General features: G+C 64.1%; 52 protein-coding genes and 2 riboswitches (1 of these 54 running past the window's edge). Of the genes, 27 read left to right on the top strand and 25 right to left on the bottom strand.

Annotated elements, in window-relative coordinates:
- Positions 1-1,012 carry the 5' portion of a serine hydrolase domain-containing protein gene (locus tag LRX75_RS17080; RefSeq protein WP_231815895.1) on the bottom strand. It extends 353 nt beyond the left edge of the window, so 1,012 of the gene's 1,365 nt are visible here — the first part of the coding sequence; the start codon lies at positions 1,010-1,012; its stop codon lies off the left edge, out of view.
- Between the two features lie 224 nt (positions 1,013-1,236).
- Positions 1,237-2,619, bottom strand: a complete 1,383-nt coding sequence (locus tag LRX75_RS17075) for a putative bifunctional diguanylate cyclase/phosphodiesterase (protein ID WP_231815894.1) — start codon at positions 2,617-2,619, stop codon at positions 1,237-1,239.
- A 236-nt stretch (positions 2,620-2,855) separates the two neighbouring features.
- Between LRX75_RS17075 and LRX75_RS17070 the strand changes: the two genes are divergently transcribed.
- From LRX75_RS17070 to LRX75_RS17055, 4 genes are all read left to right on the top strand, one after another.
- Positions 2,856-4,136 carry a BtaA family protein gene (locus LRX75_RS17070; RefSeq protein WP_231815893.1) on the top strand — a complete coding sequence of 427 codons (1,281 nt, stop codon included), beginning with the start codon at positions 2,856-2,858 and terminating at the stop codon, positions 4,134-4,136.
- A gap of 5 nt (positions 4,137-4,141) precedes the next feature.
- Positions 4,142-4,792 carry a class I SAM-dependent methyltransferase gene (locus tag LRX75_RS17065; protein WP_231815892.1) on the top strand — a complete coding sequence of 217 codons (651 nt, stop codon included), beginning with the start codon at positions 4,142-4,144 and terminating at the stop codon, positions 4,790-4,792.
- Positions 4,793-5,035: 243 nt separating this feature from the next.
- Positions 5,036-5,836, top strand: a complete 801-nt coding sequence (locus LRX75_RS17060; RefSeq protein WP_113149008.1) for a glycoside hydrolase family 25 protein — start codon at positions 5,036-5,038, stop codon at positions 5,834-5,836.
- Between the two features lie 215 nt (positions 5,837-6,051).
- Positions 6,052-7,254, top strand: coding sequence for a lytic murein transglycosylase (locus LRX75_RS17055; protein ID WP_420851225.1), 1,203 nt, complete (start codon positions 6,052-6,054; stop codon positions 7,252-7,254).
- A 69-nt stretch (positions 7,255-7,323) separates the two neighbouring features.
- Here the strand turns inward: LRX75_RS17055 and LRX75_RS17050 are convergent, their stop codons facing one another.
- The gene (locus LRX75_RS17050) at positions 7,324-8,733 is read right to left on the bottom strand and encodes a cation:proton antiporter domain-containing protein (RefSeq protein WP_231815890.1); all 1,410 of its coding nucleotides are present in this window, start codon (positions 8,731-8,733) and stop codon (positions 7,324-7,326) included.
- Positions 8,734-8,978: 245 nt separating this feature from the next.
- Between LRX75_RS17050 and LRX75_RS17045 the strand changes: the two genes are divergently transcribed.
- Positions 8,979-9,911, top strand: a complete 933-nt coding sequence (locus LRX75_RS17045; RefSeq protein WP_420851221.1) for a DMT family transporter — start codon at positions 8,979-8,981, stop codon at positions 9,909-9,911.
- Between the two features lie 484 nt (positions 9,912-10,395).
- Here the strand turns inward: LRX75_RS17045 and metF are convergent, their stop codons facing one another.
- Together metF and LRX75_RS17035 are read right to left on the bottom strand one after the other, a co-directional pair.
- Positions 10,396-11,310: a methylenetetrahydrofolate reductase [NAD(P)H] gene (gene metF / locus LRX75_RS17040; RefSeq protein WP_231815888.1), complete on the bottom strand. Its 915-nt coding sequence runs from the start codon at positions 11,308-11,310 to the stop codon at positions 10,396-10,398.
- On the bottom strand, positions 11,311-12,324 hold the full coding sequence (locus tag LRX75_RS17035; RefSeq protein ID WP_231815887.1) for an ArsR/SmtB family transcription factor: 1,014 nt from the start codon (positions 12,322-12,324) through the stop codon (positions 11,311-11,313).
- A gap of 151 nt (positions 12,325-12,475) precedes the next feature.
- On the opposite strand from LRX75_RS17035, the gene LRX75_RS17030 reads away from it, so the two are divergent.
- Positions 12,476-12,997 carry a P-loop nucleotide/nucleoside kinase family protein gene (locus LRX75_RS17030; protein WP_231815886.1) on the top strand — a complete coding sequence of 174 codons (522 nt, stop codon included), beginning with the start codon at positions 12,476-12,478 and terminating at the stop codon, positions 12,995-12,997.
- A 468-nt stretch (positions 12,998-13,465) separates the two neighbouring features.
- Here LRX75_RS17030 and ettA read toward each other — a convergent pair whose 3' ends face one another.
- Together ettA and LRX75_RS17020 are read right to left on the bottom strand one after the other, a co-directional pair.
- A complete protein-coding gene (ettA, locus tag LRX75_RS17025) occupies positions 13,466-15,115 on the bottom strand; it encodes an energy-dependent translational throttle protein EttA (protein ID WP_113149012.1) in 1,650 nt (549 codons plus the stop codon).
- A 158-nt stretch (positions 15,116-15,273) separates the two neighbouring features.
- Positions 15,274-16,314 (bottom strand): ribonuclease T2 family protein, encoded by a 1,041-nt coding sequence (locus LRX75_RS17020; protein WP_231815885.1) that lies wholly within the window; start codon positions 16,312-16,314, stop codon positions 15,274-15,276.
- Between the two features lie 222 nt (positions 16,315-16,536).
- On the opposite strand from LRX75_RS17020, the gene LRX75_RS17015 reads away from it, so the two are divergent.
- The gene (locus tag LRX75_RS17015; RefSeq protein ID WP_231816005.1) at positions 16,537-17,427 is read left to right on the top strand and encodes an alpha/beta fold hydrolase; all 891 of its coding nucleotides are present in this window, start codon (positions 16,537-16,539) and stop codon (positions 17,425-17,427) included.
- Positions 17,428-17,899: 472 nt separating this feature from the next.
- Here the strand turns inward: LRX75_RS17015 and LRX75_RS17010 are convergent, their stop codons facing one another.
- Together LRX75_RS17010 and LRX75_RS17005 are read right to left on the bottom strand one after the other, a co-directional pair.
- A complete protein-coding gene (locus LRX75_RS17010; RefSeq protein WP_113149014.1) occupies positions 17,900-18,241 on the bottom strand; it encodes a protein tyrosine phosphatase family protein in 342 nt (113 codons plus the stop codon).
- A gap of 76 nt (positions 18,242-18,317) precedes the next feature.
- Complete coding sequence (locus LRX75_RS17005; RefSeq protein ID WP_231815884.1) at positions 18,318-19,163, bottom strand: DUF4432 family protein; 846 nt, start codon at positions 19,161-19,163, stop codon at positions 18,318-18,320.
- A 197-nt stretch (positions 19,164-19,360) separates the two neighbouring features.
- Here LRX75_RS17005 and LRX75_RS17000 point away from each other — a divergent pair, with 197 nt between their 5' ends.
- Positions 19,361-20,752 (top strand): L,D-transpeptidase family protein, encoded by a 1,392-nt coding sequence (locus tag LRX75_RS17000; RefSeq protein ID WP_231816004.1) that lies wholly within the window; start codon positions 19,361-19,363, stop codon positions 20,750-20,752.
- A gap of 212 nt (positions 20,753-20,964) precedes the next feature.
- The gene (locus tag LRX75_RS16995; protein WP_231815883.1) at positions 20,965-22,266 is read left to right on the top strand and encodes an NAD(P)/FAD-dependent oxidoreductase; all 1,302 of its coding nucleotides are present in this window, start codon (positions 20,965-20,967) and stop codon (positions 22,264-22,266) included.
- Between the two features lie 37 nt (positions 22,267-22,303).
- Here LRX75_RS16995 and LRX75_RS16990 read toward each other — a convergent pair whose 3' ends face one another.
- From LRX75_RS16990 to LRX75_RS16955, 8 genes are all read right to left on the bottom strand, one after another.
- Positions 22,304-22,996, bottom strand: a complete 693-nt coding sequence (locus tag LRX75_RS16990; protein WP_113149018.1) for a ParA family protein — start codon at positions 22,994-22,996, stop codon at positions 22,304-22,306.
- Between the two features lie 184 nt (positions 22,997-23,180).
- Positions 23,181-24,326 carry an iron-containing alcohol dehydrogenase gene (locus LRX75_RS16985; protein WP_231815882.1) on the bottom strand — a complete coding sequence of 382 codons (1,146 nt, stop codon included), beginning with the start codon at positions 24,324-24,326 and terminating at the stop codon, positions 23,181-23,183.
- Positions 24,323-25,708, bottom strand: a complete 1,386-nt coding sequence (locus LRX75_RS16980) for an aldehyde dehydrogenase family protein (protein ID WP_231815881.1) — start codon at positions 25,706-25,708, stop codon at positions 24,323-24,325. The genes LRX75_RS16985 and LRX75_RS16980 overlap by 4 nt, the downstream gene beginning before the upstream one ends.
- A 117-nt stretch (positions 25,709-25,825) precedes the next feature.
- On the bottom strand, positions 25,826-26,182 hold the full coding sequence (locus tag LRX75_RS16975; RefSeq protein ID WP_231816003.1) for a type II toxin-antitoxin system VapC family toxin: 357 nt from the start codon (positions 26,180-26,182) through the stop codon (positions 25,826-25,828).
- Between the two features lie 52 nt (positions 26,183-26,234).
- Entirely contained in the window at positions 26,235-26,552 is a 318-nt protein-coding gene (locus LRX75_RS16970) for a hypothetical protein (protein WP_231815880.1), read from the bottom strand.
- A gap of 204 nt (positions 26,553-26,756) precedes the next feature.
- Positions 26,757-28,121, bottom strand: coding sequence for a glutamine synthetase family protein (locus tag LRX75_RS16965; protein ID WP_231815879.1), 1,365 nt, complete (start codon positions 28,119-28,121; stop codon positions 26,757-26,759).
- An 89-nt stretch (positions 28,122-28,210) separates the two neighbouring features.
- Positions 28,211-29,794, bottom strand: a complete 1,584-nt coding sequence (locus LRX75_RS16960) for an amino acid permease (RefSeq protein ID WP_231815878.1) — start codon at positions 29,792-29,794, stop codon at positions 28,211-28,213.
- A 215-nt stretch (positions 29,795-30,009) separates the two neighbouring features.
- Entirely contained in the window at positions 30,010-30,807 is a 798-nt protein-coding gene (locus tag LRX75_RS16955; protein WP_231815877.1) for an N-formylglutamate amidohydrolase, read from the bottom strand.
- A gap of 104 nt (positions 30,808-30,911) precedes the next feature.
- Between LRX75_RS16955 and LRX75_RS16950 the strand changes: the two genes are divergently transcribed.
- From LRX75_RS16950 to LRX75_RS16905, 10 genes are all read left to right on the top strand, one after another.
- Positions 30,912-31,856, top strand: coding sequence for a MurR/RpiR family transcriptional regulator (locus LRX75_RS16950; RefSeq protein WP_420851220.1), 945 nt, complete (start codon positions 30,912-30,914; stop codon positions 31,854-31,856).
- Positions 31,857-32,057: 201 nt separating this feature from the next.
- Positions 32,058-33,119, top strand: a complete 1,062-nt coding sequence (locus tag LRX75_RS16945; RefSeq protein ID WP_269456254.1) for an ABC transporter substrate-binding protein — start codon at positions 32,058-32,060, stop codon at positions 33,117-33,119.
- A 94-nt stretch (positions 33,120-33,213) separates the two neighbouring features.
- Positions 33,214-34,119, top strand: a complete 906-nt coding sequence (locus tag LRX75_RS16940) for an ABC transporter permease (protein ID WP_269456248.1) — start codon at positions 33,214-33,216, stop codon at positions 34,117-34,119.
- Positions 34,116-34,904 (top strand): ABC transporter permease, encoded by a 789-nt coding sequence (locus tag LRX75_RS16935; protein ID WP_231815874.1) that lies wholly within the window; start codon positions 34,116-34,118, stop codon positions 34,902-34,904. The genes LRX75_RS16940 and LRX75_RS16935 overlap by 4 nt, the downstream gene beginning before the upstream one ends.
- A 14-nt stretch (positions 34,905-34,918) precedes the next feature.
- A complete protein-coding gene (locus LRX75_RS16930; RefSeq protein ID WP_231815873.1) occupies positions 34,919-35,980 on the top strand; it encodes an ABC transporter ATP-binding protein in 1,062 nt (353 codons plus the stop codon).
- Between the two features lie 73 nt (positions 35,981-36,053).
- A riboswitch (FMN riboswitch) is annotated at positions 36,054-36,219 on the top strand.
- 89 nt (positions 36,220-36,308) lie between these two features.
- A complete protein-coding gene (locus tag LRX75_RS16925) occupies positions 36,309-36,794 on the top strand; it encodes a 6,7-dimethyl-8-ribityllumazine synthase (protein WP_231815872.1) in 486 nt (161 codons plus the stop codon).
- A 385-nt stretch (positions 36,795-37,179) separates the two neighbouring features.
- Entirely contained in the window at positions 37,180-37,911 is a 732-nt protein-coding gene (gene msrA / locus LRX75_RS16920) for a peptide-methionine (S)-S-oxide reductase MsrA (RefSeq protein WP_231815871.1), read from the top strand.
- Between the two features lie 169 nt (positions 37,912-38,080).
- Positions 38,081-40,255 carry a TonB-dependent siderophore receptor gene (locus LRX75_RS16915; protein WP_231815870.1) on the top strand — a complete coding sequence of 725 codons (2,175 nt, stop codon included), beginning with the start codon at positions 38,081-38,083 and terminating at the stop codon, positions 40,253-40,255.
- 6 nt (positions 40,256-40,261) lie between these two features.
- The gene (fhuF, locus tag LRX75_RS16910; RefSeq protein WP_231815869.1) at positions 40,262-41,041 is read left to right on the top strand and encodes a siderophore-iron reductase FhuF; all 780 of its coding nucleotides are present in this window, start codon (positions 40,262-40,264) and stop codon (positions 41,039-41,041) included.
- A 6-nt stretch (positions 41,042-41,047) separates the two neighbouring features.
- Positions 41,048-42,172 (top strand): ABC transporter substrate-binding protein, encoded by a 1,125-nt coding sequence (locus LRX75_RS16905; protein WP_231815868.1) that lies wholly within the window; start codon positions 41,048-41,050, stop codon positions 42,170-42,172.
- A 75-nt stretch (positions 42,173-42,247) separates the two neighbouring features.
- Here LRX75_RS16905 and LRX75_RS16900 read toward each other — a convergent pair whose 3' ends face one another.
- Positions 42,248-42,751 (bottom strand): YciE/YciF ferroxidase family protein, encoded by a 504-nt coding sequence (locus LRX75_RS16900; protein WP_113149034.1) that lies wholly within the window; start codon positions 42,749-42,751, stop codon positions 42,248-42,250.
- Positions 42,752-42,924: 173 nt separating this feature from the next.
- On the opposite strand from LRX75_RS16900, the gene LRX75_RS16895 reads away from it, so the two are divergent.
- From LRX75_RS16895 to LRX75_RS16880, 4 genes are all read left to right on the top strand, one after another.
- Positions 42,925-43,458 (top strand): hypothetical protein, encoded by a 534-nt coding sequence (locus LRX75_RS16895; RefSeq protein ID WP_231815867.1) that lies wholly within the window; start codon positions 42,925-42,927, stop codon positions 43,456-43,458.
- A gap of 93 nt (positions 43,459-43,551) precedes the next feature.
- Positions 43,552-44,037, top strand: a complete 486-nt coding sequence (locus tag LRX75_RS16890; RefSeq protein WP_420851219.1) for an SRPBCC family protein — start codon at positions 43,552-43,554, stop codon at positions 44,035-44,037.
- Positions 44,038-44,087: 50 nt separating this feature from the next.
- Positions 44,088-44,351: riboswitch (cobalamin riboswitch) on the top strand.
- A 49-nt stretch (positions 44,352-44,400) separates the two neighbouring features.
- Entirely contained in the window at positions 44,401-44,577 is a 177-nt protein-coding gene (locus LRX75_RS16885) for a CbtB domain-containing protein (RefSeq protein WP_110728248.1), read from the top strand.
- Positions 44,578-44,784: 207 nt separating this feature from the next.
- The gene (locus tag LRX75_RS16880) at positions 44,785-45,543 is read left to right on the top strand and encodes a CbtA family protein (RefSeq protein ID WP_231815866.1); all 759 of its coding nucleotides are present in this window, start codon (positions 44,785-44,787) and stop codon (positions 45,541-45,543) included.
- A gap of 46 nt (positions 45,544-45,589) precedes the next feature.
- Here LRX75_RS16880 and LRX75_RS16875 read toward each other — a convergent pair whose 3' ends face one another.
- On the bottom strand, positions 45,590-46,879 hold the full coding sequence (locus LRX75_RS16875; protein WP_231815865.1) for a glucoamylase family protein: 1,290 nt from the start codon (positions 46,877-46,879) through the stop codon (positions 45,590-45,592).
- 162 nt (positions 46,880-47,041) lie between these two features.
- Here LRX75_RS16875 and LRX75_RS16870 point away from each other — a divergent pair, with 162 nt between their 5' ends.
- Complete coding sequence (locus LRX75_RS16870; RefSeq protein ID WP_420851224.1) at positions 47,042-47,857, top strand: DUF1194 domain-containing protein; 816 nt, start codon at positions 47,042-47,044, stop codon at positions 47,855-47,857.
- A gap of 6 nt (positions 47,858-47,863) precedes the next feature.
- Here the strand turns inward: LRX75_RS16870 and LRX75_RS16865 are convergent, their stop codons facing one another.
- From LRX75_RS16865 to LRX75_RS16840, 6 genes are all read right to left on the bottom strand, one after another.
- A complete protein-coding gene (locus LRX75_RS16865; RefSeq protein ID WP_231815864.1) occupies positions 47,864-49,165 on the bottom strand; it encodes a flavin monoamine oxidase family protein in 1,302 nt (433 codons plus the stop codon).
- A gap of 130 nt (positions 49,166-49,295) precedes the next feature.
- A complete protein-coding gene (locus tag LRX75_RS16860; protein ID WP_231815863.1) occupies positions 49,296-50,036 on the bottom strand; it encodes an aspartate/glutamate racemase family protein in 741 nt (246 codons plus the stop codon).
- Positions 50,037-50,044: 8 nt separating this feature from the next.
- The gene (locus LRX75_RS16855; protein WP_113149042.1) at positions 50,045-50,866 is read right to left on the bottom strand and encodes an ABC transporter permease; all 822 of its coding nucleotides are present in this window, start codon (positions 50,864-50,866) and stop codon (positions 50,045-50,047) included.
- 1 nt (position 50,867) lies between these two features.
- Entirely contained in the window at positions 50,868-51,788 is a 921-nt protein-coding gene (locus LRX75_RS16850; RefSeq protein ID WP_231815862.1) for an ABC transporter permease, read from the bottom strand.
- A 214-nt stretch (positions 51,789-52,002) separates the two neighbouring features.
- Entirely contained in the window at positions 52,003-53,298 is a 1,296-nt protein-coding gene (locus tag LRX75_RS16845) for an ABC transporter substrate-binding protein (RefSeq protein ID WP_231815861.1), read from the bottom strand.
- Positions 53,299-53,345: 47 nt separating this feature from the next.
- A complete protein-coding gene (locus tag LRX75_RS16840) occupies positions 53,346-54,434 on the bottom strand; it encodes an ABC transporter ATP-binding protein (protein ID WP_231815860.1) in 1,089 nt (362 codons plus the stop codon).
- Between the two features lie 244 nt (positions 54,435-54,678).
- Here LRX75_RS16840 and LRX75_RS16835 point away from each other — a divergent pair, with 244 nt between their 5' ends.
- The 3 genes from LRX75_RS16835 to LRX75_RS16825 all read left to right on the top strand — a co-directional run bounded on the left by LRX75_RS16835 (position 54,679) and on the right by LRX75_RS16825 (position 56,551).
- Positions 54,679-55,413: a GntR family transcriptional regulator gene (locus tag LRX75_RS16835; RefSeq protein WP_231815859.1), complete on the top strand. Its 735-nt coding sequence runs from the start codon at positions 54,679-54,681 to the stop codon at positions 55,411-55,413.
- A gap of 126 nt (positions 55,414-55,539) precedes the next feature.
- Positions 55,540-55,797, top strand: a complete 258-nt coding sequence (locus tag LRX75_RS16830) for a DUF982 domain-containing protein (protein ID WP_231815858.1) — start codon at positions 55,540-55,542, stop codon at positions 55,795-55,797.
- A gap of 79 nt (positions 55,798-55,876) precedes the next feature.
- Positions 55,877-56,551, top strand: a complete 675-nt coding sequence (locus LRX75_RS16825) for a sulfite oxidase-like oxidoreductase (RefSeq protein ID WP_231815857.1) — start codon at positions 55,877-55,879, stop codon at positions 56,549-56,551.
- Positions 56,552-56,699: the final 148 nt, after the last annotated feature.

Below are 56,699 nucleotides of genomic sequence, written 5' to 3'. Positions count from 1 at the left end.
TATAGGACGAACCGACGAAGGTGCCGTGCGCATCGGGCTCGAGGATCGCGCTGCTCATGCCGAGTGGCCGGAACAGGGACGCCCGCGGAAACGTCAGCGCTTCGCGCGGGCTCGCAAACGAATTCATCCACAGGCGCGACAGGATAACGGAGGTTCCGCTGGAGTAGGAAAACTGGGTGCCCGGCGAGGTATCGAGCGTCTTCGACGCGGCATAGGCCGCCATGTCGTTCTCGAGGAAGAGCATGCGCGTCGCATCCGTCACGCTGCCATAGCTCTCGTTGAAGCCGAGGCCGCTCTGCATGCCCAGCAGGTCCGACAAGGTGATCCGGCTGCGCTCGTCGTTGCGCCACTGCGGCAGGAGATCGGACGCATCGAGCGCCATCTGCCCGTCGCGGATGCGCAGGCCAATCAGCGCGGCCGTCACCGTCTTCGTCATCGACCAGCCGAGAAGCGGCGTGGAGGCATAGAAACCGCGACCATAGCGTTCGGCGATGATCCGCCCGTCCCGGATGACGACGAGACCGCGCAGACCGGGCCCGACCCGCTGGTCGTCCTCGATCAGCGCCTGAACCCCGGCATCCGCCACCAGCGCGCCACCTTCCGGCCAGGGCTGCGTGGTGTCGGGCTCGACGCCGCGGCGGCGCAGCGACCGGTTGCCGGGGAAGGCCGCAAAGGCGCCGTCGGTCACGTTGGAGCAGCCGAGCCCGTCGCGGAAGATCGCGTGCCCGGGTGCGGCAAAGCCGAACATGCGCGCCGTCACCGTCTTGCGCTGCTCGTCGACGGACACGCGAATGAAACGGAGCAAGGGGTGGCCCGGCGCCTGTACGTCATCGGCCAGAACCTCCGACGCATTGCGGCCGGCAACGAACAGGCTGGAACAGACCATCTTCGCCGCATAGCTGTCGCCGAGCTTCAGGAGGTCGGGAGGCGCGACCGTCAGCCAGGCGCCGGCACCGGCAACGAGTGTGAACAGCCCGCCGGCCATCGACATGAGAAACGTGCGTCTGCGCATGATCCGGTTCCGCATGACTGCAGGACCCACGGCCGGCCGAAGCGGCAGGACAGCAGGCCATGCAGCGAATGAAGCTGCCACGACGGTGCCCCCTGCAAGACAGGGGTGGCAACGCGCGCGGGCGAATGCCCGTCCGCGGCACGAGACTGCATCCAGGCTGACGCCGCCGCCACTATGGCCGTTTCGACAGGGGGAGCGCAACCCGCCAGCCGCGGGACAACGGCTCAGGCCTTGGTGTGGTGCCCGCGGTTGCGGTCCAGAATGGCGGAGACGTCACCTGCTGCAACGGGACGCGAGATGAGGAAGCCCTGTATGGCGTTCGCACCACGGGCGCGCGCATATTCCAGCTGCGGCTCCGTTTCCACGCCCTCGATCGTCGTGGAAACATCGAAGGTGGTGCCGAGCTTCAGGATGATATCGACAAGCTCCGCATCCCGCTTGCTGCCCAGCATGGCCGCGGTGAAGGACCGGTCGATCTTCAGGTGATCGAGCGGAAAGCGACGCAGATTGTTGATCGAGGAAAAACCGATGCCGAAATCATCGAGCGCGATTTTCACGCCCTTCGCCCGTAGTTCCGTCAGACTGTCGGAGATGATGGCGGGATCGACCGAAAAGATCGATTCGGTCACTTCGATCGTCAGGCGCTCGGGTGCGAGACCCGACTGGCGCAGGCAGTCCCGAACATAGGCGAGGAAGGTCGGATCGCGGAACTGGTCGCCCGCCACGTTGACCGCGACGCCGATCGGCGCCGGCCAGCGCCGCGCCTCTTCGCAGGCCGTGCGAATGACCCAGTTGCCGATCGGCAGGATGAGGCCTGTCGTCTCCGCGATCGAGATGAACTGGTCGGGCGCGATCACGCCCTTCTGGGGATGCCGCCAGCGGATCAGCGCTTCGAAGGCCCGGATCGTGCGCGTTTCCGAGCAGACGATCGGCTGGTATTCGAGGAAGAACTCGTTCCGGTCGAGCGCCCGCGAGAGATCGTATTCGAGTTCCGAGCGCGCCGAGGCCTCGTCCGACATGCCAGGTTCGTAGAAGACATGACTATTGCCGGCGATCTGTTTCGCCTTCATCACGGCAAGGTCCGCCCGGCGCAGAAGCACCGACATGGACACGTCGTCGGGTGCCGGCACGGCGATGCCGATGCTCCCCACGATCCAGACCTCGCCGGCCGTGAGCTCGAAGGGCGTGCCCAGGACGATCTTGATCGTCGCGCAGATGTCCTCGATCTTGCCACGGGACGGCGATCCGGCGACGTGGACCGCGAATTCGTCCGCGCCCAGCCGGTAGATCGTTCCCACACCGGTCAGCACGTTGGAGAGACGCTTGGCGATTCGGATCAGCACCTCGTCGCCCGCAGCATGGTCCATCGCATCGTTGATGAACTTGAACCGGTCGAGGTCGATCAACAGCAGCGCACCGCGCCCCTGCCCCTGCGGACGACTCAGCGCCGCCGTGAGGTCGTGTTCGAGCGCGAAACGGTTGGAAATGCCGGTGAGATGATCGATGTGCAGAAAAGGCGCGATCGATGCTGCCGTCGCGCCGTCGACGGGCGCGTCATTCGCGCTCTTGCGCTCGGATCGTCTCTTCTGCAGCCACGTCAACATCATGCTCTTTCCAAAAGGAATCACCTGCTTCGCGGGGGCGCCACGCCCTCCGCAGCCGTTCGAACGGCCGACGGACGTCGCCAGCCTATACCTTTGGTTGATCGCCTGCCGCCTGCCAAGCGAACTTTGGAGGTTTGGTAAACGATCGGAACGCTGAACCGGGGGTCCACAGCCCGCGTCACGAAAGTGTTGCGCAAGCATCCTAGAAGCGTCGCATCTTCAACGAACGGCTGTTAACCATGACCGATCTTGCGCCCATCGATCTCGTCTCCTCCCCGCGCGTCGCGGATGCGCCGAAGGGGCGCAAGAACCAGAAGCTTCGCAAGGCGCTGATCCAGCATCAGCCGCTGACAGCATCCGGCCTGTCGGAGCGTCTCTTCGGCCTTCTCTTCTCCGGCCTCGTCTACCCGCAGATTTGGGAGGATCCCGCCGTGGACATGGAGGCGATGGAGATCCGGCCGGAACACCACATCGTCACGATCGGCTCGGGCGGCTGCAACATGCTCGCCTATCTCTCCGCCACGCCGGAGCGCATCGACGTCGTGGACCTGAACAGGCATCATGTGGCGCTGAACCGGCTGAAGCTTGCCGCCTTCCGCCACCTTCCCGCGCATAGCGACCTCGTGCGTTTTCTCGCCCGCGAACAGCTGGCCTCCAACGTCGCCGCCTACGACCGGTTCATCGCGCCCCATCTCGATGCATCGACGCGCAGCTACTGGGAAGGCCGCAAGCTGAACGGTCGCCGGCGGATTTCGGTTTTCGGCGCCAATCTCTTTCGCACCGGCCTGCTCGGCCGCTTCATCTGGCTCAGCCACATGCTGGCCCGCGCCCACGGCGTGGACCCGGCCGAGCTTGTGGCCACCCGCTCCCTGCGCGAGCAACGCCAGTTCTTCGACGAACGCCTGGCGCCCTTGTTCGAGCGTCCGGTGATCCGCTGGCTGACGGGCCGCAAGAGCTCTCTCTTCGGCCTCGGCATCCCGCCGCAGCAGTTCGACGAGCTGGCAAGTCTCAGCACCGAGAAGACGCTGGCGCCGGTTCTTCGCCACCGGCTGGAAAAGCTCGTCTGCCACTTCCCGCTTCGCCACAACTACTTCGCCTGGCAGGCCTTCGGCCGCCGCTACCCCCTGCCGCACGAGGGCATGTTGCCGCTGCATCTCCAGCCGGAAGCCTACGAGGCGATTCGCGACAATGCACAGCGGGTGCACGTCCATCACGAAAGCTTTACCGATCTCCTTGCGCGCAAGCTGCCGGGCACCGTCGATCGCTACGTGCTCCTCGATGCGCAAGACTGGATGACGGATCAGCAGCTCGACGACCTCTGGACCGAGATCACCCGCACGGCCGCGCCGGGCGCCATCGTCATCTTCCGCACGGCGGCCGAACGCAGCATCCTCGAAGGCCGCGTGGCCGAAAGGCTGCTTGCACACTGGCACTACGATCGCACGCGATCGGGTGCCCTCAACGTCAAGGATCGCTCCGCCATCTATGGCGGGTTCCATATCTACCGCAGGCAGGCGTGAGCCAGATGCACCAGTCCATCATCTCCGACAGCGCGCATGCCGGTCGCATGGACCGGATGTATCGCACCCAGCGCCACATCTACGACGCCACCCGCAAATACTACCTTTTCGGTCGGGATACGCTGATCGAGGACCTCAAAGCGGCAAGCGGTGACCGCGTGCTGGAAGTGGGCTGCGGCACCGGGCGGAACCTGGCGCTGATTGCTCAGCGCTACCCCCGTGCGAAGCTCTATGGTCTGGATATTTCAGCGGAAATGCTGATCTCCGCTCAAAAGGCGCTTGCCGGCAGCGATGCGACCCTGAGGACGGCCGATGCCACGGATTTCGACGCAGGCGCCTTCGGCGTCGAGGGTTTCGACCGCATCGTCATCTCCTACGCCCTGTCGATGATTCCCGACTGGGAAAAGGCCATCGACAGAGCGCTCGACGCGCTCGCGCCGGGCGGCGCCCTGCACATTGCCGACTTCGGCCAGCAGGAAGGTCTGCCGCCGATCGCACGCCGCCTTCTCGCCGCCTGGCTTACGCGCTTCCACGTCACGCCCCGCGCCCAACTGATGGCGGTCGTCGCGGCGAAGGCCCAGGCGCGCGGCATGATCTCCGAGACCCGATCCATCGGCCGGGGCTATGCCTGGCTCGTCATCTGCCGGCGCATGTGACAGTCTTCCCGAACGCATTGGCCGCCGGCAGACGCGCGTGACCGCCGAAAATCCCGCCGGATCGCGCAATGCGTTTGGGTCGTCTGACACAAGCCACGAACGCTATGCTGCGAACGGGGCTTGAAACTAACCCAATTTTTACGTTGATATGATGAACATGGGGTTCAAGGTCTCCGGGGGGTCGGCACGAATGGGCAGTCAACGGTGAGGCACAACGTTCCATCATCAACGAACGGGAACCCCATGCGCCGGCTGCTCCTCGCTCTTCTGCCGATTGTCACGCTCCTGTCCGCGTGCACCTCCACCGACTACGACCTCGTGCAGACGGCCTCCATACCGCCGCGATTCCACGACAAGGACCCGCAAGATTTCGGCGATCGCACGCCCCAGCATCACAGCATTCACGGCATCGACGTGTCCAAGTGGCAGGGCGATATCGACTGGGCAGCCGTCAAGCAGTCCGGCGTCTCCTTCGCCTTCATCAAGGCGACCGAGGGCAAGGACGTGGTCGACACGCGTTTTGAGGAATACTGGCCGAAGGCGCGCGCCGCCGGAATCGCCTATGCGCCCTATCATTTTTACTATTTCTGCTCGACGGCCGACGAGCAGGCCGACTGGTTCATCCGCAACGTTCCCAGAAGCGCGGTGCACCTGCCGCCGGTGCTGGACGTGGAGTGGAACGGCGAATCCAAGACGTGCCGCTATCGCCCCTCGCCGCTGACCGTCCAGAGCGAGATGAAGCGTTTCATGGACCGGCTCGAGGCCTATTACGGCAAGCGCCCTATCATCTATACCTCCGTCGATTTCCACCGCGACAACCTCGTCGGGCAGTTCAACGAGCATCATTTCTGGGTGCGTTCCGTCGCCAAGCACCCGGTCGAGATCTATAAGGATCGCCGCTGGGCCTTCTGGCAGTATACCAGCACCGGCCAGATCCCCGGCATTTCCGGAAACACCGACATCAACGTCTTCGCGGGGTCCGAAAAGAACTGGCGCAAATGGGTGAAGGCCGTCTCCGAGCCAAAGCAGGTGGCCGGGAACTGACGGTCGCCGCTGCCAATCCGGTACCATCAACCGGTTTCGGCCTCTCCGCTTCTTCATTCCGCCCTATTGCCGTGTGAAATCGGCCTGATGCCGCCGGTCCTGCGACCGGCGGCCCTCTGTTGCCGTCATCTTGACCGAACATCTTCAAGGACCCGCCTATGCTTCGCACACGCCCGCTCTCGTCCCGCCGCGTCACCGCCAGTTTGCTCGCGCTCATGACATCGGCAGCCGTTGCGGGACCGGCATTGGCACAGACCGCGACACCCCCGGTCGCGGCGCCGGCCGCTGCAGCACCGGCCGCGCCCTGCGGTGGCGATCTCGCCGCCTTCCTCAGCGGCGTGAAGACGGAAGCCGTCGCCAAGGGCATTCCGGCCGAGGTGGTCGATCGCGCGCTGGCCGGTGCCGTCATCGACGAGAAGGTGCTCGGCCGCGACCGGGCGCAGGGGGTCTTCAAGCAGACCTTCGCCGAATTCTCCAACCGCACCGTCAGCAAGGCGCGGCTCGATATCGGCGCGAAGAAGATGAAAGAGTATGCGAGCGTCTTTGCCCGCGCCGAGCAGGAATACGGCGTGCCCGCCCCGGTCATCACCGCCTTCTGGGCGATGGAGACGGACTTCGGCGCCGTGCAGGGCAACTTCAACACCCGCAACGCACTGGTTACGCTCGCGCATGACTGCCGCCGCCCCGAAATGTTTCGCCCGCAGCTGATCGCCGCCATCGAAATGGTCCAGCATGGCGACCTCGACCCGGCCACGACGACGGGTGCCTGGGCCGGCGAGATCGGCCAGGTCCAGATGCTGCCGGAAGACATCATCGCGCAAGGGGTGGACGGCGATGGCGACGGCCATGTCAACCTGAAGGAAAGCGCGCCGGATGCCATCCTGACGGCGGCGAAGTTCATCAAGAGCCTCGGTTACACCGCCGGACAGCCGTGGATCCAGGAAGTCTCGCTGCCGGAAAACCTGCCCTGGGAGAAGACCGGCCTGCAGCCGGGCATGACCGCGGGACAGTGGTTCGCGCTTGGCGTCAAGCCGCGCGACGGCAACACGCAGTTCGGCGACCTCGCCGCCTCGGTGGTCATTCCGCAGGGCCGCAAAGGCGTGGCCTTCATGACCTACCCGAACTTCAACATCTATCTCGAATGGAACCAGTCGTTCATCTACACGACCTCCGCCGCCTACTTCGCCACCCGCCTCGCCGGTGCGCCGGCCTACGAGGCGCGCAACCCGGAAGCGGGCCTGAACGACGAAGCGATGAAGGTGCTGCAGACGAAGCTCGACGCCATCGGCCATGATGTCGGAAAGATCGACGGCATTCTCGGCTCCGGCACGCGTGCCGCCCTGCAGCGCGAGCAACTGCGCCTCGGCATCCCCGCCGACGGCTGGGCGACGCAGGCCGTTCTCGACGCGCTGCCGTAAGCGCTTGCCGTCCTGAGGCTCGGAAACGCCGCGCGTCGGAAACGACCGCGGCGTTTCTGCGTTGTGGGATCACGCCCCGTCGGCACGATCACGGCGATGCTGCCGGGCGAGCCGCAGCGCGCGATAACGCAGACGCAACGCGCGCCCGATCCCCACCAGCGCCGCGCCGCCGCGCGACACCTCGGCAAGCTCCCGAGCATAGGCGATCGCAAAAGCGTGGCGATAGCTCTCGCGGTGCTCGGCCGCCAGCCCGTCCAGTCGATGCATGATGGAGACCCAGAGCGGCGACACGAGCAGTGAGAGGGCCGTGACGGCGATGGCGATGCGGTAGGCATCGAGGTCGAGCGCCCCGGCCGAGAGCCCCGCAGCCGCGAGCACGAAGGAGAACTCGCCGATCTGTGCCATGGAAAGCCCCGCGACCAGCGCCACCTGCGGCGGCGAGCCCGTGCGGCGCAGCAGCGCGATGTTGAGCACCGTCTTGGCCGCGATGACCACGATGGCCAGCGAGAGCACCAGAAACAGATGCTCGGCGATGAAGGTTAGGTCGATCAAAAGCCCGATCGAGAGGAAGAAGGCGACGAGAAGCACGCTCTGGATCGGCTCGATGACGGGAATGACCCGCGATCGGAGCGTCGAATTGCCGATAACGATACCTGCCAGAAAGGCGCCATAGGCCGGCGACATGCCGGCAACGCCCGAGAGCGCCGCCGCTGAAAAGCAGACCGCAAGCGCACCCAGCGCCAGAATTTCGACTTTGTCCTCGATGGCGGCGCTGAACGGGAGCCGGAGCTTTCCCCGGCGCCCGAGCCACCAGAGCAGGCCGCCGAGCAGACCGATCGCCAGAAGCATCTTGACCGCGATCTGCAGCACCCCGATCTCGCCGCCGCCACGGCCCTCCCCGCCGAGGCTGGTGACGAGAATGAGCATGGGCACGACGGCGATATCCTGCGCGATCAGCACGCCGACCGCGATCCGGCCGGTCTCGCTGCGCAGTTCCCCGCGATCGTCGAGCATCGTCATCGCAACGACGGTGGAGGACAGCGCAACCACGAAACCGAGAATGAGCCCTTCGGCAAACGGCGTGCCGGAGATCGCCGAGATCAGCAGCGCCACACCGACCGAGACACCGATCTGCCCGCCGGCCACCAGCAAGGCCTGCCGCAGACTGAGGATGAAGGCGCGGATGGAAAGCTCCATGCCGATGAAGAACAGGAGCACGATCACCCCCATCTCGGCCAGCAGCGTCACATTGGCGCTGTCGGCGATGAAGCCGAATCCTGTCGGTCCGAGCGCGACGCCGGTGAGGATGAACCCGACCAGCGGCGGCTGGCGCAGGCGCAGGAAACCGAGCCCCAGAAGCGCGGCGACCGCGATGACCAGCGCGATCGAGACGAGATCCTGTCCATGACCTGCCGCCTGGGCAGCCGTCTGTGCGGTGGATGATGATGGCAGCGTTCGTCTCCTTCGGTCTATGCGCATCGGCGCGCGCGTGACCGGTCTACGGCAACGCATGCGAACACGCCGCCATGATCGGCAGGACGTGGGCAAGGTCAACCCATCCGACATCGGCGCTCGGATGCATCCGGCTCTTTCTCGGGACAGAGATCCCCAAAGCAAGAAACGGGTGGTGGCCGCACACGCAAAGCGCTACAGCCCGGATCCGAGGCCGCGGAGCGAAGACGAAGCGGACCTTCAGTCCGTGGCAGGGGAACGCGAAAATGTCGATGGCAATGACACCGGTGGAAACACGGATGACGCCGCTGACCTGGGGCCTGTTGGCGCTGCTGGGGCTCATCTGGGGCGCCTCGTTCTTCTTCGGCCGCATCGCCGTCCAGCACGTTCCCGCCTTCACGCTGGTGTTCCTGCGCGTCTCGATTGCCGCTATGGCGCTGCATCTCTTCATTCGCGGCCGCTTCGACATCTATGCCCAGCTTGCCGCACACTGGCGCGCGTTTCTCGTTCTCGGGCTTCTCAACAATGCCGTCCCGCACAGCCTGATCTTTCTCGGCCAGACGCAGATCGGCGCCGGCCTCGCCTCCATCCTCAACGCGACGACGCCGATCTGGACCGTGCTGATCGCGCATGCGCTGACCGACGACGAGAAGCTGAGCCCGCGGAAGCTGGGCGGCACCGCGCTCGGTCTTGCCGGCACGGTCCTCCTGATCGGGCCGAGCGCTCTCGGCCATCTCGGCGCGACCTCCGCCGGCATTCCGCTCTGGGCGCTGATCCTGCCGCTCGGTGCCGCGATCAGCTACGGCTTTGCCGGCATTTACGGCCGCCGCTTCCGGTCGCTGGCACCGCCGGTGACCGCCGCCGGCCAGCTGACGGCCTCGAGCCTCATCATGCTGCCCGTCTCGCTGCTGGCCGACCATCCATGGACGCTGACGATACCGCCGCTGACGACGATCCTTGCCATCCTCGCTCTGGCGCTCGTGTCCACCGCCTACGGATACATCCTGTTCTTCCGGATCATGGCGCGGGCGGGCGCGACCAACACCTCCCTCGTGACGCTGCTCGTGCCGCCGAGCGCCCTCCTCTTCGGAGTCGCCTTCCTCGGCGAGCGCCTCGACGCCACGGATATCGGCGGCATGATGCTGATCGCTGCCGGCCTGATCGTGCTGGACGGACGTTTGTTGAGGCGCGGCGGGCTCCGGTAGAGATCACGCGCAACCCGGCGCCCGTCTCCGGACTGTCGCTTTTCGGCCGCAGACGTTAACGATCATCGGCTTCCTCCGGAAAGTTGTTAACACCTAACAACAATCCGTGAATGCGGATTCGAGCAGGAAAGCCAAAGACATAGGCGATTTGCACACGTCTCCACCTCTAAAGCGACTGCAGTGCAGCACAAGATTTCCTTGGAGGTGTGACATTTTCAACCTATGTTTCACGCGTTAACGCTTGGAGGGTTGAATGGGAATCGCACGGTCCGTGAATGTTCTCATGATAGGTGCCTCGTTCGCATTCGTTGCGATGATGCTCTTCATCTAGGAGGAGATGAAAATCCCGGCGGCCTTGAGGATGGAGGAGGCCGACGGGACGCTCTCAGCGTGGGACGGGAGAATATCGTCTCCCTGATCTGGCAGGCAAAAGCCCTCGAAATGAACCTTCGAGGGCTTTTGTACGTCTGCAACAGGGATCGGTTCAGGCGGCAGCGCCCGCCACAACGCTCTCGTCCGTGCGCTTGAAACCCACGAGATCGCAGACGGCCGTAATCAGCGGCGAACGGTTCATCGTGTAGAGGTGGAAATCCCGGACGCCACGGCGCGCAAGGTCCACGATCTGCTCGGCGGCGATATGCGTCGCCTCCTTGAAGCGCTCTTCCGGCGAATCGTCGAGATGGGCGAGCCGGGCCGACAGGGCTTCGGGAATACGGGCGCCGCAGAGACCGGCAAATTTCGAGACCTGCGAGAACTGGTTGATCGGCAGGATGCCGGGAACGACGGGGATGGTGATGCCCGCTTTGCGAACGCGCTCCAGATAACGCTCGAAGTCGTTGTTGTCGAAGAAGAACTGCGTCAGCGCGCGCGTCGCGCCATTGTCGACCTTGCGCTTGAGCATGTCGATATCGGCATCGACATCCGAACTTTCCGGATGTTTTTCAGGATAGGCGGACACCGAAATCTGGAACCGGCCGCTGCGGGAAAGCGCCGCCACAAGTGCCGCCGCATTCTCGTAGCCATCGGGAAAGGGCTGGTACTGCGCACGGATGCCGCCCTGCGGATCGCCGCGCAACGCCACGAAATGCCGGACGCCCGCCGCTGCGAACTCCTCGACGACCGCATCCACCTCGGCCCGCGTCGCGCCGACGCAGGTCAGATGTGCGGCCGTGCCCGGAAGGGCGCAATCGTCGATGAGGCGGCGGACCGTGGTCAGCGAACGCGCCTTGGTGGAGCCGCCTGCCCCATAGGTCACGCTGACGAATTCGGGCGCGTAAGCGTTCAGAGCCGTCGCGGTGCGCGTCAGTTGTGCGTCCATTTCGTCGGACTTCGGCGGAAAATATTCGAAGGAGAGGCGCAGATCGCCGCGCTCGGCCGGGTAAAGCGTGCGGGTGGACATTCAGCGGGCTCCTGAGGCAAGACGGCGGGTCTGATCGGCAGAGGAATCGGCGGGCTTTCCCGCGATCCAGATGGTGACGGTGAGCGGCGTATCCTGCGCCGCCTTCGGCGAGAGATCGATGACGCGCTGGACGGAAAGACCCGATGTTTCCAGCCATTCTCCCATCACCTGATGCGAAAATCCGAGGCGCAGATGGGCGTGATCCTGACGCAGATGCTCGAGCGCGTGCGGCGCGAGATCGACGATCGCCAGTCGTCCGCCCGGGGCCAGCAGGCGCGCGGCCTCCTCGATCGCCGCTTCCGGCGCTTCGAGGAAATGGAGAACCTGATGGATCGTCACCAGATCGAACTGGCGCCCATCGAGCGGGAGGTTGAAAATATCGCCATGACGCACCGAGGCCGTGGAGACGCCGGTGCGATCGAGATTCGCACGCGCGACCGCCAGCATGTCCCGGCTGGCATCCACGCCCGTGGCGGTCTGATAGAGCCCCTGAAAGAGCTGGAGGATGCGGCCCGTCCCCGTTCCCAGATCGAGCAGGCTTTCCACCGGCTCCGGCCCGACGGCCGCGACCAGCGCCGCCTCGACTTCCGCCTCGCTCACATGGAACCGCCGCATGGCATCCCACTCCGCGGCGTTGCGGCTGAAATAGGCTTGCGCCCGATCGGACCGGGCCTGCTTCAGCGCTGTCAGACGCTCGCTGTCGCGGGCGAGAACGGCATCCTCGCCATCCGCCGCATCCAGGATCCGGCGGACCAGCGCGACGCCCTGCCCCTGCCCGCGAAGGCGGAAATACGCCCAGGCACCTTCCTGGTAGCGGTCGATCAGAGCGGCTTCCGTCAAAAGCTTGAGATGACGGGAAATGCGCGGCTGCGACTGCCCGAGGATCTCGGTCAGATCCGTCACCGTCAGGTCTCCGGCAGCAAGAAGCGCGAGCAACCTCAGGCGCGTCGGCTCCCCCGCCGCCTTCAGCACATCCACCACCTCGTCCAGCCGCAATCCGGTCTCGTTAATCATGCTCTTCCCATCAACACATAAAGATATGTTTATGTGATTTAAGAGCCTGCTGCAAGGGAAAAGACGCACTGACGCACGGTACCATTACCGCCGGTTCCATCGGCAGCCGCAAAGGGTGCCTGCAGATAGACAATGCCTTCGGCAGGACGTCATGACGATGCTCATTATCCTTTCGGGCCTGCCTGGGACAGGAAAAACGACGCTGGCCTCCCGTCTGTGTCGTCACCTGCACGCCTTTCACATCCGCATCGACACCATCGAGCACATCCTCTCCTCCCAGGGTCTGACGTCGGCGGACAGCACCTCGGGCTATGCTGTCGCCCAGGCGATCGCTGCCGATAACCTCCGGCTCGGCCATATCGTCGTTGCGGACTGCGTCAACCCCGTCGAAGCCTCCCGAGCGGGATGGCGGTCTGTCGCGGCACATGCAGGGGCGGCCGCGCTGGATGTCGCTCTCATCTGCAGCAACACCGCCGTACACCGACGACGCGTCGAAACCCGCCAGAGCGACATTGTCGGCCTGATCAAGCCATCCTGGGAGCAAATCATGACGCGTTCATACGACCCGTGGACAACCCCGCCGGATCTCACGCTGGATACGGCAAGCGAAGAGCCGGAAAAGCTGGCACGACGACTGGCCACCCACATTCAAGAACGACGATCACCACCGTAGCGCTCCCTGCTCCTCTCCCCCAAGCGGCAGGATGCTTCCAGTCCGAGATCGCCGACGATATGGCTGCCTCAAGAAGCGGAACCTCAGCCGGAACGGGAAGACAACGGCCTGCCCCAAAGGTTGTCTGCCCCGTCTCCGTAAAGCAGGGCTCTGCTGCAAACCTCGAAATCTCGATCGCCGTCTTCCCGGGCCTGTTCGAGAACCGACGGGGATCGAACCGGCGATGTCTCAGGTATCAGCGCGCGACAGGACGCTCGACGGACGACGTAGACGTCTCATCCGATGCGCAGACGCCACACATGGATGCACACCCCCGCGCACGCGTGAAAGCCGCAAGCCCGTGCCGTCGTCTCAAGTCGCTCGTCGATACCGCATCTGCACGAGGCGCGAGCTCGTGATCCGTTCCAATGCCGGTCGTGCCGTTCGCAGGAAACGGCACGACCGAAGACCATCGTTCCAGACGGCGCCTTATCGCGTCAGGCGCTTGTAGGTCACGCGGCGCGGGTTGACCGATTCCGGGCCAAGGCGGCGGACCTTGTCCTTCTCGTAATCCTCGAAATTGCCTTCGAACCATTCGACATGGCTGTCGCCTTCGAAGGCGAGGATGTGCGTTGCCAGACGGTCGAGGAACATGCGGTCGTGGCTGATGATCACGGCGCAGCCTGCGAACGCTTCCAGAGCCTCCTCGAGGGCCGAAAGCGTTTCCGTATCGAGGTCGTTGGTCGGTTCGTCGAGGAGGATGACGTTGCCGCCGTCCTTCAGCATCTTGGCCAGATGCACGCGATTGCGCTGACCACCCGAAAGCGAGCCCACCTTCTGCTGCTGGTCGCCACCCTTGAAGTTGAACGCACCGCAATAGGCGCGGCTGTTCATGTCGTATTTGCCGAGCTTGATGATGTCGTTGCCGCCGGAAATTTCCTCCCAGACGGTCTTGTCGCCACCGAGCGAGTCGCGGCTCTGGTCCACATAGCCGAGATCGACCGTCTCACCGACAGTGATCTTGCCGGTGTCCGGTGTTTCCTGTCCCGTGATCATGCGGAACAGCGTGGTCTTGCCGGCGCCGTTCGGGCCGATGACGCCGACGATGCCGCCCGGAGGCAGCTTGAACGTCAGGTTGTCGATCAGCAGGCGATCGCCATAGCTCTTGGAGAGGTTTTCGGCCTCGATGACCACCTGACCCAGTCGTTCGCCGACCGGGATGACGATCTGCGCTTCGCCGGGCTTCCGGTTTTCCGCTGCTTCCACCAACTCGTCATAGGCCCGGATACGCGCCTTGGACTTGGCCTGACGGGCACGCGGGCTGGACGCGATCCATTCCTGCTCGCGCGACAGCGCCTTCTGCTTGGCCACATCCTCGCGACCTTCCTGCGCGAGGCGCTTGGCCTTGGACTGCAGGTAGGCGGAATAGTTGCCCTCGTAGGGAATACCACGACCGCGGTCGAGCTCCAGAATCCAGCCCGTGACGTTGTCGAGGAAGTAGCGATCGTGGGTGATCATCATCACGGCGCCCGGGTATTCGCGCAGGTGCTTTTCGAGCCAGGCGATCGTCTCGGCGTCGAGGTGGTTGGTCGGTTCGTCGAGAAGCAGAAGATCCGGCTGGGAGAGAAGCAGCTTGCAGAGCGCGACGCGGCGACGCTCACCGCCCGACAGCGCCGTGACGTCGGCATCGGCCGGCGGGCAACGCAGGGCGTCCATGGCCATTTCCACCTGGCTGTCGAGATCCCAGAGGTTCTGGCTGTCGATGACGTCCTGCAGACGCGCGCCTTCGTCGGCCGTCTCGTCGGAATAGTTCATCATCAGCTCGTTGTATCGCTCGAGCACGGCCGTCTTGTGGGCCACGCCCTCCATCACGTTGCCGAGGACGTCTTTCTCCGGATTGAGCTGCGGCTCCTGCGGCAGGTAGCCGAGCGTCGCCCCCTCGGCGAGCCACGCCTCGCCGGTATATTCCTTGTCGAGACCCGCCATGATGCGCAGGACCGTCGATTTACCGGCTCCGTTCGGGCCGAGAATACCGATCTTCGCGTCCGGGTAGAACGAAAGATGGACGTTCTCCAGGACCTTCTTGGTGCCGTAGGCCTTGTTCAGCCCGGCCATGTGATAGATAAATTGACGCGCCATGCTCGATCAATGCTCCGCGGGAAATGGAATTTGGCCCGCTATGTAGGCGAATTGCGCCGGCGGAGCAATGACGCTTGGCCTCATTTCCACCCGGATGCGCTTCGGACAGACGTCTCCGACGCGGGAGCCTCGCCGAGACTTGGGGACACCCATCTGCCTCATTCCTCGCGGCTGTCGACCAGCGTGGTCGTGCCCTTCTCCGCCGCGGGCGCCCTTTGGCCGACGACGGACGGACGCTCGGGACGAGCCCGGCCGGCCGCATCCACCACACCGCCGCTGCAACGAGACGTGGTCGGCGCTGCCGCATGGATCAGGGTCGCAAGATCGGACGTCTCCTCCATGGCTGCAGACAGCCCGATCGTCAGCCCCGTAACCAGCACGCGGTTACCGACCTGCCGGCACTGAAGGCGAATGCGATCGCCGGCACCGGCCGCGAAACTCGCGTCAAATGCAGCCTTGACGTCGGCTTCGGTCACGTCGCCGCCGATCCGGTTTCGAAACAGCGCGCCGACCGCCGATGTGTTCACGGCCTCCAGCAAGCGGATCTGCAACGAGAAATAGGCGTCCGGATCGAGAACCTGGCAGCTGCCGCTGCGCAGCCATGTGTGGCGATCGAGACCCGAGGCCGTACCCGGCATCGACGTGGCAAGGCGCGTGGCGACCTCTGCCGAAAGCGGTACCGGCGGCAGCGACAGCCAGTCGCGCCTGCGATCCTCGGCCTGCAGCGTTTCGGGGACCTTGCAGAAGCTGTTGCGGACCGGCCAGAGACCGGCCAGCGTCAACTGCCCGGCATCCGCACGCTGGGCATCTTGTCCCACGCATTCCGGTCGCTTGCCCTTCGCCTCGCAGAACGCCGGCAGCCAGCTGAGACCCAGAACAAAGCCGGTTCTTCCCGCTACCGGTCGAGCGCCATCGACCTTCTCGGCAACGGAGGCTTCGGGCGGCCTTCGCACGGAGGCTGGCGTCACGGGCTGCGCCGGAACGGGTGTCACGCCGGACGCTCCGGCCGGAAGCGCATTGTCGACAAGACGGGGTGCCGCCCTCCCGATCCCGCTTTCCGGTGCGGCCCCGTCCTCGGCCTGCGCATGAGACGCGGCGCAGCTCGCCGCCAGGATCGCGCAGGATATCAGTACCGGACGAACGGCGCACAGCCACCGCGCCTTGGCGGAAACCGCCATTTCCCTATAAGCTGATCTCATCTCAACCTCCAGAACAAAACATGATCAATAAAGGTCTAAAACAAGAATAACGCAAGCACGATTCGTGTACATCGCGAATTTTTTAGACGATCCTCATGTTGACAGACCCCGCTCCCGGGCGGGATAGTGGTGCTCCGGCGGCAGGTCGAAAAGGTGACGGCAGTGGCATTCGAGGAGGGTCGGCTCGCAACTCCGTCCGGGACGGATCTTGCGCTCTACCACATGGCGGCAGGCACCGATGCGCGCGGTGTGCTTCTGATCAGCCATGGTCTTGCAGAACATGCCCGGCGGTACCGGGATTTCGCCGCGGCCATGGCGGCGCAGGGGTTCGCGGTCTATGCGCATGATCATCGCGGGCATGGCGCGACGCGAAGTCCCGCGCAATTGCAGGGGCGGTTTGCGCCCGATGACGGGATCGGTGCGGTCCTGGCGGATGTCGCCGCCGTCAGGCACCATGCGGTCTCCCGGCATCCCGGACTTCCCGTCGTCCTCTTCGGTCACTCGATGGGCGGGTTGGTGGCATTGAATGCGGCGGAAGCCGAGCCCAGTCTCTATGACGGCCTTGCGGTCTGGAACGCCAACTTCAACCCGGGCCTCGCCGGCCGGTTCGGCCAGGGGTGGCTGGCTGTCGAACGCATGCTGAAGGGCTCGGACGTTCCGAGCCCGCTCGTCACCCGGCTCTCTTTCGGCGCTTGGGCGCGCACCATCCAGACACGCCGAACGGATCTCGATTGGCTATCGCACGACCCGGCAGCCGTCGATCGCTATATCGCCGATCCGCTCTGCGGGTTCGACGTGACGGTTTCCCTCTGGATCGACCTGTTTCGCATGAGCTATGCCGGCGCCCGACCCGACCGCCTCCGGCGGCTTCCGCCCGACATGCCCGTCAACCTTGTCGGCGGCGGAGAGGATCCGGCCACAGAGAACGCGAAGGCCATGCAATGGCTGGACGGCCGGATGAAAACGGCGGGCCTGCGAAACGTCACGACGACCATCTATCCGGGCGGCCGACATGAGACGCTGCACGACACGATTCGGGATCAGGCGATCGACGACTTTTCGGCCTGGTGCGTGCGCGTCGTTGATAGAGGGCACAGGCAATCGCGCGTGTAGAGCACTGCGGAGGCCCGGTCGCGGCTGAGAATGTCTTACATCTCAGGCACTGAAGGCGATGACATAACGCCAACAAGCTCTCCCCTTGTAGCGATCGCAACGTCTCAGGTGTTGCAGGCGGTTGAGCAGAGTGTTTTGCACAGCACATGCTCAGCCCTCGCCGCGTCGCTCGCCGGCGTTCCCCGTCACTCCGGGCAAGCACCGGAACGGCGAAAGAACCGACGTCGTCGAGCTGATCAGACCTTTCGACCGGACGGGCGCGAGCGCACCGGGTCGGGTCAAGCCCGAGACCCCGGGAGCTAACGGCTCGGTTCCTCCGTCATGAGCATCGACAAGACCTCGGGCAATCGCCGCAGGCATGCGGGTCACGGTTTCAAGCAATTCCGGCAAAATCGCGCAGGGATTTCGCGTCCAGAATTGCTTGGAAACAACGATTTAGAGGATCTTCGCGATGTGAAGCGCGCGGAATACCCTAGCCGCGAATGTGCTGCGTCTGCTGATAGACCGCGGTCGAGCGTGCGCCGGAGCGGCAGTAGCCGAGGATGGGACGCTGGAACGTATCGAGCGCATCGACCATCTTGTGGACGGCGTCGGCGGTCACGCCGGCAGGACCGACCGGAATGTGCATCGTCTCGATGCCGAGCGCATGGGCACGCTGTTCGATCTCGGCAAAGTCCGGCTGGCCGGGCTGCTCGTGGTCGGGCCGGTGGCAGACGATCGACTTGAAGCCCAAGGCCTTGATCTGGTCGAGATCGGCCGCCGTGATCTGGCCGGTGACCGAATATTCATCATTGATCGAGCGGATGTCGTCCATGCACAGTCTCCTCGGCGCGCGGCGTGCCGCAACCTTCGTTGACGACGATGTAGGACGCCTTTGCGGCAAACGTCAATCACGCCGTGACAGACGAGACGTCTTCGCAAAAGCCGAACCTGAGCGCGTAGGTGATCCCTTCACCCGGCATGAGCAGGGACAGGGCACCGCTTTCGCAGAGCGCAGAACGCGGGGCGATCCTGTGGGAAGCCGGCTCGATGCTGACCACATCGGCGTCACCACGCTGGCAGCGCCACATCTGCAGGAACGGCAGGCTGTCGGTCTTGAACCGGATGTCGAGGGTGCGATGTCCGAGCGCGGCAAACGGCCCGACCGTCACGCGCGCCCAGCCATCCGGCCTCATCGCGGGAAAGAGACAATGCGCACTGGCGCCCTCGCCGAACCGCCAGCCCTGCGATCCATCGGGGATCATGGCGCCGCGAATGCGCGTATCGTCGTCGAAGAATCGGCCTGCGATATTGAGATGATACATCCACATGGGCGGAAACGGCGTCCCGCCGATATTGTCGATTCGATCCTCGAGATGAACGGCACCGTCCATCATCGACCACCGGCGTGTCAGCCGTGCGCGGCCGCCATCCGCGAGACGGATATCGGCGATCGCACGACACATCGTCTCCGTCGCGGTCAGCCTCTCCGCCGGCACCGGCGTGCCGGACAGGGAGCCATGCAGCGGATACCGTCCCCCGTTCGCGGTCGGCTCGGGGTGCCGGATGTGGTCGGGACCACAGGTGAAAAGAAAGCCCTTCAGCGCCTGGTCGATGCGCGGATCCCCGTCGGACGGGATCGCGTCGCCCGGCGAAAGATCGATCCCGTCGATCACCAGCGCGGCCACATCCATGGCCGAGGCGGGATCGAGGAGCAGCGTCACGATTTTGCCATCGTGGCTTCCATCCATGCGCATATCGTCACCTCCTCGCAACGCCCGCGGCGTCTCTTGCGCCATCGGCCGTCGCGCCCGGCCTATGGTTAGCAGTTCTTTAACGTTGAATTCAGTCTTTTCATATTAACGTCCCATTCCGCTTGTAGCTCGCGGGTCGGCCCGCCCATCAACAGGTTCTTGTCGTGACCATTGCTCCGAGACGTCTCTCTTCTTTCCTCATGGCCGCCCTCGTGACGGCCGGCCTCGCGGCGGTGTCGTCGCCGGCTGCCGCGCAGTCCCGCATCGCGCTGTCGCCGGATCAGGTTCTGGTGACGCCGCAGGGCGATATCCTCGACTATGTCCCCGAGAACGGCGAGGTTCGGGTGATGCGCGATGCACGGGGCCGGACGGTGCTGGTGGACAACTGGGGCAACATCGTTGCAACGGTCATGGGATCGCGTGCCGCAAACGAAGGCCGCCGCCGCCCGCCGCCGGATCCCTATGGTGCGGAGCCTTATGGCGACGAAGCGTTCGGCGGCCAGCCTTCCCGCAACACGACCTTCGGCAACGAGGCCTACGGCGAGCGCCCGTATATTCGCCAGCGTGGCGGTGCGAACGGGGTGCCGGACTATCGTAATTTCGTGCCCCCGGGCGTCGAGCGCGGCGATCTTCCGATGACGGACCAGACCGCTCCCCAGGACGAAAACGATCTGGCCGCGCTGCCGCCGGAGCAGCCGACGGCCTCGCAGGGCACAACCCTGCCCCGCGCGGCCGCGATCACCCGCAAGTCGAGCGCCGAAATCACCGCCTTGCAGGTCTTCCTCGATCGTGAGGGTTTCTCCCCCGGCGTGATCGACGGCAAGAACGGCTCGAATGTCACCAAGGCCATCGAGGCATGGCAGCAGGCGACGGGGGAAACGCTCGATCCGAACAATACGGACGACATTCTGGAACGGCTACGCCTCAGCGGCGGCCTTGCCATCACCACCTACACCATCACGGCGGCCGATGCGGCGGGCCCCTATGTCGCGGAAATTCCGGAAGATTACGCCCACAAGGCCCTTCTCCCGCATATGTCCTTCACCTCGACGACGGAGATGCTCGGCGAGCGCTTTCATATGGACGAGGCCTATCTGCGCGAGCTGAACCCCGGGGTCGATTTCACGATTCCCGGAACGATCATCAAGGTCATCAATCCGGGCGAGCCAAAGACGGGCAAGGTCACGCGCGTCGTCGCCGACAAGGCCCGCAAGCAGGTCTTTGCCTATGACGAGGCGGGCACGCTGATTGCCGCCTATCCCGCAACGATCGGATCGTCGGATACGCCCTCGCCCTCCGGCACCGTGCAGGTCGATCGGATCGCGCTCAATCCCGGCTATACCTACAATCCGAAGATCAATTTCAAACAGGGCGAAAACGACAAGGTGCTGACGCTGCAGCCCGGCCCGAACGGCCCCGTCGGCACGGTCTGGATCGCGCTGTCGAAGCCCACCTACGGCATTCACGGCACGCCTGAGCCGTCGAAGATCGGCAAGACACAGAGCCACGGCTGCGTGCGACTGACGAACTGGGACGCGACGGAACTGGCAAAGATGGTGAGTGTCGGCACGACGGTCGAATTCCTCGATTAGGCGGACGATGACGGATCGGATCGACACCGGGATGCCGGGATCGCGACATGCGCGTTCCCGGCTCTGACGGCTCTGACGGCGAGGTGCTGGAGGCCCGGGTTCGCGACGGATCGCGCCGACTCATCACGTCATCCGGTATTGTCATGACGCAAGGCGTGCGGAATCGGCTATCTCTGGTGTCGAAGACCTGCAGAACTGACGAGGATTGCCGCATGGCGGATGAACGCGCGCGTTACAAGATCGGGCCGAATCTCTGGCACGCGACCGCGCCGCCCGCGCCGCAGACCGAAGCCCTGCGGGCGGATGTCACAGCGGATGTCGCCGTTATCGGCGGCGGCTTCACGGGGCTTTCGGCGGCGCTGCATCTTGCGGAACACGGCGTGAAGGTCGTCCTCATCGAAGCACGCATGATCGGCTTCGGCGGATCCGGGCGCAATGTCGGTCTCGTCAATGCAGGCATGTGGACGAAGCCCGCCGATCTCATCGCCTCGCTCGGGAAGGCCCCCGGCGAGCGTCTCTTGCATGCGCTCGGCAATGGTCCGGCCCTCGTCTTCGACCTGATCGACCGGCACGGGATCTCGTGCGAGGCAACCCGCAACGGCACGCTGCATATGGCCGTGGGCGCAGAGGGCCTTGCCGATATCACCGACCGGCAGGCGCAATGGGCGGGCTTTGGCGCGCCGGTGGAGGTGCTCGATGCGGATCACGCGCGACAGCTGACGGGTGCCGAAGGTTTTGCCGGCGGACTGTTGGACCGCCGTGCCGGCACGATCCAGCCTCTGGCCTATGCGCGGGGTCTGGCGCATGCGGCCGTCAAAGCCGGCGTCCGGCTCTTTACCGAGACACCGCTGACCGGCGCCACCCGCGAGGGAAACCGTTGGGTCTTGAAGACGCCGTCCGGCAGCGTCACCGCGCCGAAGGTCGTTCTCGCCACCAACGCCTATGGCACGCTCGTCGACGGCATGCCCTGGAGCGCGCCGACGACGGAGCTGACGATCCTGCCGTATTTCCAGTTTGCCACGAAGCCGCTGTCTGCCAATGTCGCGGCCACGATCCTGCCCGAGCGGCAGGGATGCTGGGATACCGGCATGGTGATGACCTCGTTCCGCATGGACCAGCAGAACCGCCTGATCTTCGGCAGCATCGGCCGTCTGGATGCCCTGGCGACGGGCACGCATCGCGCTTTTGCCAAGCGCTCGCTGGCGGCGCTTTTCCCCCAGCTCGGCGAGGTGGATTTCGAATACTGGTGGGATGGCCGCATCGGCATGACCACCAATGCCCTGCCCCGCCTGCACACGGTGGCACCGGATGTACTCTCGGTCAGCGGCTACAATGGCCGGGGCATCGCGCCCGGCACCGTGTTCGGTCGGGCGCTTGCCCATCACATCACCGGCGGCGCCCATGCGATGCCACTCGATGAGACGCCGCTCACGCCCGATCCGTTGCGGACGGTGAAGTCGGCCTTCTACCATGTCGGCGCGCAGGCAAAGCACCTGATCGGCCGACGCTTTTAGGACGCGACGCCGAAGACGTCGCGTCCTGAGGGGCGCATCAAGCGGCGCGGCGGAAGGCGCGGGTGACGTGGAGCGGCACGAGGCGGCGGACTTCCTCGGCAAATACGCGGGCGTTCTCGCGCGCCTTGTCGAGATTGCTGACGCGGGCGGGGTCCATGGTCTGCAGCGTCCCGCCGCAATCGAACACGTCGCGGAAGGCAGCGCGCTCGACGATCGGCGTTTCCAGAACGCGCACGTTGCGGCTGGCCAGAAGCCCTTTCACCACCTGCAGCGCCCGTGTCGTCACCAGCGAGCTCACACGGGTCAGCACCACGGAATGGTCGATGCGCACGCCGGCCTGCTTTTCCAGCTGGGCCAGCAGTTCCAGAACCTGCGCTCCGCCCTTGGCATCCATAGAACAGCCCTGAATGGGGATGAGAACATGGTCGGAGAGGCCGATCGCGGTTGCAAGCAGGCTGTTGCGTGCGCCGGCGAGATCGATGATGAAGTAATCGGTGTTGCGGCGGTTCTCAATGATGTGGCCCTGAATCGATGCCATCGTGATTTCCGAGATGACGTCGATGTTCGGCATGCGGCCCGAGATCTCGTGCCACGTCGAGATCCAGCGCTGCGGATCGGCGTCGAGCACCGTCACGCGGTTGCCAGCGCGTGCCAGTTCGGTTGCGAGAATGAGTGCTGCGGTGGTCTTGCCCGCGCCGCCCTTGGTGTTGGCGAATGTAATGACTGGCATGGAAACCTCGTTGGGGATGCAAAGCCCCGGTTTGCCCCGCAAACAACTCCAGCCCCTGAAGCCGCTGTGGTTAACCGAACCTTTCAAATCGTGGTTAACGAAGTGTTAATCCGCCATACGAGAACCAATGAGAGACAGCCTGGCGCGAGCTTCAGGAGAAGCTCCGCCAGGCGGAATTGCGAAATCAGATCGTTTCGATGAACAGCGCCCGCGCCGCATCGAGCGTCAACTCCACCGGATTGCCGCCCGCCGTGGGATCGACGATCGCCATCTCGGCCATGCGGTCGATCTGGTCGGTGCCGACGCCGAGACCGGAGAGCGCATCGGGAACGCCGAGGCTCGCCCGCAATTCGAGCACATAATCGGCAAAGCCATCGAATCCGCCGGACACGCCGAGATAAGCCGCCGCCCTTGCGATCTTCTCCTCGATCACCGGGCGGTTGAAGCGCAGCACGGCGGGCATGACGACGGCATTGGTCATGCCGTGATGCGTGTTGTAGAGCGCGCCCACCGGATGCGACAGGGCGTGAATGGCGCCAAGGCCCTTCTGGAAGGCCACCGCACCCATGGCGGCGGCACTCATCATGTTGGCGCGAGCCTCGATATCCTGTCCGTCGGCAAAGGCGCGCGGCAGATAGTCCTTCACGAGCCGCATGCCTTCGAGCGCGATGCCCTGCGACATCGGGTGGTAGAACGGTGAGGAGTAGGCTTCCAGGCAATGCGCGAAGGCATCCATGCCGGTACCGACCGTGATGACCTTGGGCATGCCGACGGTGAGTTCGGGATCGCAGATCGTCACGGCGGGCAGGAACTTCGGGTGAAAGATGACCTTCTTCGTATGCGTCTTCGAATCGGTGATCACGCTGGCGCGGCCGACCTCCGAGCCGGTGCCGGCCGTGGTGGGCACGGCGATGATCGGCGCGATGCCGGGGACGGACGCCCGCGTCCACCAGTCGCCGACATCCTCGAAATCCCAGACCGGCCGGGTCTGGCCGGCCATGAACGCGACCGCCTTGCCGAGGTCGAGCCCGGAACCACCGCCGAAGGCGACGACGCCGTCATGTCCGCCATTGTGGAAGGCCTTCACCCCGGCCTCCAGGTTGATGTCGTTCGGATTGGGATCGACATCCGCGAAGATCGCGCGGCCGAGGCCGGCGGCCTCCAGCAGATCCAGCGCATTCTGCGTGATCGCCATCGGCGCGAGGCCGCGGTCGGTCACAAGCAGCGGCCGCGTCATGCCCACAGCCTTGCAATGCTCGGCGAGTTCCTTGATACGCCCTGCCCCGAACTTGATGGCGGTCGGGTAGCTCCAGTTTGCGGTGATGGTCATGCCGTGACTTTCTTAAGGTGATAGGATTTCGGCCGGGTCAGATTGTGAAAGCCGAAGACGGAGAGCGATCCGCCGCGGCCGGTTTCCTTGACGCCGGTCCAGCAGAGTGCGGGATCGAGGTAGTCGGCGCGGTTCATGAAGACCGTGCCCGTCTCGATCTCCGCGCCGATGGCCGCCGCGCGTTCGGGATCCTGCGTCCAGAGCGAGGCCGTCAGCCCGTATTTGCAGTCGTTCATCAAGGCGAGCGCCTCGGCGTCGCTCTTCACCTTCATGATGCCGACGGCAGGGCCAAAAGTTTCCTCGGTCATGAAGTCCATGGAGTGATCGACATTGACAAGGATCTGGGGCGCGAGATAGGCGCCGCCGTCATCTGCCGGAAACAGCTTCGGATCGATCGTCGCCCGTGCGCCCTTCGAGATCGCGTCAGCGACCTGCGCCCGCACGACGGTGGCAAAGCGCTTGTTGGCCATCGGCCCGAGCGTCGTTTCCGGATCGAGCGGATTGCCGAGCTTGTAGTTCGACACCCAGGCGACCGACTTCTCGACGAAATCGTCGTAGAGACTTTCATGCACGTAGACGCGCTCGATGCCGCAGCAGCACTGGCCGGAATTGTAGGTGGCGCCGTCCATCAGCGTATCGACAGCAGCGTCGAGATCGGCGTCCTCCATGACATAGCCCGGGTCTTTGCCGCCGAGTTCCAGCCCGAGTCCGGTGAAGGTGCCGGCCGCCGCCCGCTCGATCGACCGGCCGCCCTCGACGGAACCGGTGAAGTTGACGAAGTCGAAGCTCTTGGCGGCGATCAAACGTGCACTCGTCTCATGGTCGAGGAAGAGATTCTGGAACACGCCCTCCGGCATGCCGGCCTCGGTGAAGGCGCGCACCATGCGCTCGCCGACGAGCAGCGTCTGGCTCGCATGCTTGATGATCACGACATTGCCCGCCATCAGCGCCGGCGCGATCGTGTTGATCGCGGTCATGTAGGGGTAGTTCCAGGGTGCGATGACGAAGACGACGCCGTGCGGCTCGCGCACGATCCGCCGCTCGAAGCGGTCGCTTTCCTCGATCACCAGCGGCTTCATGGCGTCGGCGGCAATCGAGGCGACATAGTTCGAGCGCTCGTTGAAACCGCGAAACTCGCCGCCATACTTCACCGGCCGGCCCATCTGCCAGGCGAGCTCCGGCACCACCTCGGCCGCCATCTCGTTGAGCCGCGTCACACCCTTGAGCACGAGCTGCACCCGCTCTTCGAGCGGCCGCTTGCCCCAGGATTTCTGCGCCTTTCGCGCACGCGCGACGGCTTGCGCCGCGGCCTCGTAGGGCATGGCCTCCCGCTCGGCATAGACCGAGCCGTCGACCGGCGAAATGCAGTGGATCATCGTCATGAACGTCTCCGGTAGAAAGGTCTCTCAAGGGCGAACTGAACAGCGACGCCCCGACAAGACAAACGAAAAGAAAAACACGAAAGCCTGCCGGGCGATCATCAACCCGGCAAGTCCCCGTCAGCAGGCCAGCGTCATCACATGACCAAGCGCGCCATAGTCCAGAATGACATGGTCACGCGTCACGATCCTCAGATCCCGTTCTCGCGCGGTCGCGATGATGATGCGATCGATCGGGTCACGGTGCGCGAGCGCGGGAAGAGAGGACGCTGCGACGAGAATATCCGGCGACGCAGCTTCAACGATGACGTCTCCCTGCGCGACGAACTCGTTGAACCAGGACAAGGCATCCTTCGTTGCCGGCAACCGGCCGCGTGACATCAGCATTCCGATCTCCCAGGCCGAGATGGCGGAAACGAACAATCGTCCGTTTCCGCTCCCCGCCGTCTTGAAAGCCTCGATGGCGTCCGGCCGCATCGGTTGCCCCGTCGCCATCCAGATGATTGCGCATGTATCGAGAAGAATCTCGTTACGCATTATAGAGAGCATCGCTCCATTCGACATCCATCGGAGCGGTGAGATCGAGGTCTTCGGGGATCGTCATGGTTCCGACCATGCAGCCGAAAGCCGGGTGAACGAAGCCGGGATCGGAAGGATCGACAAGACGCGCGCGGGACGCGGATACCCCGCGCACCGTCTGCCTGTCTTGCGGCACATAGGCCTGCGGAAGACCCTCTTCGAACCCGAGCCCCTGAAGGCTCGCCGGATCCCCACGACGATGCGCCGCGACATCGAGAATGCCGACACCCAGAAACGCCGCGATCTGATCCTGTTCTTCGGCGGTCATCTTCCGCTCTCCTTTCAACATTCTCGAAACGGCGCTGGGGTCGAGGGCGAGAAACCGCGCGAGATCCCGCAGGGATTTTCCGTTTGCAGTGAGCACCTCATGAAACCACGCCGTATCGATCGCCATATCCGGCCTCCGCATTCGATGTGAAAAATACACCGTGGATGCGATATTGTCACGATCAAACTCAAAGTTGCGATAAACTCAAGCCCGCTCGAACCCGCGCGCCACCTCCCAGTCCGTGACCCGGCGATCGTACTCTTCCTGCTCCCAGGTGCCCGCGCGGGTATAATGGTCGATCACATCGTCGCCGAAGGCTTGCCGCAGCATGGCGGAGCTCGTCATGAGGTCGGTCGCGTGCCGCAGCGTCTTCGGAATCTCGCGAATGTCCTTGCCGGAATAGGCGTCGCCCACGAATGGCGCCTCCAGCTCCAGCTTGCCCTCGATGCCGGCGATACCCGCGGCCAGCAATGCGGCCATGGCGAGATAGGGGTTGAGGTCGGAGCCGCCGACGCGGCACTCGATGCGGATGCCCTTCGTGCCCTCGCCGCAGAGCCGGTAGCCCGCCGTGCGGTTGTCCTTCGACCAGACGGCCTTGGTCGGCGCGAAGGTGCCGGCCATGAAGCGCTTGTAGGAATTGATGTAGGGCGCGAGGAAATAGGTAATCTCGCCCGCATGCGTCAGCAGGCCGGCGATGTAATGCCGCATCGTCTCCGACATGCCGTACTCGCCCTGCCCGTCGAAGAAATGCGGCGTCTTGCCGTCGAGGCTCCAGAGCGACTGGTGGATGTGCGAGGAGGAGCCGGCCGCATTCATGTGCCATTTGGCGAGAAAGGTGATGGCCTTGCCCTTCGACCAGGCGATTTCCTTGCAGCCGTTCTTGATGATCACATGCCGGTCCGCCATGTCCAGCGCCTCGGCATAGCGGACGTTGATCTCCTCCTGACCGGAGGAGGCCTCGCCCTTGGAGTTCTCGACCGGAATGCCGGCACCCTGCAATCCCTTGCGGATCGCGCGCATCACGTCCTCTTCCTTGGTGGTCTGGAAGATGTGGTAGTCCTCGTTATAGCCGCTGGCGAGCTTCAGGTCGCGATAGCCGCTTTCGCGCGCATGGTCGTAGGTCTGGTCGAACAGGAAGAACTCGAGCTCGCTTGCCATGAAGGCCTTCAGCCCCATGGCCTCCAGTCGCTTCACCTGTCGCTTGAGGATGGCGCGCGGCGAATGCGGCACCTCCTGATGCGTGTGGTGGTCCAGCACGTCGCAGAGCACGAGCGCCGTACCGTCAAGCCAGGGAATCCGGCGCAGGGTTCCGAGATCCGGCTTCATCGTATAGTCGCCATAGCCGGACTCCCAGCTCGTGGACGTATATCCGGTCACCGTCTCCATTTCGAGGTCAGTGGCGAGCAGATAGTTGCAGCTGTGCGTTTCCTCGAAGGCACTCTCGACGAAATATTCGGCCTGGAAGCGTTTGCCCATCAGTCGCCCCTGCATGTCGATCTGGCAGGCAAGAACCGTGTCGATACGGCCTTCGGCAACGTCGGTTTTCAGCTCTTCGAACGAGTAGGTCATCGGGCATCCTGTCAGCGATTGTCATGGGCGGCGTATGTCGGTCGTCGGCGGCACCCGGCTTTCGGGTGCCACCTGGCTTGCAGAGGGTGTTACGCCTGGCCCACGGCCTTTTCGGCGGCGGCGATCTCAGCCGCGCGGCGCTTGACCTCCTCGCCGATCGGCGGTCCGCGGAAGCGGCGCTTCTCGAAGCCGAACCAGATCACGCCGGTCAGCACGAGGAAGCCGACGGTGACGTAGAGCGCCGGACCGTTCGGCGGCTGCACGCCGAGAACGAAGATCAGGATCATCGCCAGAACCGTCAGGCCGGCGAAGAGCTTGAAAACGCCCTCACCGAGGTTCCACGGTCCCTGCGCCGGCCACTTGGATGTTCCCCAGGCAAAGAGCCCGAGCGTGATCGGAATGGCGAAGGAGAAGAACAGGAAGATGACCGTGCAGGAGACGACGATCGTGTAGACCGGCGTCTCGCCGATGGTGATGAGCGACGAGCCCCAGACGAAGAGCACCGAAAGGATCGAGCCCGTCCAGATGGCCGAGACCGGCGTGCGGAACTTCGGGCTGACTTTCGCAAGCGCCTTGGAGGCCGGCAGGCCGCCGTCCCGCGAGAAGGCGAAGATCATGCGGGAAACCGAGGTCACCGTCGCAAGGCCGCAGAGCCACTGGCACAACAGGATCGCGAGATAGAGCACGTCCTTGACGATCGGGTTCATCTGCGTGTCCATCGACCAGAAGAACACGTTCCAGCCCTGCGCCGCAGCCGCCGTCATGCCATCGGTGACGGTGCCGTCGGCCAGCGGCGACTGCGCCGGGATCATCAGCACGAACGAGCACAGCATGATGTAACCGAAGAGCGCCGACCAGAGCACCGACGAGATCATCCCGCGCGGCACGGATGTCGCAGCCTTCACCGTTTCCTCGGACGTATGGGCCGAGGCGTCGTAGCCGGTGATGGTGTAGATCGGCAGAAGCAGGCCGAGCAGGAACACCCAGGTGGAGGACGTTTCCGGCCAGACATTGCCGCCGGCAGCGCCGGAGAAGTTGGAGAAGGTGAAGAGACGGGCGATGTCGTAGCTGTCGGCGGCGATCAGGCAGGCCAGCGACAGCAGGATGGCGGTGACGAAGATCAGGTAGCCCGAGAAGTCGGTGAGCTTCGCCGTCAACCCGATGCCCATATGGTTGACCAGCGCCTGCAGGCCCGTGATTACCACGAGAAACAGGATGCGGAACGTCGTCGTGTCCTCGAGCCCGAAATACGGCGTGCCGAAGGTGCCCATGAAGAAGTAGTAGGTGCCGACGTTGATGGCGCCGAGCACGGTGACGAGGCCGAGCAGGTTGAACCAGGCCGTCAGCCAGCCGGTGAAACGGTTCCCGAGGATCGAGCCCCAGTGGTAGAGACCGCCGGCCGTGGGATAGGCCGAGGAGATCTGTGCCATCGCCATGGCGAAGACGAAGGACACGAAGCATCCGATCGGCCAGCCGATGCCGATGGCGGCACCGCCGGCCCCCGCCGTCGCCTGTGCCAGCGAATTGATGCCGCCGGAAAGAATGCAGATGATCGAGAAGGACACGGCGAAGTTCGAGAACGAGCTCATGCGTCGCTCGAGTTCCTGCGCATATCCCATGGAATGAAGGACCTGTAGGTCCGCATGCTTGTCGACATCGCTATAGTCGGACATGATTTTCCCCTCTGAACGCTCGGCGCCGGGCGGTATTGCCGGATGCCGGTGCAGCGACGCGCGACCGTCATGGCGCGCGGGCGCTGCAACGCTTGATCGTGCTGCGTGTGTGCCCCGTTTTTCAGGTTCGTTTCGAGGTCTTCACGCAGTCGTGCCAGTGCCCCCGCCAACAAGGCGGAAACGGTCTCCGCGGACATGCCGCTCCCCGGGTCTTTTTATGGTTCGAGGCGCATCAGGGCTTTGCCCAGATGATCCCCGATATAGCCGGCCAGGACCCTCTGGCCGTCTGTGTTGGCGATGAGATCGTTGCGGATCTCGATCATGACGTTGAGCAGGCCGTTGTGAATGCCGTGCTCGATCAGCGTGTGCGTCACGCCGTCCTGCGGCCCATAGGGCGCGTTGCGACGCGTGACGAAGGCCTCGTCCTCGGCGGCATCCGCCAGAAACGCATCGGCGAGCCGACTGTCGCTGTCATGCAGAATGCCCACCTCCACCTCCCGCGGCCGGCCGTGCCAGACCGGCGTGAAAGAGTGTATCGTGACGATAACCGGCGGGCGCCGGTTTGCAACCCGTGTCTTGATGAGATCGGACAGGCCCTTGCGGAACGGGCTGTAGATCGCCTCCGTCCGCGCCAGCCGCTCGGCCGCCGAAAGCGCGGCATTGCCCGGAATGTCGAAGACCTCGCTGACGGCCGGCATGGCGCCCGGCGAATCCGGAGGACGATTGCAATCATAGACGAGGCGGGAAAAGCGCTGGTAGATCAGCGTCGCATCGAGCGACGCCGACAGCAGTCGGCAAACGGCGAGCGCGCCCGGATCCCAGGCGATATGGCTTTCCAGCGCGTCCGGCGAAAGCCCGAGCGTCCCCATCCTTTCCGGCAGCCGGGAGGATGCATGCTCGCAGACGAGAAGGATGCGCGACCCGGCATCCGCATTCTCCAGCGCGACGGGCGCGCCATCCCCGGCCGTCAAAAGAGCACTCACATCCGGCTCCGTCGCTGCGCCCGCCATCATGGCAGGCCTCCCTTACTGAAGAGAATTCTTCACAATTCCGTGTCTGTCAATTGCAAACTGAAACGATCTCTTCATGAACCCCATTGACTCCGATTGTGACAGCGATGTTTACTCTGTCACACAAGGTCGGCGGAGATCGGCCTCAGGGGAAAATCGTGATCAGCACCGAAACACACAAGACGGTGTCGGACGTGATCGCCGCGAACTTCACCGCATTGACGCGGGCGGAGAAGCAGCTGGCGGAAACGTTGCTCGACAACTATCCCGTTTCCGGGCTCGGCAGTATCACGACCGTGGCCGAGAATGCCGGCGTTTCGACACCGACCGTGGCGCGCATGGTGCAGAAGCTCGGGTTTCGCGGCTTCCCGGATTTTCAGGCCCGGCTGCACCAGGAGCTGGAAGCGACGATCTCCAACCCGATCAGCAAGCACGACCGCTGGGCGACGAACGCGCCGGGCACCCACATTCTCAACCGCTTCGCCGACGCCACGATCAACAATCTGAGGGCGACCCTTGCCCAGATGGAGACGCAGGACTTCGACGGCGCCGCGGCGCTGATCGCCGATCCGAAGCGACGCGTCTACCTGATCGGCGGCCGCATCACCCGCACGCTGGCCGACTATCTCTTCACCCATCTTCAGGTCATCCGCGCCGGCGTGACGCTGATCGCCTCCGGCTCCAGCCCCTGGCCGCACTACGTGCTGGACATGAAGAAGGGCGACGTGCTGCTGGTGTTCGACATCCGACGCTACGAGCAGGAACTGGAGACGCTGGCCAAGGCCGCCCGCTCCCGCGGCGCCGAGATCGTCCTTTTCACCGACCAGTGGTCTTCCCCCGTCGCCAAGTCCGCGGCCAAGGTCTTCCGCGTGCAGATCGAGGCGCCGTCCGCCTGGGATAGCTCTGTGGTGACCCTCTTCACGGTCGAGGCGCTGATCGAAGCCGTCCAGAATTCGATCTGGGAGGAGACCCGCGACCGGATGAAAGCGCTGGAGACCCTGTTCGATGCGACACCGTTGTTTCGCAAGCCTTTTCAGGAGAGAAAAGCGTGACGCCGGAGACCCTGCGACAAAAACCCTGAAGACTGGGGTTAGCCGGAAGACGAAGCCTGAAACTGTCCACCGCGTCTGTCATAGAAGCTTCATGACGCCGCTCTATCGCTTGACCCACCGGGTCGGAAACCCCGGCCTGACAAACCCAAGGAGACTTTCGTGCTGTCAAAGACCCACCGCCTTCTGTCGCTGACATCGGCGATGCTCGTCGCCTCCACGGCGCTTGCCGCTGCCGAGCCGAGCGCAGACCTGATCGCCGCCGCCAAGAAGGAAGGCACGCTCACCACCATCGCGCTCCCCCACAGCTGGTGTGGCTACGGCGACGTCATCGCGGGCTTCAAGGCCAAGTACGGTCTCGAGGTCAACGAGCTGAACCCCGACGCCGGTTCCGGCGACGAGATCGAGGCCATCAAGGCCAACAAGGGCAATACCGGTCCGCAGGCGCCGGACGTGATCGACGTCGGCCTGTCCTTCGGCCCGTCGGCCAAGGCCGAAGGCCTGATCCAGCCCTACAAGGTCTCCACCTGGGACTCGATCCCCGATAGCGCCAAGGATGCCGACGGCTACTGGTACGGCGATTATTACGGCGTTCTCTCGTTCCTCGTGAACAAGGACCTCGTGAAGGAGTCCCCGAAGGACTGGGCCGATCTGAAGAAGAGCGACTATGCCAATGCCGTCGCGCTTGCGGGTGATCCGCGTTCGGCAAACCAGGCCGTTCAGGGCGTGTACGCCGCAGGCCTGTCCGCCGCTGGCGGCGACGCGACCAAGGCCGGCGCCGAAGGCCTCGCCTTCTTCTCCGAACTGAACAAGAGCGGCAACTTCGTTCCCGTCGTCGGCAAGGCGGCACCCTTCGCCCAGGGCTCGACGCCGATCATCATCGCCTGGGACTATAACGCGCTCTCCTGGGGCGAAAGCCTCAACGGCAACCCGCCCTTCGAGGTCGTCGTTCCCGCGACGGGCGTCGTCGCCGGCGTCTACGTCCAGGCCATCTCGGCTTTCGCACCGCATCCGAACGCCGCCAAGCTGTGGATGGAGTATCTCTACTCCGACGAAGGTCAGCTCGGCTGGCTGAAGGGTTACTGCCACCCGATCCGCTTCAACGATCTCGCCAAGAACAACAAAATCCCGAAGGAGCTGCTCGACAAGCTGCCGCCGGCCGCGTCCTACGAAAAGGCCGTGTTTCCGACGCTCGAAGAGCAGGCCGCTGGCAAGGCCGAAATCACCGGCAAGTGGGACAGCGTCGTCGGCGCCAACGTCAAGTAAAGTGCCCGAGCGGTCGCAGAGACCGATATGACACCGCCTCTCCGCGTTCGCGCGGAGAGGCCTCCGATACGCCCTCCCCAACGAAAGCTCGCCGATGAGCCCACCGATCAGCACAGCGACAGCGCCGATACCGAGATCGGGCCCGATCATCACCAAGGACCGGATCATCGACTGGCTGGGCATCGCGCCCTTCATGCTCTTTGCTTTGCTCTTCCTGCTGGCGCCGACTTTCTATCTCGTCATCGGCGCCTTCTTCACGCCGGACGGCCAGCTGACGCTCAAGAACATCTCCGACCTTTTCACCCCGTCCATTTTGTCCGCCTACTGGATCTCGATCCGCATCTCGCTTGCCGCCGCTCTCGGCGGCGCGTTCATCGGCTTCTTCCTTGCCTGGGCCGTGGTGCTCGGCGGGCTGCCGGCCTCGGTGCGCTCGACGCTCCTCACCTTCTCCGGGGTTGCCTCCAACTTCGCGGGCGTCCCCCTCGCCTTCGCCTTCCTCGCCACCCTCGGCCGCACCGGGCTCGCCACGGTGCTCCTGCGCGACTGGTTCGGGTTCAATCTCTATTCGACCGGCTTCAATCTCCTGAGCTTCACCGGCCTGACGCTCACCTATATGTATTTCCAGATCCCGCTGATGGTACTGATCCTCACGCCGGCCCTTGACGGCATGAAGAAGGAATGGCGCGAAGCTTCCGAGATTCTCGGCGCGACCAACCGGCAATACTGGACCATGGTCGCCCTGCCGATCCTGTGGCCGAGCCTGCTCGGCACCACGCTTCTGCTGTTCGCCAACGCCTTCGGCGCCATCGCCACGGCCTATGCGCTGACGGGCAGTTCTCTCAACATCGTGCCCATCCTGCTCTATGCGCAGATCCGCGGCGACGTGCTGCACAATCCGAACCTGGGCTACGCCATCGCGCTCGGCATGATCGTCATCACCGGGCTCTCCAACGTGCTTTACCTCATGCTGCGCATGCGCGCCGAGAGGTGGCAGAAATGAAGACCAACCGCATCGGCGCCTGGATCGCCATGGCCATCGGGGCGAGCTACTTCGTCATCCCCCTCATCGCCACCTTCGAATTCTCGCTGCGCATGCGCCGCGGCGAATATTCCTTCGACGCCTATCGCTCCGTGTTCTCGGACATGCAGTTCCGCGAGACCTTCGGCTATTCCATGATGATGGCTCTGCTCACCATCGTTTTCGGCATGCTGCTGGTGGTCCCCACGGCCTACTGGGTGCGTCTGCGCCTGCCGCAGATGCGGCCGGTGGTCGAGTTCATCACCTTGCTTCCGCTGGTCATCCCGGCCATCGTCATCGTGTTCGGCTATCTGCGCCTCTACAATTCCTCCTCCGTCCTGCCGCTGACCGGCTCGACGACGGGCACGAACATCCTGCTGGTCTTCTCCTACATCACCCTGTCGCTGCCCTATATGTACAAGGCCGTCGATACCGCCATGCGCGCCATCGACGTGCGCACGCTGACGGAGGCAGCCCAGAGCCTCGGCGCCAACTGGGCGACCATCCTCTTCCGCTGCATCTTCCCCAACGTCATGAGCGGCGTGCTCTCCGGCGCCTTCATCACGCTCGCCATCGTCATGGGCGAGTTCACCATGGCGGCCCTCCTCAACCGTCCGGCCTTCGGCCCCTACCTTCAGCTCGTCGGTGCCAACAAGGCCTATGAGCCGTCGGCGCTCGCCGTCATCGCCTTCTCCATCACATGGCTCTCCATGGGCCTCCTCAATCTCGTCTCGCGCTTTGGCAAGTCCGCCCCCGCCAAGGCATAAAGGTCACAGGCTCCATGTCGTTTCTTACCCTGACCCACATCCGGAAATCCTTTGGCCAGACGCAGGTCGTCCACGACTTCGACATGGCGATCGAGAAGGGCGAATTCGTTTCGTTCCTCGGGCCGTCCGGTTGCGGCAAGACGACGGTGCTGCGGATGATCGCCGGCTTCGAGACGCCCTCCTCCGGCACCATCATGATCAACGGCCGGAACCAGAACGAGCTGAAACCCAACCAGCGCAATATCGGCATGGTCTTCCAGGCCTATGCCCTGTTTCCCAACATGACGGTCCGCGACAATGTCGCCTTCGGCCTGAAGGTCGCCGGCGCCCCGAAGGCCGACATCGACAGCCGCGTCAAGGAAATGCTGGCGCTGATCCACCTCGAGCACCTGGCGGACCGCTACCCCTACCAGATGTCGGGCGGACAGCAGCAGCGCGTGGCGCTGGCCCGCGCGCTGGCCCCCAAGCCGCAGGTTCTCCTGCTCGACGAGCCGCTCTCGGCGCTCGACGCCAAGATCCGCGTTTCGCTGCGCGAGGAGATCCGCATGATCCAGCAGCAGCTGGGTATCACCACCGTCTTCGTTACCCACGACCAGGAAGAGGCGCTGTCGATCTCCGATCGCATCGTCATCATGAATGCCGGACGCGCCGACCAGATCGGCACGCCGTTCGAGATCTACAATCGCCCCGCAACCCGCTTCGTCGCCTCCTTCGTTGGAACGCTGAACCTGATCGACGCCAAGGTGGTCGATCCCGCAGCCAACCGTATCGCCATCGGCGATCAAGCCATCACACTGCGCGAGCCGCTCGGCGCCGCGAAGGCCGGCGACACCGTCTCGCTGGCACTCCGGCCGGAAGCCGGCTCCATTGCGCCGGATGCCAAGGGCGACACCGCCCTCACCGGCACGGTCGTCGCCACCAACTTCCTCGGCTCGGTCATCCGCACCCGCATGAAGATTGCCGACAGCGTTATCTCCTTCGACATGTTCAACAATCCCGGCCTGAAACCGCCGGCGATCGGGGACACGGTGACCCTGCGCTTCACGGCCGGCGATCTTCTCATCGTCAGGGAATAGTTTTCTTCAAAAACCCGTCCGCATGAAACAAAGCGGATTTGACGGTTTGCTGCAGGTGCTTATAGTCACCCTCGTACGTTCTCAGGGCGGGGCGAAATTCCCCACCGGCGGTAACAGGCGGAAATGCCTGAAGCCCGCGAGCGCTTCCGGTCTCCCGCATCGTGCCGGGCGGCAGGAAGGTCAGCAGATCCGGTGTGACTCCGGAGCCGACGGTATAGTCCGGATGAAAGAGAGCAAACGGCAGGTCACGGCCCGGCAGGGCTGCGCCATGTCCGCGTGTTCGCCCAAGGGATCCCGTCGAACGGCTAACCCTTGAAAGGCCACTTGCATGACCATCGCATCCCATCCCTCACAGAAAATCGCCATCATCCGCGCACGCTGGCACGCCGCCATCGTCGATCAGTGCGTCAACGCGTTCGCCGCGCGCTGGCAGGAACTCGGCGGCAATGCGGCCGATATCGAGATCTTCGACGTGCCCGGCGCGCTCGAAATCCCGCTTCACGCCCAGACGCTGGCAAAGACCGGCCGCTTCTCGGCCATCCTCGGCACCGCCTTCGTGGTCGACGGCGGCATATACCGCCACGACTTCGTGGCGTCCACCGTGCTCGACGGCATGGTGCGCGTCTCTCTCGACACCGGCGTTCCCGTCCTCTCCGCCGTCCTGACGCCGCATCACTTCCAGGAATCGGAAGCCCATATCCGCTTCTTCACGGATCACTTCGTGATCAAGGGTGCCGAAGCGGCCAATGCCGTGCGCCAGCTGCTGGCAGCCCGTGCGGAGATCGCGCTCGTTCCGGCAGAAGCGACCGCCTGATAAGACGGGAGCCCGCTGCTCCCGAGGCGGTGGGCTCCTGCCTTGGATCGAAAGCGATGGCGTCCGACGTCTCGAGACATCGGACGCCATCGCCGTTTTCAAAGCATGGAAAACACATCACGTCACGCCGACACGAGACTCACGACCTCAACGAAAGCGCGCAAGCGATTCGGATGATTCGACAATCCCGCGCCGTTGAAGCGTCAGGCGAGCGCCTTGACTCAAAGTATCAACGTCGCCTCTTCCCGCCCGTCGCCATCGCTGCCAGACTACACGAAAACGCGATTTGACGGCGGTCGGCGATGGGCTCACAGTCCGTGCATATCCGCAACGTCGCGGCGCGTCGTCAGGCTCCTCCGCCATCCGCGCCCTCAGGGATTGCCCTATGTCCAAAACCGCCCGTTCCCATCTCCGCCGCAATCTGACAGGCGGCGTTCTCGGCGCCTTCGCGCTGACCGCCCTCATCATCGCCGTCACGGCGGTGCGCGCCGGCGCCGCCGAGGACGCCGTGGTCATTCCACCGCCGAGCATCGACGAGAAGACGTCGGCCAAGACCGAGAAGGCCGTCTTCGCGGGCGGCTGTTTCTGGGGTGTTCAAGGCGTCTTCCAGCATGTGAAGGGCGTCACCAACGCCGTCTCCGGCTATTCCGGCGGCTCGAAGGAAACGGCCTCCTACGAAACCGTCAGCGGCGGCAGGACCGGTCATGCCGAAGCGGTCGAGGTGACCTATGATCCCGCACAGGTCAGCTACGGCCAGCTGCTGCAGATCTTCTTCTCCGTCGCGCACAATCCGACGCAGCTGAATTTCCAGGGCCCCGATCACGGCACGCAGTATCGCTCGGCCATCTTCACGCTCAGCCCCGAGCAGAAGAAGGTCGCCGACGCCTATGTGGCGCAGCTCGACAAGGCGGAGGTGTTCCCGGACAAGGTCGTGACGGAGGTTGCCGATCTCAAGGGTTTCTACACGGCCGAGGCCTATCACCAGGACTTCCTGACCCTCAATCCGGATTATCCCTATATCGTCTATAACGATCTGCCGAAGATCGAGAACCTCAAGACCATCTTCCCGGAAACCTACCGCGACAAGCCGGCGCTGGTCTCGCAGGCCAAAGGCTGAACGCCTCTGAGGGACGCCTCCGGGTATCGTGCCTTCGCGTGTCTCAGTAAGTTGAGCGTTGCGAAATTCCCACAGCCCTTAAACATGAACATAATAATCATGTTTTAGGGCTGTCATTGTGACGGAATCTTGATAGTGAAAATCATCTTTTCACCGAGAGATAGGTCGCATGCCCCGTCGTTTTCCGCTTCGCTCCGCCCTCGTCACCAGCACATCGATTCTCGCCATCGGCCTTTCCTTTACAGGCACGGCCTCTGCACAGGACGCAGCCACAGGCCAAGCGACGGTGCTGGAAGAGATCGTCGTCACCGGCGGCAGCGGCGGCGTCATCACCGGCGATGGCTATGTCGGGACGGCGAGCGCGACCGGCGCGAAGACGGACACGCCCTTCCTCCAGACGCCGCAATCCATCTCCTCGGTCACGGAGGCGCAGCTTGAGGACCGCAATCCGCAGTCGCTTCAGGAAACCCTCGGCTACACGCCCGGCACGCGCGTCGGTGCTTTCGGCTTCGACCCGCGCTTCGACAGCTTTTCCGTCCGCGGCTTCGACGTCACCTATACCGGCATCTTCCGCGACAACCTGCGCCAGCCGGGCGCGGGCTCCTCGCTCTTCAAGACGGAACCCTACGGGCTCGAAGGCGTCTCGATCCTGCGCGGACCGTCCTCCGCCCTTTACGGCGCATCCGGCGCCGGCGGTCTCTACAACCTGATCACGAAGCGCCCGACGATCGAGCCGCTGCGCGAGATCGAACTGCAATACGGCACGAACCAGCGCTATCAGGGCCAGTTCGACCTCTCCGGTCCGATCAACGAAACCGACCCGGTCTATTACCGCCTGACCGGCCTGCTGCGCGATGCCGATACCGAACAGGTCTCCGTTTCCGACGACCGCGCCTACATCGCGCCCGCGATCACCTGGAAGCCCGACGAAGACACCAAGCTCACCCTTCTCGGCGAGTATTCCCGGACGAGATCCGGTGGCACGGCCGCCTATTACAACGATCCGCTGACCGGCAAGGTCACCGATATCTTCGGCGGCAATCCGGATTTCAACGATTCCGTCCAGAAGCAGGCGCGGGTCGGCTACGAGTTCGAGCACCGGCTGAACGACGTCTTCGTCTTCCGCCAGAACGCCCGCCTCTCGACCCTCAACATCGATGCCGATTATGCCTTCGCCTATGCGCCCAACGCGCTCGACCCGACGTTGCTCGACAGCAGCGCCGGAACCTTCGACGAGCGCCTCACGACCGGCGTCATCGACAACCAGATCGAAGCGACGTTCGCGACCGGAGCGCTCGACCATACCCTCCTCCTGGGCGTCGATTTTCAGAAGCTGCGCTATCGCTCGCTCGACGGCACCGGAACGGCGCCGCCGCTCGATACCGCAAACCCGAATGCCGGGCGCGATGTGGATCCCATTCCCTTCTCCACCCGCACCGTTCAGGACCAGTGGCAGATCGGCACCTATGTCCAGGACCAGATCCGCTACGATGCCTGGACGCTGACGCTCGGCGGCCGCTACGACTGGGTGAATACGGACACCGACGACACCGTGCTGGCAAGCGGCGACACGACCACCACCTCGCAGCGCGACAAGGCGTTTTCCGGCCGCATCGGCCTGACCTACGAGACCGATTTCGGCCTCGCACCCTATGCAAGCTACTCCACGGCCTTCTCGCCCAATGCCGGCATCAATCAGGAAACGCGCCGGCCCTTCGACCCGACGGAGAGCCAGCAGCAGGAAATCGGCGTGAAATATCTGCTGCCCGACAGCAATACGCTCCTGACCGCCGCCCTGTTCAACATCGATCAGGACAACGGCCTCTATTACGAAGTCGTCAACCTGCCGACGGGGCCTGAGAATATCCAGGTCCAGCGCGGCAAGCTGCGCTCGCGCGGGCTGGAGCTGGAGGCAACGACCAGCCTCGACAACGGCCTCTCGCTGACGGCGTCCTACACCTACACGCACATGAAGATCATCGAGGGGCCGGCGGACAGCCAGGGCAATTTCGTCTCGTCGGTTCCGTTGCACATGGCCTCGGTCTGGGCGAACTACGACATGCCGGAAGATACGTTCGCGCATGGGCTGGGCGTCGGGGCCGGCGCGCGCTTCATCGGCTCGAGCTTCGGCAACGACATCAACACGGTGAAGAATTCCTCGCGGGTTCTGTTCGATGCCGCCGTGCATTACGATTTTGCCGCGATCGACAAGAAATACGAGGGGCTGAAGCTGCAGGTCAACGCAACCAACCTTTTTGACCGGCGCGATGCCGTCTGCTCGGGCGGCTTCTGCTATCGTGATCAGGGCCGCACCGTCATCGGCTCGCTCAAATACAGCTGGTAGGCCCGGATGATCCCGACCCCTTCCTCGTCAACGAACGACGCCTTCCGCCCGCCGGAACTGAAATCGGTCTTTACCGGCGAGCATGCCTGGTGCGGCGAAAAGATGATGCTGTCGCGGGATCTGGAAGGGGCGCTGCCCCTTGCCGGATTCTTTTCGTCTCCGGCCTTTACCGCGGCGCTCGATCGCTATGCACAAGCCCATGGCGGCAGCGACCGGCGGGCGATCGCCTCCATGTGGTCGCTCTATTATTTCGCCGGACTGACGATCCCCTTCATCGTCGCACGCCGTGCCGACTACGTCCTGCCGGTCGATCTCGCCAGCATGACCATCGCGCTTGCCGAAGACGGCCTGCCGCGGGCCTTTGGTCTCGAAACCGAGGGCGACTGGAGCGAGGCCGACGCAGCCGATGGCGCGGACGGCTATGTCGTGCCGTTGGTCCACCGGCACCTTGCCGCCGTGGTCGCGGCGATGAAGTCCGCCGCGGGTCTCGCACCGAAACTCGCCTGGAACAATGCGGCCGTCTATATCGATTACGCGATCAATGCCACGGCACCGGCCGGCGGCAGCGACGACTGGGCGGCCCGCCCGCTGTTCGAGCAGCCGGTCCTCGCCGATGGCACAGCGAACCCCTTCCGCGGCTGTCTGCGCCATGAGCCCGTCGGCGACGAGACCGTCTGTCGCCGCAAGGTCTGCTGCCTGCGCTACCTCCTTCCCGGCATTCCGAGCTGCGGCGCGCTCTGCGCCTTACCCGCCCAGCGCGGCGAAGCCCCGCCAAAAGGACACTGAGACCCAATGTTTTCGCGCCGCCTGTTCGCCGTTCTCCTCTGTCTCGTCTCGCTGGTCGCCTCTCTGCAGGTGGGTACGGCAAGTGCTTCCACCTTCCCTTTGACCGTTAGCGATTCCATCGGGCGCACCGTGACGATCAAGGAGAAGCCGAAGGCGATCCTGCTCGGCAGCGGCTTCAACCTTGTCGCGCTTTCGCTCCTTCATCCGGATCCCGTCAGCCTGCTCGCAGGCTGGTCGGGCGACATGAAGGGCGACAACCCGGAAATCTACGCCGCCTTCGAGAAGCGCTTTCCGGCCATCGCGAAACTCCCCACCATCGGCGACGGTACCGGCGACGGCCTGTCCTTCGAGACGATCCTGTCGCTGAACGCCGATCTCGCGATCATGGCGAACTGGCAGGCCGATACCGAACTCGGCAAGCGCGCCATCGACTATCTGGAAAGCACAGGCGTCCCCGTCATCGTGGTGGATTTCAACAGCGACGCGCTGAAGAACACGCCCTCCGCCATGCGCCTGCTCGGCACCGTCCTTGATCGCGAGGCGCAGGCCGAGGATTTCGCGACTTTTTACGAGACGCATCTGCAACGCATCCGCGACCGCGTGGCGCAGGCGACCGCCCCCGGCCCGACGGTGCTGATGGATGCCTTCCCCAACCCGGACAAGTGCTGCTACGCCTATGGCACGGGCGGACTGGGCGCCTTCATCGGCCTCACCGGCAGCCGGAACATCGCGGAGGGAAACCTGCCCGCCCAGGGCGGCATCGTCAGCACGGAATATCTGATCGCCGCCGATCCCGAGGTCTACATCGCCACGGGCTCCCCCGGCGGCACCTACAGCACCTTTTCCATCGGCCCCGGCGTGCCGGATGACGAGGCCCGGACGACGCTCGCTCAGGTCGTCACCTCCCCCATTCTCGCCAACCTCAAGGGGGTACGCGACAAGCGGGTGCACGGCTTGTGGAATTTCTTCAACGCAGTGCCGCTCAACATTCTCGCGGCAGAAGCGTTCGCCCGCTGGCTTCGACCCGATCTCTTCGCCGATCTCGACCCCAAGGCGACGCTTGCCGAAATCAACACCCGCTTTGCCGCGGTCCCGTTCGAGGGCGCCTACTGGATCAGCCTCTCGGAATGAGGTCTCTTCCTGACATGAAAACGCCGGCGCGGAGCGATCCGGCCGGCGTTCTCATCTGTGGCATCAGCCTGAAGCTCAGGCCGCCTTCGCCTTCGTCATGGCGCTGGCATTGACAGCCTTCGACAGCTTCGTCAGGTCGGCGTCGGTCTTCTCTTCCTGCTTCAGCGTCTCGTCGAGCAGCTTGACGGCTTCGTCGAGACCGAGCAGACCGGCCCAGGTCTTCAGCGTGCCGTAGCGTGCCATTTCATAGTGCTCGACCGCCTGTGCGGTGGCGAGAAGACCGGCATCCACGGCCGGAGAGCCCTTGAATTCCTCCAGGACTTCCTCGCCCTCCTCGATGATGCCTTCGATGGCGGCACAGGTCTTGCCCGTCGCGCGCTTGCCGAAGATTTCGAAAACCTGCTGGAGGCGTTCGATCTGGCCTTCGGTCTCTTCACGATGCTTCTCGAAAGCAGCCTTCAGCTCGGGGCTCTGCGCGCCACGGGCCATCTTCGGCAGCGTCTTCGCAATCTTCTTTTCGGCGTAGTAGACATCCTTGAGCATGTCGTGGAACAGATCCTCGAGAGCTTTTCCTGCCATGGTTTTATCCTTTCACGGGGTCCGCGGGACAGGCTTGCCGCCGCGGTGGTTCAAACGGTGTTTCTGCGGCTGAGGAACTGAACGATCTCACCTTTGTTCCCCTTTTGATTCACCGCGTCCGCTTTCAACCCGGCCGTGTCGTCCCTATATAGGAATGCAAGGGGAGGCCGTTCATGCTTTGGATTTCGCTCGCGATCGCGAGCTTCGTGGTCGTCGCGCTTGCCGTCTGGGACCAGCGGTTTCGCAAGATGGCCGAGCCGGCGCTTTCGGTGCTCGTCGCCGTCGGCCTCGTCAGTGCTTTCGTCGTCTGGTGGACCGACGACAATGCCCGTCCGCCAGAACCGTTGTCGCCCGTTACGGCAGATCGGCCCGTCGCGACGATCGCGGCAAGCGAGGTCCGGCTGGAAAATCTCCAATTCGAAAAGAGCACGCCGGCCAGCAGCTATGTCGTGACCGGCACGGTCCACAATGACGGCGCCGCCTTTCTCGATTACTTCACCCTCGACGTCACGCTCGATGATTGCCCGTCGGGCACCTGCCGGACGATTGGTCGCGACGATGCGCTGATCATCGCCCGCATCCCGCCGGGTCACTCTGCTCCGCTGCGCACCTCCCTCGTCTTCCCCGCACCCCGCACCGGCCCGCCCGAGGCACCGAAATGGACGACAGCGATCGTCAAGATCCAGTCCTCCCCCGCCGGTCCCTGATCGGAGATCGAAGACCGTTGTAAAGGCCTCGACAGTCAGCGCCGGATGACCGACACTCCGCCGGAACGCACGCGCCGACCCAGGACACAGACCATGCCCGAGACCATGACAGACCCCACCACCTCCGACGATCGCGACCTCGTCATCACCCGCCACATCGCTGCCACGCCAAACGCCTTGTTCCGCTGCTGGACGGAGCCTGCGCTTATCCAGCAATGGTTCGTGCCGAAACCTTGGACGATCGCGACGGCCGAGGTCGATCTGCGCGTCGGCGGCTCGAACCTGATCGTCATGAAGAGCCCGGAAGGCACGGAAATGCCCAATCGCGGCGTCTATCTCGAGATCGTGCCGGATCGAAAGATTGTCTTTACGGACGCCTATATCCGCGCATGGACGCCGTCGGAAAAACCCTTCATGACCGGCATCATCACCTTCGAGCCGGAGAACGACGGCACACGCTACACGGCCCGCGTCCGCCACTGGACGAAGACCGATCGCGACGCGCATGAGCAGATGGGCTTCCACGAAGGCTGGAACCAGTGCGCCGACCAGCTTGCAGCCCTCGCCGCAACGCTCTGATCCGTGCGACAGGCGGATCACGGCGATTGACAGCCGTTCCGCACACGTCATAGTGATCCTCATCAAGAGGTTCTCCGGGTGCCACACCATCCGGGGAGTAAATGGGAACGTGACGGGTGGACCCAGTGCGGCACCTCAATCACGGCCGACCCCGCGACTGTAGAGCGGTCAGGGTCTTTCATGCCGGGCAACCGGTAGAAGCCACTGTGGTGACGGGGATATCTCCGATCTGCGGGAAGGCGAGGAAGATCCGACGATGCCACCCGGCATCAGACACCGCGAGCCAGGACACCTGCCGATTGATGTCGGGCATTTCGCCCAAAGGAGTGGGACACGTCCCACATTGCCATCACGGAGGTTGTCATGGCTGTTACCAACGCATCTGGCGTTTCGCTTTCCCTCAATGACCGCATGATTGCGGGTTTCCTGTCCTTGTGCATCGGGGCGTTCCTCGTGTTCGGCGCCGGTCTGGCCAATTCGGCCGTGCTGCACGATACCGCGCACGACGTCCGCCACTCGTTCGGCTTCCCCTGCCACTAGCGTAAACAGGCCCGATCTCTCGAGCGACAGGCGAGCGCAAAGCCCCGCGACCGGGCGTTGCGCCGCTGACGCCGGCATGCCCGACGCGACCGCCTGTGTGCGTGCGCGCCGGCCGTGCTGCGCCTCGTCGTGCCGACAGATCGGATCCTCCCACACAGGCACAGGACGAGAGCACGCCGGCAAGGCGCGGCTCCGAAAGGGATATCTATGATCGTCAAGACACTTCTGGCCGCCATCTGCGCCGGCCTTATCGCAGGCCTCTTCATGACAGCGGCGCAGGAACTCCGCGTCGTGCCGCTGATCCTCCATGCGGAAACCTACGAGGGCGAACCCGCCCCGGGAGCCCCGGCGGCACACGAGCATTCCGCACGTGGCTCCGGCGCGCTCTTTGCGACCTTCGCAGCCGCGCTGCAGCCGGTAACGCCGGCCTACGCGCATGACGGCGAGGCGCATGCGGAGGGCGGCATCATGTTCGGCATGAGCCGCTTCTCAGGCACGCTGATCGCCAATCTGGTGACGGGTGCCGGCTTCGGCCTGCTGCTGGGGGGCATCGGCATCCTGACCGGCAGCCCGCCGACCTTGCGCACCGGCCTCACCTGGGGTGCCCTCGGCTGGCTGTCGGTCCACATGCTTCCGGCTCTCGGCCTTCCCCCCGAGTTGCCCGGCTTTCCCGCCGCCGACCTCGGCGATCGCCAGACGTGGTGGCTCGCCACAACGGCGCTTTCGGCGCTCGGTCTCGGCCTGATCGCGCTGCGACGGGAGATCGTGGCGAAAGGTGCGGGCTTTGTCCTCCTCGCCCTGCCCCACATCTACGGCGCACCCCAGCCGGGCGATATCGCAAGCCCCGTCCCCGCCGTTCTCGGCGCGGAATTCGCGGTTGCGGCACTGGCAACCACACTGGCCTTCTGGCTCGTCCTCGGCACCGTCTCCGGCGCCCTCAACGACCGCTTTCTCAAGGCGGCATGACGGGACACCGGCCCGCGACACAGCGGGCCGGACCGCCTGGAAAAGCCTACAGCCATCCGCCGGCGAAACCGGCACGCTTCAGCCCGCGCCGGATCGGCGTCGAAGATCGCAGCAGGTTCCAGAAAAAACCAGTCCTGTGGTTCTCGATCATCATCAGCAGAATGCCCTGGTCGAGCCCGATCCGCCGGGTGTTCATCCATCCTTCGGGGGTGCGCGCGGGAACGCTGGGATTGAAGCTGCCGATGAAGCCGTCTTCCTCGACCACACCCGGATAGGTCTCGAGCATATGGCGCGTTCCCGCCAGGGCCGCCGTCTCGTTGAACGGCAGGCAGGCGAGCGGCGCCCAGGGTGCAAGCGTGCCGTCATCGGGCCCGAAGGGCGCGCCGCGCGCCGCATAGCCAGAGAAGTACTGCTGGCGGCCATCCCGCAGGCGGCGTGACCGCTCCGGCCCGTCACACGCGGTCAGCCCCCAGCAATCCCTGCCGTAACCCGTAAAGGCCTCGGGGTTTCGCTCGGCATAATCGCGCTGCACATTGATCGCGAGGCGGGTGTTCTCGAAGTAGTCGCTGTCATGCTCGACCATCGCCGTATCGCGAATGCCGCGGAAATCGATCCAGGCATGCGAGAACAGATGGATGAACAGCGGCCCGGCATAGAGGAACGGCTTGCCGAGCGCCTCCTTCCAGTCGCACTGGTTGCCGAAGGCGAGATAGCTCTTGGCCGGGATCGGGTAGGACGGCGAGGACAAGGCGAGCGTGTAGAGAATGACCGCCTCGCTATATCCATGCCAGCGATAGGGAAGGAAACCGCTGCGCGGCTTCCAGCCGAGCGCCAGCGTATCCTCCTCGTCCAGCGCCCAGGCCCAGTTGGCGCGGGCGTAAATCATGTCGGCGATATCGCGAATTTCCTTTTCCGCCGGCGTCGCCTCGGAGAAATAGGCCCCGACGGTGATGGCGCCGGCGATCAGCAGCGCGCTGTCGATCAGCGAGATCTCGCTGCGCCACGCCCGCCGTCCGCTCTTCATCTCCAGAAAGTGGTAGTAGAGACCCTTATAGCCGGTGGCCAGCGTATCGCGGCTCTGCTCGCTGTCACGCAGGAAGCGCAGCGTCTTCAGCGCCCGCTCCGCCGCATCCGCGCGGGACAGCCAGCCGCGCTCGACGCCGACGGGCAACGCCGACAGGCCGAAGCCGGTTGCGGCGACGCTGGCCGGCGACCCTTCCTGCGAACTGTCGGCAACGAGACCGGTTTCCGGATGCGTAAACCGCATGAAATACCGGAACGCGCCCAGCTGAAATCGATCGATCAGCCCGGCGTCGGTCGTATCCTTGAAAAGCATCGCAACTCCTGACGAGCGGTTACGCAAAGCGTGCCGTCTCTTGCGCTCAACATCTCTTGCACTCACCGAGTGTTGAAGCCATGCTGCCGCTTACCGGTCGCCGCCATCACCCGTTGTGTTAATGTTCGCCTCTACGGTGCGAAGCAGGGATTGGATGACATGATCTTGGCGGGAATTGCATTGCTGATGGGCCTTTCCGTCCAAGGGCTCCCCGACACCCCCTCCACAACCCAAGCGACGCACATAACGACCATCGCCGCACCCGGAGGTCGCGACGTGGATATCGAGCTGGTTCTGGCCGTCGACATGTCGGGATCGATGGATCTGGAGGAGGCGCGCATCCAGCGGGCCGGCTATCTCGACGCGCTGCGCCACCGGGAGTTCATCGACGCCGTTCGCGGCGGCCTGATCGGCGAAATCGCCATCAGCTATTTCGAGTGGGCCGGCAGCGTCAATGAAAGCTCGCGGGTGGACTGGCACCGGATCTCGAGCGCTGCGGACGCTGCCGCCTTTGCCGACGAAATCGCCGCCCGGCCCGTCACCACCCGCCGTGGCACCTCGATTTCCAATGCGCTGACCTATGCGACGGGCATGATCGACACCAATGCCTTCGACGGCCAGCGTCGCGTCATCGATGTGTCCGGCGATGGTCCCAACAATCTCGGCCCGCCGGTTCTGCCCGCGCGGGACATGGCCGTGCGCAGCGGCATCATCGTCAACGGTCTTGCCATCATCATCCGCCCCACCGGTGTCGGCGTCCGGCTCGACCGCTATTACGGCGACTGCGTCATCGGCGGCCCCGGCGCCTTCGTCCTGCCGATCCACACCCCGCAGGATTTCGCTGTTGCCATCCGTCAGAAACTCGTGATGGAGGTCAGCGGGCACCAGCCGCCGCTCCGCCCCATCCCCGTCGCAAATCCCGCCGCCGTGGATTGTCTGATCGGCGAAAAGCTGCGACCCGGCATCTTCAGCCGCTGACCTGCGTCACCGCGCCCGTTCGACGCTCGCTGCCGTCGCCACGTCCTCGTTGGCCAGCGCATCCGCGATCTGCCCGGCGGCGAGCCGCCCGGCCACGATCGCCCCTTCGATGTATGTCGGGAAGGACGGAGACAGCTCGGAACTCGCAAAGGCGACGCGGCCGGCGCCCTGCCGCAGAAGCGCCTCGGCATCGTGGGCGGCGAAATCGACGATCACATCGCTATAGCCACCGCCGCTCCAGCGATCATCCGTCCAGTCGTGCAGGATGAACTCGACAGGCTCCGGCGCGTCGGCCCCCAGCAGCTCACCCATGCGCGCGCGCACCGTCTGCTCGATGAACGCCCTGCCCCGCGCCCGCCAGTCGAGCGCAAGCGGCCCGCCGACGAACACCACGAAGGCCGCATGCGAGGCATCCAGGCTGACGTCGAAGGCGTAGAGCCCGCCGACATCCTCCCACGAGACACCGGAGGAAACGGACGGCGACCAGAACCGTTCGCCGTAGCGCAGCAGGATCTTGATCACGGCGCCGCTCCGCCAGCAGCCGAGCGCGCGCGCCAGCGGCACCGGCAGCGGCGGCTCCTGGACGATGTCGCGCGCACGCACCGGCGGCACGGCGACGAGCACATGCCGCGCTGTCAACTGCCGTTCCACCGTCTCCACGACGACATGCTCCTCACGCCTGCGGATGCGGGAGACTGGCGCGGACAGGATAACGTGCGACCGCAGGCGCGCGGCCATGGCGTCGGCCAGCGAGGCGGCGCTGTCCCTCAGGAAATATTGCAGCTCGGACATCTCGGCGGTATTCCGGCGGTCGCTGTCGACAAGATACCAGAAGGGGATGACATCCGCCGGAAGGCACCAGAGCCCGTGCACCATGCTGAGGAAATCCCGCTTGGCCGCTGCCGGCACATCCTGTCCGTCCAGCCAGTCAGCGATGGAGAGACCGGCGAGTGCGGGATCGGTCGGATCAGCCGCTTCCATCCGCGCATAGAGCGGATTGTCGCGGTACGATGCGCGTCGCGACGGCGTCGCCGACACGGTCGTCGCGGCACCTTTCCAGCGGCTCTCCACGGTCTCCAGCCGCGCCGCCCGCACGAGCGCCATCACCTCCGGCATGTCATCGCACACGAACTGCCCGCCGGCATCCCGCCGCGTCCCGTCCGATGTCTCGAACGAGCGGACGCGCCCGCCAACCTCGGCGCGGGCCTCCAGAACGATGACCGACAGGCCGCGATCCACCAGCGCCTGCGCGGCCGCCAGCCCCGTGAAGCCGGCACCGACCACGATCACATCCGCATCCCGTTCCATGCCGTCCCTCTTTTTCATCTCAGGACCACAGGTCCGGTCGTTCGCTCGGACAATATAGAAAGAACGGCGCGAAAGGATATGCGGCGCGCGGGTTTGTCGGATGGAGCTTGGACTTTGGAGAATGCGCCGATCAGGCAGAGGCCGCGGGTGCGAAACCACTGAGCATGCCGGCATATGGCTTGGCCAGGGGCGCAGCGTAAGAGCCGCGCTTGCTGGTCGTCAGCCTCTGGGCGATCAGCGCCTCGGCCTGCTTGACGGCCGCGGAGACGCCGTCGACCACCGGCACATGATAGATGGATTGCAGCTCGTAGGCGAGATCCGCCATGCCGGCGCAGCCGAGCACGATGGCCTCCGCGCCGTCTTCGGCAAGCGCCCGTTCGATCTGGTGGCGGAGTTTGTCGAGCGCGCCCGATCCCTCTTTTTCCAGGTCGAGCACGGGAATGTCGGCGGCGCGAACCTTGGCCCGTCCGCCGAAGCCATAGTGGCGTGTCAGGTTTTCGAGCAGCACGCGGGACCGCTCCAGCGTCGTGACGACGGTGAAGCGTTGCGCGAGGAAGCCGGCCGTCACCAATGCGCTTTCGCAGAGCCCGAGCACCGGAATGGAGGCGAGCGACCGGGCGGCATCGAGCCCCGTATCGTCGAAACAGGCGATGACGGCGGCTTGCGCGCCCGCCGCCTCGCCCGCCCGGATCGCATCGAGCAGGCCCGGCAGCGCGAGCGCACCGTCATAATGCCCCTCGATCGAGGCGGGCCCCATGGCGGCGGTGGCGGCGATGATCTCCGTGCCGGTGGCGGCGACGAGGCGCGCGGCCTCCGCCGCCTTTTCGGTCATGGAAACGGTGGTGTTCGGATTGACGACGAGGATGCGCATGCGAGGGATCAGACCAGCTTGGCCTGCTTGCGGCCGAGCATCAGGATGATGCCGAGCGCCAGCAGAATGACGGTAAAGGAAAAGACGGTGGTGACGGTGCCGAGCGCGTAGAGCACCGGCGTGGTGACGTTGGTCGTCATGCCGTAGATTTCGAGCGGCAGCGTGTTGTAGGTGCCCGATGTCATCAGCGTGCGGGCGAACTCGTCATAGGAGAGCGTGAAGCCGAAGAGGCCGACGCCGATCAGGCTCGGTGCGATCATCGGCAGCACGACATGCCGGAAGGTCTGCCAAGAACTGGCCCCAAGGTCGCGCGCCGCCTCCTCATAGGCCGGCGAGAACCGGTTGAACACGGCGAACATGATCAGCACGCCGAAGGGCAGCGTCCAGGTGAGGTGCGCGCCGAAGGCCGAGGAATACCAGGCGGGCTTGAGCCCGAACTGCTGGAAGACGACGCCGATGCCGAGCGAGATGATGATGGAGGGCACAACGAGGCTGGCGACCGTCAGGTAGAACAGCGTGGTCGAGCCGCGAAACTTGCGCCGGAAGGCCAGGCCCGCCAGCAGCGACACGAGCACGTTGACGATCATGACCATAATGCCGAGCGAGAAGGACCGCCGGAACGACGCCCCGAAATTGCCGACCGCCTGCTGCTCGAACAGATTGTAGAACCAGCGCAGCGACACGCCGTTCATGGGGAAGGTCAATCCGCCGTTCGGCCCCTGGAAGGACAGGATGAGGACCGCCGACAGCGGGCCGTAGAGGAAGAGCACGAACAGCGCGAAGAAGGCGGCGAGCACGTAGAATTCGAAGGTGCGTTTTTCGTGGCTCATGTCACAGTTCCTTGCGGATATCGACGACGCGCAGGATCGCCGCCACCATCAGCAGCACGACGATCAGCAGCACGACGGCATTGGCGGCGGCGGCCGGATATTGCAGCAGCGACATCTGGTTGCGCATCATCAGCGCCACCGACGCACTCTGCCCCCCGGACATGACCTGCACGGTCGAGAAATCCGCCATGACCAGGGTGACGACGAAGATCGAGCCGATGGCGATGCCGGGCTTGGCGAGCGGAATGATGACGTTCCAGAGGATCTGCCAGCCGGTGGCGCCCGCATCGCGCGCCGCTTCGATCAACGACTTGTCGATCCGCATCAGCGTGTTGAAGATTGGCGTCACCATGAACAGCGTGTTCAGATGCACCATGGCGAGAATGACGGCGAACTCCGAATAGAGCAGCCATTCGATCGGCGCGGGAATGATCCCCATCTCGATCAGCGTCGAATTCACCAGCCCGTTGCGCCCGAGAACCGGGATCCACGAGATCATGCGGATGATGTTGGAGGTGAGGAACGGCACGGTGCAGACGAGGAACAGCACCATCTGCATGGTCGTCGTGCGGATGTGAAAGGCGAGGAAATAGGCGACCCAGAAGCCGATGAAGGTCGTGAGCGCCCAGACGACGACCGTGTATTTCAGGGTGTTCAGATAGGTCTTCCAGGTGACCCAGGACCCCAGCGTTTCCTCGTAGTTCATGGTGAGGAAATCGGGATAGAGCCCCGCGAAATCGTAATCCCAGAAACTGACGACAAGGATCATGAGGATCGGCAGCAGGAAGAAGAAGCCGAGAATGGCGATCAGCGGCGCCGACTGCAGGTAGGATATGGCCCGCGGCGGCAGGCGGAAGGATTTCGGCGTGCGCACCCGCGCATCCGGCGCCGGTGTCGGCTTGCTTGCAGCGATGGTCGCCATGGTGCGGTCGTCTCCGTTGAGAACTCAAGCTCAGCGGAGTGAGAAGGCTGCCCCTCATCCGCCTGCCGGCACCTTCTCCCCGCCTGCGGGGAGAAGGAAGGTCGTGGCCATCCGCCTGCCTCTATCAAGAGGTGAAGCGAGGCACATCCCCTCTCCCCGCGAGTGGAGAAAGGGTCAGGGTCGAGGGGGCGCCGCATGTGCGACCCCCACCACATCAGGCAGCGATGAACTCGTTCCAGCGGCGAACCATGTAGCGGTCCTCGTCCATCACGGAGTTCCAGCAGGCGACCTTGCCCATGCGCTCCTCGAAGGAGCCACCATCGCGAACGGCGCCGGCCTTTTCCATGACCTTGCCTTCCGGAGACATGATATCGCCCTTGGCGGCCTTGCCCTCGATCCAGTAGCCCCACTCGTCCTCGGTCATGAACTTCTTTGCCGTGTCCATGGCGGCGGAATAGTAACCCTGGCGGTTGAGATAGCCGCCGACCCAGCCGGAGGTGTACCAGTTTATGTATTCATAGGCCGCATCCAGCTGCGCGCCCTGAAGATGCGCGGCAAGGCCGAGACCGCCGCCCCACGAGCGGTAGCCTTCCTTGAGCGGCTGATACTTGCAGGCGATGCCCTTGGAGCGGACGGCGGCAACGGCCGGCGACCACATGGACTGGATGACGACCTCGCCCGATGCCATCAGGTTGACCGACTCGTCGAACGACTTCCAGAAGGCGCGGAACTGGCCGTCCTGCTTCGCCTTGATCAGGAAGTCGATCGTCGCATCGATCTCCGCCTTGGTCATGTTGCCCTTGTCGGCGTATTTGATGTTGCCGAGTGCTTCCATGATCATCGCGGCATCCATGATGCCGATCGACGGAATGTTCAGGATCGAGGTCTTGCCCTTGAAGGCCGGGTCCATGATGTCGGCCCAGGAGGTGATGTCGCGTCCGACGAGATCCGGGCGGATGCCGAGCGTGTCGGCATTGTAGATGGTCGGGACCATCGTGAAGAGACCGGTTTCGGACTTGGCGAACGTCTTGTCGCCGGCCTTTTCCACGAAGCCGACGGTGTGCGGCGCCGTACCCTGCGCGATCACGCTGTCCGGCGTCAGCTTGCCCGTTTTGAACAGCGGCACGATCTGGTCGTAATATTTCAGCTTGGAGATTTCCATCGGCTGGATGACGCCGGCCGGGAAGACCTTCTTCAGGATCCAGTATTCGATGTCGGCGATGTCGTAGCTGTCGGGCTGCGTCACGGCGCGCTGGGCAGCGGCATCCGAGTCGGTCGCCGTCATCTCGAGCATGATGCCGAGGTCGGCCTTGCACTTCTCGGCGATGGCATTGATGTTGGAAACGCCGGTGCCGAACTGGCGCAGCGTGATCGGGTTCTGCGCCCAGATTGTGGGGAAACCGGTGATGGCGCCGGAGCCGGCAATGGCGCCGACGGCCGCAGCCCCTGTCTTCATCAGCGTGCGGCGGCTGATGCCGGTCGCCGTCTTCGTGGTCTTGGTCTCGGTCATACTCTGTTCCCTTTTATTCTGGTTAGACAGGTCGGTATTCTGGCAAGTCAGGCAGCCATGGCACCCAGGAGGACAGCGTCCTCCAGGCCCCAACTCAGGGAAACCGCATCGCCCACGGCGACGGGTTTTTCGAAATAATCCGCATCGGTGGCGATGACGGTGAAATCCTCGGAACCTGCACCCATGACGGTGATCTTCACCGAGGCGCCGCGATATTCGACGTTGGAAACGACGCCGTTGAAGCCGAGCGTCTTCTCGCTCGGTTCGCACAGGCGGACACGGTCCGTGCGGATGCCGATGTCGATCGGAGACCCCGCTTCCCGTCCCTCGCCCGCGACGGTAAAGGTCTGTCCCTCCGGCACCTGCAGCGTCAGCACGCCCCCGGCGCTGGAGATGACGCGGCCGGTGAGCACGTTGTGATCGCCCATGAAGCGGGCGACGAAGGCTGTCGCCGGCCGCTCGAAGACCTCGCGCGGGCTGGCCGCCTGCTCGATGCGACCGTCGCTCATGATGACGATGATATCGGCCAGCGCCATCGCCTCTTCCTGGCTGTGCGTGACATGCACGAAGGTGATGCCCAGATTCTTCTGCAGCTTCTTCAGCTCCGCCCGCATGCGGATCTTCAGGAACGGGTCCAGCGCAGACAGCGGCTCGTCCAGCAGCAGCGCTTCCGGATCGGTGATCAGCGCGCGGGCGAGCGCGACGCGCTGCTGCTGCCCGCCGGAAAGCTGGGCCGGGCGCCGGTTGGCGTAGGGCTCCATTTGCATCAGCCGAAGCATCTCCAGCGCCTTCGCGCGACGCTCCTCCTTCTCCACACCCTTCATCTTCAGGCTGAAAGCCACGTTGTCGATGAGGTCGAGATGCGGGAACAGGGCGTAGGACTGGAACATCATCGCCGTGCCGCGCTTGGCCGGCGGCAGGTCGGTCACGACCGTGTTGCCGAGACGGATGTCGCCCGAGGAAATCGTCTCGTGCCCGGCGATCATCCGAAGCGTCGACGTCTTGCCGCAGCCGGATGGCCCAAGAAAGCAGCAGTAGCTGCCGGACGGGATCTTGAGGCTGATGGAATGGACGGCCGTGGTGCTTCCATAGATCTTGGAAACGGATACGATGTCGATCTCTGCCGCTTTGGTCATGATGGCTCCCCTGTCGTTTCCAAGAGAATGCATCAACTGTGCCAGTTCGTCGGGCAGTCGTTAGCGGACTGTTTCTAAACGAAAACCGGCGGAACCATCGGAGCCCGTTTCGTTAGCGCAATCAAAAACGCCTATTTTTTCATCTATTGTGCAAAATAATCCGCCAGATCGTATACAATTCAGAAGTTTTCCGGATACGAAAAGCCCTTCTGTCGCACGATCATTTGCATTAGATTACGCGACTATGGACAATCGCCAGACGAAACCGGAAACCCTGATCGCCCGACCCGACGCCGATGGTACCGGGATCGACGGCAGCCAGCGTGCCATTCGCGACGCCATCCGCGACGCGATCGTCGATCGGCGGCTGATGCCGGGCACGAAGCTGACGGAGACGGATGTCGGCGCCCTGTTCAACGTCAGCCGAACGCTGGTGCGCGGCGCCCTGCAGGCTCTGGCGCATGAAGGGCTCGTGACCGTCGAGCGCAATCGCGGCGCCTTCGTCGCCAACCCCTCGCCGGAAGAAGCCCGCCAGATTTTCGCGACCCGCCGCATCATCGAGCCCGGCATTCTGGCGGAGGCGGCGCGCCACATGACGCCCACCCATTTCCGGCAGCTCCGCGAGCAACTGGTCGACGAGGGCCGCCTGATGACCGAGCGCGGACAGAGCGCCCGCCGGGCTGAGATCAAGGCCTCCGGGGACTTCCACCTGATGATCGCCGCGATGACGGGAAACGCCGTGATGCAGCGCTTCATGGACGAGCTCATCGCACGCTCGTCCCTCGTCATCGCGCTCTACGGACAATCTACGGCCTCGAGCTGCGGCCACAACGAGCATACGCAGATCGTCGACGCCATCGAAGCCGGTCAGCTGGATCGCGCCGGCCGCCTGATGGTGCACCATATTCATCATATCGAGGCCGACCTGGACCTGCGCATTCGCCGCGCAAACGAGCTTCGCGACGTTCTTCTCCCTTAAGACGGGAAAGAGAGATGGCAGGACAACGCACTGTTTCTCTTCAAGAATTTTTTGTTAACCGAGAACGGAACCAAAATCTCCGCAACGAGTTTTGCACGCGCACGGCAGACAGCATGCGAGGCGCGTATGAGTTACAAGCACTTTCCGACCCCCGTCCGGATCATCCTCCAGCAGAGCCAGGAGTTTATCATCGCATCCGCATGGGACGCGCTGGAATTTCTGCGTGGCTGGCCCGCCGGACACGTCGGCAGAGCCTATCGCATCGCGCTCCAGCATTGCATGGATGCCCTCGACGGCATTTTGAGCCCGCGCAAGGCACAGGCGTCCTTCATGGCTGCGGCTCGCGAGGCCGGCATATTGGCGACATCCAAGGTGCCCGCGTGACCGGCGCCATCGGCTCCTTGACGAAAGCATAGGGAACGGACGACCATAGGCCCCTCAGATGCGCGGTCAGGAGAATGACATGCCGGATATCGATCCCCCGGAAGACCTTTCCGACGACACCAAGCTGACCCGCTCTAAACGTCGGTGGGCGGAGGAAGGCAAATTCCTGACCGGACAGGTTTCGCGCTCGGAAACCGACCGGCTGCCGCCCGGCCAGCATCTCGTCAAGAACTGGCCCGTCCTCGACCTCGGCCAGCATCCCATCGTCGAGACGGCAAGCTGGTCGCTGACCTTAAAAGGCGCCGTCGAAAATCCCGTGACGCTCGACTGGGCGCAGCTGAAGGCCCTCCCCCAGAGCAAATTCCTATCGGACATCCACTGCGTCACGACGTGGTCGCGCTACGACAACAGCTGGAAGGGCGTCTCGACGCATGACCTGCTGGACCTAGTCATGCCGAAGCCCGAAGCGACCTATGTCATGCTGACGAGCTATGACGGTTATACGACCAACCTGCCGCTTGCCGACTTCGCGAGCGAACAGGCTCTGCTCGCCACCGACTGGGAGGGCCAGCCGCTGACGCGTGAGCACGGCGCACCCGCCCGCCTCATCGTGCCGCACCTCTACCTCTGGAAAAGCGCGAAATGGCTGACGAAGATCGAGTTCATGACCGGTGACCGCGCCGGCTTCTGGGAGAAGAACGGCTATCACATGCTGGGCGACCCGTGGCGGGAGCAGCGCTATTCCGACGATTGAGAAACCCTCGATCGACCGAACAAGTCATAGACCTCCGCCAGAGGCGGAGGTTTGGGACGCTGCGCTTGGACCACTTGAAGTGGTTTTGTTACAAGTTAGTAGGAACCCTTGAAAAGGTCTGCATGGTCAGAAGCCTTATCGGCCTTTT

It is taken from the genome of Rhizobium quercicola (assembly GCF_021168455.1).
Classification (GTDB): Bacteria; Pseudomonadota; Alphaproteobacteria; order Rhizobiales; family Rhizobiaceae; genus Ferranicluibacter; species Ferranicluibacter quercicola.
The sequence above is the reverse complement of the archived record's forward strand: the minus strand, read 5'-3'. Positions and strand labels throughout refer to the sequence as shown.

Excerpts from the sequence above, each read along its gene's own strand:
- LRX75_RS17075 (WP_231815894.1), bottom strand. The coding sequence starts at position 2,619 with ATGATGTTGACGTGGCTGCAGAAGAGACGATCCGAGCGCAAGAGCGCG.
- LRX75_RS17070 (WP_231815893.1), top strand. The coding sequence starts at position 2,856 with ATGACCGATCTTGCGCCCATCGATCTCGTCTCCTCCCCGCGCGTCGCG.
- LRX75_RS17065 (WP_231815892.1), top strand. The coding sequence starts at position 4,142 with ATGCACCAGTCCATCATCTCCGACAGCGCGCATGCCGGTCGCATGGAC.
- LRX75_RS17060 (WP_113149008.1), top strand. The coding sequence starts at position 5,036 with ATGCGCCGGCTGCTCCTCGCTCTTCTGCCGATTGTCACGCTCCTGTCC.
- LRX75_RS17055 (WP_420851225.1), top strand. The coding sequence starts at position 6,052 with ATGACATCGGCAGCCGTTGCGGGACCGGCATTGGCACAGACCGCGACA.
- LRX75_RS17050 (WP_231815890.1), bottom strand. The coding sequence starts at position 8,733 with ATGCGCATAGACCGAAGGAGACGAACGCTGCCATCATCATCCACCGCA.
- LRX75_RS17045 (WP_420851221.1), top strand. The coding sequence starts at position 8,979 with ATGGCAATGACACCGGTGGAAACACGGATGACGCCGCTGACCTGGGGC.
- metF (WP_231815888.1), bottom strand. The coding sequence starts at position 11,310 with ATGTCCACCCGCACGCTTTACCCGGCCGAGCGCGGCGATCTGCGCCTC.
- LRX75_RS17035 (WP_231815887.1), bottom strand. The coding sequence starts at position 12,324 with ATGATTAACGAGACCGGATTGCGGCTGGACGAGGTGGTGGATGTGCTG.
- LRX75_RS17030 (WP_231815886.1), top strand. The coding sequence starts at position 12,476 with ATGACGATGCTCATTATCCTTTCGGGCCTGCCTGGGACAGGAAAAACG.
- ettA (WP_113149012.1), bottom strand. The coding sequence starts at position 15,115 with ATGGCGCGTCAATTTATCTATCACATGGCCGGGCTGAACAAGGCCTAC.
- LRX75_RS17020 (WP_231815885.1), bottom strand. The coding sequence starts at position 16,314 with ATGAGATCAGCTTATAGGGAAATGGCGGTTTCCGCCAAGGCGCGGTGG.
- LRX75_RS17015 (WP_231816005.1), top strand. The coding sequence starts at position 16,537 with ATGGCGGCAGGCACCGATGCGCGCGGTGTGCTTCTGATCAGCCATGGT.
- LRX75_RS17010 (WP_113149014.1), bottom strand. The coding sequence starts at position 18,241 with ATGGACGACATCCGCTCGATCAATGATGAATATTCGGTCACCGGCCAG.
- LRX75_RS17005 (WP_231815884.1), bottom strand. The coding sequence starts at position 19,163 with ATGCGCATGGATGGAAGCCACGATGGCAAAATCGTGACGCTGCTCCTC.
- LRX75_RS17000 (WP_231816004.1), top strand. The coding sequence starts at position 19,361 with ATGGCCGCCCTCGTGACGGCCGGCCTCGCGGCGGTGTCGTCGCCGGCT.
- LRX75_RS16995 (WP_231815883.1), top strand. The coding sequence starts at position 20,965 with ATGGCGGATGAACGCGCGCGTTACAAGATCGGGCCGAATCTCTGGCAC.
- LRX75_RS16990 (WP_113149018.1), bottom strand. The coding sequence starts at position 22,996 with ATGCCAGTCATTACATTCGCCAACACCAAGGGCGGCGCGGGCAAGACC.
- LRX75_RS16985 (WP_231815882.1), bottom strand. The coding sequence starts at position 24,326 with ATGACCATCACCGCAAACTGGAGCTACCCGACCGCCATCAAGTTCGGG.
- LRX75_RS16980 (WP_231815881.1), bottom strand. The coding sequence starts at position 25,708 with ATGACGATGATCCACTGCATTTCGCCGGTCGACGGCTCGGTCTATGCC.
- LRX75_RS16975 (WP_231816003.1), bottom strand. The coding sequence starts at position 26,182 with ATGCGGCCGGACGCCATCGAGGCTTTCAAGACGGCGGGGAGCGGAAAC.
- LRX75_RS16970 (WP_231815880.1), bottom strand. The coding sequence starts at position 26,552 with ATGACCGCCGAAGAACAGGATCAGATCGCGGCGTTTCTGGGTGTCGGC.
- LRX75_RS16965 (WP_231815879.1), bottom strand. The coding sequence starts at position 28,121 with ATGACCTACTCGTTCGAAGAGCTGAAAACCGACGTTGCCGAAGGCCGT.
- LRX75_RS16960 (WP_231815878.1), bottom strand. The coding sequence starts at position 29,794 with ATGTCCGACTATAGCGATGTCGACAAGCATGCGGACCTACAGGTCCTT.
- LRX75_RS16955 (WP_231815877.1), bottom strand. The coding sequence starts at position 30,807 with ATGATGGCGGGCGCAGCGACGGAGCCGGATGTGAGTGCTCTTTTGACG.
- LRX75_RS16950 (WP_420851220.1), top strand. The coding sequence starts at position 30,912 with ATGTTTACTCTGTCACACAAGGTCGGCGGAGATCGGCCTCAGGGGAAA.
- LRX75_RS16945 (WP_269456254.1), top strand. The coding sequence starts at position 32,058 with ATGCTCGTCGCCTCCACGGCGCTTGCCGCTGCCGAGCCGAGCGCAGAC.
- LRX75_RS16940 (WP_269456248.1), top strand. The coding sequence starts at position 33,214 with ATGAGCCCACCGATCAGCACAGCGACAGCGCCGATACCGAGATCGGGC.
- LRX75_RS16935 (WP_231815874.1), top strand. The coding sequence starts at position 34,116 with ATGAAGACCAACCGCATCGGCGCCTGGATCGCCATGGCCATCGGGGCG.
- LRX75_RS16930 (WP_231815873.1), top strand. The coding sequence starts at position 34,919 with ATGTCGTTTCTTACCCTGACCCACATCCGGAAATCCTTTGGCCAGACG.
- LRX75_RS16925 (WP_231815872.1), top strand. The coding sequence starts at position 36,309 with ATGACCATCGCATCCCATCCCTCACAGAAAATCGCCATCATCCGCGCA.
- msrA (WP_231815871.1), top strand. The coding sequence starts at position 37,180 with ATGTCCAAAACCGCCCGTTCCCATCTCCGCCGCAATCTGACAGGCGGC.
- LRX75_RS16915 (WP_231815870.1), top strand. The coding sequence starts at position 38,081 with ATGCCCCGTCGTTTTCCGCTTCGCTCCGCCCTCGTCACCAGCACATCG.
- fhuF (WP_231815869.1), top strand. The coding sequence starts at position 40,262 with ATGATCCCGACCCCTTCCTCGTCAACGAACGACGCCTTCCGCCCGCCG.
- LRX75_RS16905 (WP_231815868.1), top strand. The coding sequence starts at position 41,048 with ATGTTTTCGCGCCGCCTGTTCGCCGTTCTCCTCTGTCTCGTCTCGCTG.
- LRX75_RS16900 (WP_113149034.1), bottom strand. The coding sequence starts at position 42,751 with ATGGCAGGAAAAGCTCTCGAGGATCTGTTCCACGACATGCTCAAGGAT.
- LRX75_RS16895 (WP_231815867.1), top strand. The coding sequence starts at position 42,925 with ATGCTTTGGATTTCGCTCGCGATCGCGAGCTTCGTGGTCGTCGCGCTT.
- LRX75_RS16890 (WP_420851219.1), top strand. The coding sequence starts at position 43,552 with ATGCCCGAGACCATGACAGACCCCACCACCTCCGACGATCGCGACCTC.
- LRX75_RS16885 (WP_110728248.1), top strand. The coding sequence starts at position 44,401 with ATGGCTGTTACCAACGCATCTGGCGTTTCGCTTTCCCTCAATGACCGC.
- LRX75_RS16880 (WP_231815866.1), top strand. The coding sequence starts at position 44,785 with ATGATCGTCAAGACACTTCTGGCCGCCATCTGCGCCGGCCTTATCGCA.
- LRX75_RS16875 (WP_231815865.1), bottom strand. The coding sequence starts at position 46,879 with ATGCTTTTCAAGGATACGACCGACGCCGGGCTGATCGATCGATTTCAG.
- LRX75_RS16865 (WP_231815864.1), bottom strand. The coding sequence starts at position 49,165 with ATGGAACGGGATGCGGATGTGATCGTGGTCGGTGCCGGCTTCACGGGG.
- LRX75_RS16860 (WP_231815863.1), bottom strand. The coding sequence starts at position 50,036 with ATGCGCATCCTCGTCGTCAATCCGAACACCACCGTTTCCATGACCGAA.
- LRX75_RS16855 (WP_113149042.1), bottom strand. The coding sequence starts at position 50,866 with ATGAGCCACGAAAAACGCACCTTCGAATTCTACGTGCTCGCCGCCTTC.
- LRX75_RS16850 (WP_231815862.1), bottom strand. The coding sequence starts at position 51,788 with ATGGCGACCATCGCTGCAAGCAAGCCGACACCGGCGCCGGATGCGCGG.
- LRX75_RS16845 (WP_231815861.1), bottom strand. The coding sequence starts at position 53,298 with ATGACCGAGACCAAGACCACGAAGACGGCGACCGGCATCAGCCGCCGC.
- LRX75_RS16840 (WP_231815860.1), bottom strand. The coding sequence starts at position 54,434 with ATGACCAAAGCGGCAGAGATCGACATCGTATCCGTTTCCAAGATCTAT.
- LRX75_RS16835 (WP_231815859.1), top strand. The coding sequence starts at position 54,679 with ATGGACAATCGCCAGACGAAACCGGAAACCCTGATCGCCCGACCCGAC.
- LRX75_RS16830 (WP_231815858.1), top strand. The coding sequence starts at position 55,540 with ATGAGTTACAAGCACTTTCCGACCCCCGTCCGGATCATCCTCCAGCAG.
- LRX75_RS16825 (WP_231815857.1), top strand. The coding sequence starts at position 55,877 with ATGCCGGATATCGATCCCCCGGAAGACCTTTCCGACGACACCAAGCTG.